This is a genomic window from Microbacterium sp. As-52 (assembly GCF_049949185.1).
In the GTDB taxonomy this organism is placed as follows: domain Bacteria; phylum Actinomycetota; class Actinomycetes; order Actinomycetales; family Microbacteriaceae; genus Microbacterium; species Microbacterium maritypicum_A.
The window spans coordinates 1,134,006-1,191,676 of sequence record NZ_CP188171.1; the positions used below are offsets into that span (position 1 = coordinate 1,134,006).

Below are 57,671 nucleotides of genomic sequence, written 5' to 3' on the forward strand. Positions count from 1 at the left end.
CGGCCCTGCACGCGCATGTCGACGCGCTGAGAGTCGCGCAGAGCGCGCAGGCCGATCGACCCCGCAGCCGAGACCCCGAGCTCGAAGTCGTCTTCGGTGGCGTAGTCGGCGAGCGAGCGCGAGAGCCCGATCACGAAGTGCGAGCGTCGGGTCTCCTCGTACTGCCGGACCATCATGGTGCCGGTGCGGGCCGTCGACCGCCAGTGCACGTGACGCAGGTCGTCGCCCGGCTGGTACTCCAGGAGGGCGTGGAACGAGACATCGTCGCGAGACAGATCCGCTGCGGGAAGCCCTTCGAGGTCGCGCAGGTAGCCGAGCGACTGACCGTCGAACAGCACGGTGCGCGGGTGCACGAAGAGGTCGACAGGGTCGTCACGACGGTGAGCCCGCTCGAACAGGCCCAGCGGGTCGCCGCGCACGACGCTCACCGGCCCCACTTTGACCACGCCGCGCTTCTGGGTGGGGATCGCGAAGAGTTCCTCCGCCTCCTCCCCCGGCGCGAGTCGCTGGATGCCGAACTCGCCGCGTCCGGCACCGACCGGGAGCACCACACGAGACGGGAGGATGGCCCTGGTGCCGCGGTTGGCGAGGGTCAGGGCACCGACCGCGCGCTCTCCCACGACCACACGGGTGCGGGCGAGGTCGAGCGCGACGTCGTAGGCGGTGCGGCCGATGAGGAACAGCGCGCACAGGACCACGGCGATCGCGATGACGACGGCGGCGATGGTGAACTCCGCCCACCCGGCGGTCTGGCCGAGCACCCAGAAGCCGACGGCGAGGGCCATCAGCACCCAGGCGAGCGGGCGGACGGCGGAGGTGATCTTGCGGAGGCGCGTCAGGGCGCGCGCACCGAGGACGGCCGCGATGTCACGCCAACCGGCGTCGCGCTCCATCTGCGGCGTCGACACCGGAAGGGCCTCCGCGGTCATCAGGCCGCCACTCGGGCCTGAGGCGCTGCCACCGCGTCGAGAACACGGGCGATCACGGCGTCGCTGCTGGTGCCGGCGAACTCGGCCTCGGCGTCGAGAAGCAGGCGGTGCTGCCAGACCGGGCGGGCGAGGGCCTTGATGTCGTCGGGAAGCACGAAGTGGCGCCCCTGGGCCGCTGCCCACACCTTGGCCATGCGCACCATCGCGATCGCCCCGCGCACCGAGACGCCGAGGCGGATGGCGCCGTCCTCGCGCGTGGCCTCGGCGAGCTCGGCCACGTAGCGGAGCACGGCGGGCTCGACGTGCACGGTCGCGGCGAGGTCGGCCATATCGGCCACCGCACTCGTCGTGATGACCGCGGACAGGCCGGCCGAGGGGTTGCGGTCAGAGGCACCGGCGAGGATGCTCTCGGTCACGGCGAGGTCGGGGTAGCCGATCGACGTCTTGATCAGGAAGCGGTCGAGCTGCGCCTCGGGCAGCTTGTAGGTGCCCGCCTGCTCGATGGGGTTCTGCGTCGCGATCACGAGGAAGGGGCGACCAGCCTCGTGCGTGACGCCGTCGACTGTGACGCGCGACTCCTCCATGACCTCGAGCAGCGCCGACTGGGTCTTGGGCGATGCGCGGTTGATCTCGTCGGCGAGCACGATCGACGCGAAGATCGGGCCCTTGTGGAACTCGAAGCGGTGCGACTGCTGATCGTAGATCGTCACGCCGGTGACATCGGACGGCAGCAGGTCGGGCGTGAACTGGATGCGCGCGCTGGTGCCCTGCACGGTCGCGGCCAGCGCCTTGGCGAGGCTGGTCTTGCCCGTTCCCGGTGCATCCTCGAGGAGCACGTGGCCCTCGGCGAGCATCGAGGCCAGCACGAGGCCGACGATCTCCTGCTTGCCCTGCACGGCCTTGTCGATGTTCTCGACGAGGCGCTGGAAGGTGCCCTGGAACCAGGCGGCCTGCTCGGGGGTCATTGTCATGAGGGTGTCGTTCCTTGTTCTCGTGGAGAGGTGTCGCGCGGCATCACTGCCAGACCTTGTGTTCGTATTCCTTGCCGTCCATCACGACCCAGGCCTCGATCGTCCCGCGGCGCATGCCGAGGTAGCAGCCGAGCTGCTGATCGATGTTGCCGTTGCCGTCGGTCGTGACGGTCCGTCCGCCGAATGTGCCGCCGTAGGGAGGCGGCGCGTTGCTGGCGCACTGCACCCACATGCTGGAGTTCGCCGGGAAGCCGCGGCCGGTGAGGTAGAAGTATGCGCACGTGCCGTCGTTGCAGTTGGGCTGTCCGTTCGCGTTTCCGGTCGAGGTGACCCAGGCGCGCGGGTCGGGCTTCGGTCCGGACGTCTGCTCCGCGGATCGGGTGATCTGCTGGCCTGCCTGGTCGGTGACCTCGACGTCGATCGTGTGTCGCTGGCTGTACCCGTCGCCGACCGTACGGCTGCCGCTGGCGGCGACGTTCTGCCAGCCGCCGCCGTCGATGCGGATGCGGACGGTCTTGATGGAGCGGCCGTTCGCGGCGGGCCCCGCGTCCCAGTTGAAGGTGACGCTGGTGGGGTTCTGCGAAGCGCTGACGGCCGGCTGCTTCAGCGGACCGTACGGGTTGCCGACGATCTGTCCGGAGGGATCGCTCGCGTACGTCGACCCGTCGACCGTCGCGACCGCGCGCACCCGCACGTTGTAGTTGGTTCCGTTGGCGAGTCCGGTGACCACGTTGTTGCCCGGCATCGCCGCCCAGCTGCTACCGCCGTTGATCGAGTACTGGTACTGCACCTCGGTCGTCTTCGCGCCGTTGAGGGCGCTCCGCGACCAGGTGAGAGTGAGCGAGCGATCGCCCGGCGTGACGGCCGAGAGAACAGGAGCATCGGGCTTGTTCACACCGCGGCGCGGTGCCGACATGGGGCTCCAGTCGCCCCAGCCCGCCTTGTTCTGGGCACGGATGCGGTAGGTGTACGGCACCTCTGATGTCGGGACCGAGACCGCTTGCGACCGTATGGACGCCCCCGGGGTGAGTGTGTTGCGGAGCGTTCCGCCCTCCCATACCTGCAGTTCGAAGGAGTCGATCGGATCACCGTTGGGATTCCCCGGCACCCAGCTCACCTGCATCTGCGCCTGGCTGCCCACGGCCTGCAGCTGCGCGACGGTGGGGGCGGCCGCGGGCATCGGAGGACCTGCCGGTACCTCCGACGCCGACCAGCCGCTCCAGCTCGACGGCTCGGGCGCGCGGTTGTGAGCCTGCACGCGCACCTGGTAGATGCCGCCGTTCTCGAGCCCCTCCCAGGTCATCGAGTTCCCGGTGGCCTGCTTCTGCGAGACCCCGGACGGCGGAGCCGGGGAGATCTCCAGCGTGTAGCTCTCGACAGGAGATCCGGGAGTTGTCGGGGTGGCCCAGGAGACCTTGAGCGACTTGTCGCCGAAGGCGAGGGTCGGCGGGTTCGGGGTGTCGGGCCGAGCGTCCGGACGGGCGACCGCCGACGGGCCTGACGGCTTCGACTCGCCGACGCGGTTCGTCGCGGTCACCTGGAAGGTGTATTCGACGTTGTTGGTCAAGCCGTCCAGCGTGCAGGTGGTGGAGCGGCACTCCTTCGAGTACGGGTTGCCGCTGACGGACTTCACCGTGTACTTCGTGATCTCGGCGCCGTTGTTCGCCGGCGCCCCGTAGGAGACGACGACGGTACGGTCCTGCACGCTCGAGACGAGAGGGGTTCCCGGCGCGTCCGGAACACCCTGCACCGTGACGATGATCTGCCCGTTGGCTTCGCGCTCGGCATCCTTCGTCGCGTCCTGGATGCGATAGCGCACGACCATGGTCCCGACGAAGCTGGGGTCGGGCGTGACGACCACCTGATCGCCCTTGACGGCCGCGCCGCCGGAGCCCGACTCCGTGGCGGCCGTCATCAGCTTGAGCGGCGTCTCCGGGAACGGGTTGTAGTCGTTCGCGAGCACGGGCACCGTGATGCTCTTGCCCTGATCCGCTTCCGAGATCGTGTCGGTGTTGGCCGCGGGCAGTGGGCGGGTCGACGCGCCGACGCGCACGGTCACGGTGCCTTCGACCGCCTCGGTCGTTCCGTCGGTGATCTCGAGCTTGAGCGAGGCGACCGTGCCCTTCTCGACATCCGACGACGCTTCCACGAGCAGCTTCGAGCCATCGATCTTGGCGGTGATGCCCTTGCCGGCGCCGCTGACGTACTTGTACCTGTGCGTGCCCTCGTCCTCCGGATCGGGATCGGTCGTGAGCGCAGCGAGGTCGAGCGTCGACGCCTTCTCCCCCGGGGCGACGATGACCTCTGCCCCCGTGAACACCGGCTGCTGGTTCTCCGGCGGCAGCACGTTGATCGGGATGCTCAGCGTCGCCGTGCGGCCCTCGGGGTCGTCGGGGCCCGTGCCGTCGGTGACCTCGAAGGTGAGCGAGTCCTGTCCGAAGTACCCGTCGGCCGAGGTGTAGACCAGCGTCGTCTCGTCCTTCACGAGGTCGTCACCGTTCGCATACACGGCGGTGACCTTGGCGTGTTCGGTGATCCGAGCCGTACCGCCGCCGGCGACGGTGACGAATTTCGAGAGCGGGATCTCCTTGGTCTCGCCGCTCATGACCTCGAGCGGCTTCGTCGAGTCGAGGATCGGCCGGAGGTCCGCTTCGGCGGGAACGAAGATGAAGGCCGATGCGGCCAGTTCGTCCTGGTCGGTGATCGTGTAGCGGATGAGCTGCAGGTTCTCCGTCACGGTGACCCGCACCTTGCCGTTCTCGAGCTGCGTGGCGCCTTCACCGAGCGCGAGCTTGAGGCGGTCGGTCGTGCCGTCCGGGTCCTCGTCGTTCTTGAGGATGTCGAGGTCGGCACTCATCGTGCCGTCGGTGAGGTCGGTCGGGCGCACGCGGTCGTCTCGCGCGACGGGCGCCTGCAACGGCACGTCCTCGTCGACCGTGATCTGCAGGGCCGCGGTGGCTTCCGCGCCCCGCGCATCGCGGATCGTGTACTGCAGCGACGTCTCGAGCTCGCGGTTCGGCGCCTGCACCAGCACGCGGTCACCCGAGACGCGGGCCGTGATCCCCGTGTCGGTCGGAACCTCGAGACCGTCCTTGACGAGACTGATCTTGTCGCCCTCGGGGTCGGAGTCGTTGAGCATCACCGGTACCGAGATCTCACGGCCGGGTCGCACGACCACGGCATCCTTCACCGCGAAGGGCCTCTGGTTGACCTGCTCGCCCGGAGCGATGCCCACGCGGATCGTGGCGATGCCCTCCTTGCCGAGGCGGTCGCGCACCCGATAGCGGAACACATCGACACCGGAGGAGTCGTCGAACGCCTCGTAGGTGAAGTAGTTCTGCGCGGTCTCGGTGATGCGGCCCTTCGTGGGGCTGGAGGCGATGTCGATCAGCTCGACCGAGTCGCCGTCGGCGTCGATGCCGTCCAGAGGCACGGCGATGTTCGCGGTGGATCCGGCGAGCACGCGCGCAACGAGATCCTGAGGGCGTGGAGCGGCGTTGGTGTCCGCGTCGACGGGGAGGATCTGAATCGTGACGTAGCCGGCGTCCTTCTGCTGGCGGGAGTCGACGGCCTCATACGTCAGATAGACCGTCTTCGCGACGGGTCCGGCCTTGAAACGGATCGTGTCCTGCGAGACGAACGCCTCGCCGTCTTCCGGGTCGACGAGGGGCTCGACCAGCTCGGGCACGACGTGCATGACGTCGTCGTTCGGATGCGTGTCGTTGTCGAGCACCGGGATGGTGACGACGTCGCCGGCACGCACGATCGCGGTGTCGTCGTTCACGACCGGCTGGAGGAGCTGGTCGGGCGCGGGGATCGGGATCACCACGACCTCGCCCTCGGCCGACTTGGAACCGTTCGAGATCCGGTACTTGATGCGGGCCTGATCGGTGAGCGATCCCTGGTCGGTGATACGGAGGGTCTCATGGTTGATGACCGACACCGAGACGCCGGAGTCGTCCTCGATCGAGACCGACTGCACGACGAGGATGCCGCCGGCGGGGTCGACATCGTTCGCGAGCACACCGATGAGCACGTCACCACCGGTCGGCAGCAGCGCCACGTCGCGCACGGCGACAGGGGGCAGATCCGTCTCGCTCGCCTCCAGCACGTCGACGCGCACGATCCCCTCGCCGTTCTCGGGACCGGCGGTCGCGAGATACAGCACGTAGTAGGTGCCGGGGGCATCTGCGGTGAATGTGAACGTCTTGTTGGGGCCGTCGGTCACGATGGTCGCGCCGGGGACCTCGTTCACGCGCCCGAGACGCAGCAGCTCTCGGCCCGAGCTGGTGTCGTTGGCGAGCGGCGCCACCGTGACCTGCTCGCCGACGCGGGTGACGACGTGGTCGGCGTTGGTCTTCGGCTTCGTCGAGCCCTCCGGCCGCACGTCGAGGATCACCGTGGCGGTGGCCGTCTCGCCGTATCCGTCGGCGACCGTGACCTGCACCTCCTTGTGCCCCTGCTGGCTCGCCGTGGCCTTGTAGGTGATCTGACCGTCGGTGTTGAAGTCGACCTCGTCTCCGGGAGCGGCGACCACGTCCTTGAGGTAGACGTCGTCGCCCTCCGGGTCGATCCAGTCCGGGAGGATGTTGTACGAGATCGTGCCGCCGGTCTCGACCGTCAAGGTCGTCCTGCGCTTGGGGACAGGGGCGGTGTTGACGCTCTTGTCGAAGACGGTCAGCGTGACGGCCGCCGTGTCCTTGCCACCGCGGCCGTCATCGGCCTCGTAGGTGAACGTCGTCGAGCCGGACGCGCCCTCCTCGACCGCGATCTGCAGTGATCCGCCGTTCTGCACCTGCTGGATCGTGCCGATCGCGGGCTGGGCCTCGGCGAGCGTGGCGACCAGGACGTCGCCGTCGGGGTCGTTGTCGTTGTCGAGCACCGGGAGCATGGTCGTGACACCGGGGCGCACGCCGAAGGTGTCGTCCTCGGCGATCGGAGGAGTGTTCTCCTCCTTGCGCTCCGGGAGCGTCGTCTCGACGGTCTCCTCGGTCGAGTCGTCCTCGTTCTCGGTCTCGCCTTCCGGCGGGGTGAGGTCGTTCCAGTTGTCGACGCGCTGCAGACTCTCGTTGGCCAGCCAGGCCGCGCCGCCCACGGCGTCGTTGAGGATGATGACGTCGCGGTTGACACGGAACACGAGGCTCTTCGCGTCTTCGGCGCCCTCGACCTGGGCGTTGACGTCGTTGGTCGTGCCCGGGCACTCGCGGATGAAGGTCGCCGTGCCGGCCCACGCGCCGTAGGTGCATCCGCGCAGCCAGACGGGAGCGGCCGCGGTGCCGTCGCCCCCCGCGTCGACCTCGGTCGGCTCGCTGCCGTCGAGGGGGACGCTGACGAGGGCGTTCGCAGTCGAGATCGCCACCGCGTCGGTGTTCTCGGACGACTGCTGCAGGACCGCCTTGTCGGCACCGCGGATCTCGGTGCGCATGCCACCGGGCGAGGTCACGACCCCGGCGGCGCGATCGAGCACGACCGGTGTGCGTCCAACGGCTGTGATGGTCGGCTTCGCGGCCGCATCGAGATCGCCGACCGAGGCTGCGGAGGCGTCGAGCGCCTCCCCCTCGTTGTCCACAGGGACGGTGACGACCTCGCCGCGCTCCGGCGCGAGTCCGAAGACGGTGCCGTCCTTGGCCACCGCCACGTCGGCACCGGCTCCCAGCTCCGCCACCGGCTCGTTGACCTCGGCCTCGAAGGAGGAGACACCCTGCGCCGGAACGACCCAGAGCTCGCCGGTCTTCTGGTCGAGGATCGCGGCCGTGCGGTTGCCCAGCGCGACCTTCGAGGAGGAGGGGACCTTCGCGGAGTCGTTGAGCGAGACGCGTGCCGGATCGACGGCGGTCAGGGTCGAGGCGTTCTCATCGACGACGAGGATGTTGCTCGTGTCCTGCAGGATGTCGTAGTTCTCACCCGTGGTGCGCAGGCCACCGTCGAGGACGGTCGACTCGTTGTTGAAGTGCCCGACGAGCAGGCTCGAGGTCTTGGTGATCCAGACGCCGCCGTCGTTCAGATCGACCTTGGTGGTCGGGAATCCTTCATAGGTGAAAGCCATCGTGGTGATGGCGATGACGCCGACGGTGACGCCGGCGGCCGACGCCAGCGTCTTCGGTCGTGCGCGCATCCATGACAACGCCTTCATTCCCGGTTCCCCCCCAGGGTGACACTCTTCGATTGCTCCTGTGCAGTCCCGACGGGCCCACCGAGCACCCGTTCATCCTAACTGCGTCCTGGAATACTGCTCGATGGGGATATTTGCCCATCGCCGAGGGTCAGGCTCGCCAGCACCCCGAGATGTGGTCGTCGACCATCCCGCCCGACTGCATCAGCGCGTACATCGTGGTCGGCCCGACGAAGCGGAATCCGCGACGGCGCAGCTCTGTGCTCAGCGCGGTCGATTCCGGCGTGACCGCCGGGACGTCGGCGAAGGATGCCGGGCGATCACCCGCGGCCGTCGGAGCGAACGACCACATGAGCGCGTCGAACTCGCCCTCGGCCATGCCCCGGACGATGCGGGCGTTGCCGATGGTCGCCTCGATCTTCGCGCGGTTGCGGACGATGCTGGCATCGCCCATCAGACGCTCGACGTCGGACTCGTCGTACTCCGCGACGATCCCGGGCTCGAATCCTGCGAACACCTCGCGGAACCGCGGTCGCTTGCGCAGGATCGTGATCCACGAGAGCCCCGCCTGGAAGCCCTCGAGCGCCATCTTCTCGAACAGCGCACGATCGCCGTGCAGGGGCGTGCCCCACTCCTCGTCGTGATAGCGGCGGTACTCGTCGTCGTCGCCCACCCAGGCGCAGCGGTCGCGGGCGTCGGGGCCCGTGAGAAGAGAGGTCATTCGCTCAGGCTAGCCGCGGTGACCGACACCGCCTTCAACCGAACGTGGCCGCGTCGATCACGAACCGGTACCGCACGTCCGACGCCAGCACGCGCTCATAGGCCGCGTTGATGTCGGAGGCGGGGATGGTCTCGATCTCGGCGGCGATGCCGTGCTCTGCACAGAAGTCGAGCATCTCCTGAGTCTCGCGGATGCCGCCGATGTTGCTGCCGGCGAGCGAGCGGCGTCCGCCGATCAGCGACATCACGCCGACCTCGAGGGGCTCGCCGGGAGCACCGACGCACACCATAGCTCCGCCGACGTCGAGCAGGCTCAGGTACGAGCGCAGATCGATCACGGCACTCACCGTGTTGAGGATCACGTCGAACGACGACCGCAGGTCGCGGAAGGTCTCGCGGTCGCTCGTGGCGCGATAGTGGTCGGCACCGAGACGCAGACCGTCGTCCTTCTTGCTCAGGGTCTGCGAGAGCACGGTCACCTCGGCGCCGAGCGCGTGCGCGATCTGCACGCCCATGTGCCCGAGTCCGCCGAGACCGACGACCGCGACACGAGTGCCGGGTCCGACGTTCCAGTGCCGCAGCGGCGAGTAGGTCGTGATGCCGGCGCACAGCAGGGGTGCAGCGACATCCAGCGCCAGAGCATCGGGGATGCGCAGGACGAAGGCCTCGGTCACGACGACCTGCTCGGAGTACCCGCCCTGGGTGACGGTGCCGTCACGGTCGGTGCTGCCATAGGTGAGCACGGCCCCCTGTGTGCAGAACTGCTCCTCGTCGCGCAGGCAGTTGCGGCACTCGCCGCACGAGTTCACCAGGCATCCGACGCCGACGCGGTCGCCCACCGCGTGCCGGGTGACGTCCGCGCCGACTGCCGCCACCGTGCCGGTGATCTCATGCCCGGGAGCGAGCGGATACTGCTGCGGACCCCAGTCGCCGCGCACGGTGTGGATATCGGAGTGGCAGATCCCGGCGAAGGCGACGTCGATCAGCACGTCGAGTGGGCCGAGCTCGCGCCGTTCGATCACGGTCTTCTCGAGCGGGGCCGCTTCACGGGGTGCGGCATAGGCGTTCACGGCAGACATCTCGGACTCCTCGGATCGGGTACCTGCCGAGACTACCCAGCCCCGAATGGGAATCGGCCATCCGCGCGGATCGGCGATTGTCAAGGCCGGGGGCGCTCCGCTCGGCCGCGTCTAGGCTCGCGCCATGACCACCACCGACGACACGATCTCTGAGTACCTCACCCGCTACGCGGACAGCCTCACCGCGTTCGATGCCGAGACCGCGGCGGGGCTGTGGTCGACGCCCGGGACGATCGTGAACGACCGTTCCTCTGGTGTGCTGGAATCCCGCGACGCCATGATCGACGGTCTGCGGCAGTCCTATCCGATCTACCAGCGGCTGGGCCTGGCCTCCGTCGGATTCGAGCTGCGCGAGCGCCGCGATCTCTCCGACCGTCTCGTGCTCGTCCGGGTGCGCTGGCTGTTCTTCGACGCCGGCGGCGCGCAGCTGACCGACACCGACAGCTACTACCTCCTGCGCGACGAAGACGCGGCGGGCCTGCAGGCCTGCGTGTGCGTCGAGACCGATGCCGCCGAGAAGCTCCAGGCGCTGGCCGCCGCGCGCGGCGTGGACCTCACCGCCGCACCCTGAGAACGACACCCGACGCAGGAATCCCGCCTCGATCGTGAAGACGGGGCGGGATTCCTGGACCACGAACCGTGGGCGGGGTCAGCGCTGCTTCTTCTTCAACGCCTTCTCCTGGATCGGAGCCTGGCCGGTCGCCGCGAGGTCGGCGTAGTACGCACGGGCCTCATCCTGACGCTGCTTCTCCAGGCCGCTCGCGATGGGGGCACGCACGTGCTCGGGCTCGTAGCCGAACGCGTTCACGAGGTCGAGCGCATACGGGCGCAGGCGGGTGCACAGGCGATCGATGTAGCTCGACACGGCCGCGGCGCGCTGCGTCGACAGGCGTCCGTTGATGAGGTGCCAGGCGAGATGCTTCTCGATGAGCTGCAGACCGAACAGGTCACGCAGCCAGGTGAGCACCTTCTTCGTGTCCTCGTCGTCGATCTGGTGCACGGCGTCGGTGAACGCCTCCCACTGCAGCAGTTCGCCGTGCGCGCGGGCCGCCTCGATGAGCTCTGCCTGGTTCTCGTTGAACAGGCGGGCACCGAGCGCCTTGTCCTTCGCGCCGGGGCGCAGACGCGAGGCGATGTCGGCCACCATCTGCTGCACACGGCCCGCGAGCAGGTCATGCTGCTGCTCCTCGCGCAGGCCCCGTTCGACCGAGCGGCTCACCTGTCCGAAGTCGGAGACGGCCTGACCGAGCTGACGCAGGCCGGCGCCGTGGAACAGTTTGCCCGCCGTCATCCCGACAGCGAACTTCGCGAGCGCCGCCGCATCCTTGCCCTGGAACTGCTTGGCGTAGTCGGTGAGCAGACGCTTGCCGACGAGCTGCAGCAGCACGTTGTTGTCGCCCTCGAACGTCACGTAGATGTCGAGGTCGGCGCGCAGACCCACCAGACGGTTCTCGAACATGAAACCGGCGCCGCCGGTGGCCTCACGGGCCTCCTGCAGCGTGTCGAGCGCATGCCACGTCGACAGCGGCTTGAGAGCCGCAGCCAGCGTCTCGAGGTCTTCGCGGTCGGCCGGGGTGTCGGTGCGACCGGAGAAGACGCCATCGAACTTCTGCAGGAACTCGTCGTGCGCGAAGATCTGCGCGTACGTCGTCGCCAGGCGCGGGAGCAGACGGCGCTGGTGCTTGCCGTAGTCCATCAGCACGACCTCCTGCCCGTCCGCGCCATCGAACTGGCGGCGCTGGGTGGCATAGGTGATCGCGATGTGCAGGCCGAGAGCCGAGGCCCAGGACGCCGCGCCGTCGAGCGACACGCGCCCCTGCACGAGGGTGCCGAGCATGGTGAAGAAGCGGCGGCCGGGGCTGTCGATCGCGCTGGAGTACGTGCCGTCGGCCGCGACATCGCCGTAGCGGTTGAGGAGGTTGGTGCGCGGGATGCGCACGTGGTCGAACGAGAGGCGCCCGTTGTCGATGCCGTTGAGTCCGCCCTTGAGGCCGTCGTCCTCGCGGCCGATGCCGGGAAGATCGACGCCGTCGTCGCCGCGCAGCGGCACGTAGAAACAGTGCACGCCGTGGTTCACGCCGTTCGTGATCAGCTGCGCGAACACGGTCGCCGCGACCCCGTGCAGGGCCGCGTTCCCGAGGTACTCCTTCGTCGCCCCGCGGAACGGGGTGTTGATGACGAACTCCTCCGTCTCGGGGTCGTAGGTCGCGGTCGTTCCGACCGCCGCGACGTCGGAACCGTGACCGATCTCGGTCATCGCGAAGGCGCCGGGGATGGAGAGGTCCATCACCCCGGGGAGCCACTTCGCGTGGTGCGACTCGGTGCCGAGCTGCAGGATCGCCGAGCCGAAGAGCCCCCACTGCACGCCCGACTTAATCTGCAGGCTGGGGTCGGCCACCACGAGCTCCTCGAAGCCGGCGATGTTGGCGCCGTTGTTCTCCTCGCCGCCGAGCGACTTGGGGAACGCGCGGTGCACGGCCTTGTTCTCGACCAGCAGGTGCAGTTGGCTGAGCACGCGCTCGCGGTGTTCGTCCTTGCCGAGCTCATCCTTGCGCCAGAACGCGGAGTCCTTGATCATCTCGCGGGCCTGGCGACGCACGTCACCCCACGTGCCCATCAGGGCGTCGTTGACGCGGGCGACATCGAGGTGCAGGTGCGCATCCGCGGTGTCGGTGGAGGGGCGAGTCGTCTTCGGACGGACGGCGGCGTCGACCATGAGCGTTCCTCTCAGAGGGAAGTGGGAATACTGCCATGGTAGGTCTGCCACAACCACGGGCGAAGTGCTCTGTCCACTTCCTCCAACACCCGGCGGGCACATCTCCCCGCCGCGTTGTCGTCAGACCACAGTCCGCGCCTGCGCCTCCGCGTCGGGGCTCACCGTTCGCGGCGTCGTCGGCTGCCGCTCGACCCCGGCCTCCCGCCAGCGCCGCCTCGTCCCCGCACTCAACCGCCCCCAGGTCCGGTCACGGATGAAGATCGCATCGATCGCGATCATCGTGAGCGAGAACCACGGCAGTCCCATGAGCACCGCGATGCCGATGTGGAAGGAGAGGATGCCGAGCAGGCCGATCAGCCGCGTCGGACGAGTCAACAGCATGAGGGGGAAGGCGACCTGCAGAATGATCGACCCCCAGCTCGCGATCGTGACCATCGGCCCCCAGGCGGTGACGAGGTCGCTGAGCACCGGCCAGGTACCGAACCGTGCCGTCTGCAGCGGGTTGTAGATCGCGTACCCCTCTTCCCACGGGGCACCCCCCGCCTTGTACAGCGCCCCCGAGGCGTACACGAAGCACACCTGCGCGGTGAGGGCGACGAGGGCGAGGTTGTGGAACATGGTTCCCAGCAGCGCCGGCTGGCTGTTCGGGGCGAACCACTCCCCCGACTTCGCCCGACGCCTCGCGTCCAGCGACCACCGGGCCGCGGGGTCGGCGAAGAACAGCAGCAGCAGGGCGATGCGGAACATGTTGTCGCCCTGATCGCCGACCATGTCGTTGGCCTCGATGAAGCCCACCCAGAGGCAGAAGAAGATCGGGAGCACGATCCGGAACCGCCACCCCAGGACGAACAGCACCGCGAGCACTCCGAGGAGGAGGTAGAGCGCCGTGTACAGCACGTCGTTGCCCATCGCGGCATGGAAGGCGCTGAACACCCAGATCTTCGGGAACTCGCTCACCGGCTCGGCGAGCTCGCCGTTCCAGGCCGATCCGGATCCGAACGTGTAGAGGCGGGTGCTGAAGTTCGAGGCCAGCAGGCCGATGGCGGTGACGCCGAAGAGGATACGTGTGACCGCGAGCCCGTAGAGTGCTTTCTTGCCGTTGAAGAGCCAGTCGCCGACGAAAGCAGAGATGCGGTCGATCGCCGAGAGCACCATCGCCCAGAGCCCGCCGATCATCGACGAGGCGAACGTCAGCAGCCGAGTGAGGAACGACCGCGGGGGCACAGTGCTCGCAGGAGCGGGCGCGGGTTCACGAGGAGGAGCGGGAGGCGTGGACACCGGCGCCGGCGCGGTCGTCGTGCTCCGGGGCAGGGCTTCCTTCTTCGTCACGTCCTGCTTCGCGCCGGGCTTCCGCGGCGCAGTCCTCGTCGGCGCGCTCACGGCTGGATCCTCTCGAACTGGGCGCGGAAGGTGTCCGCGAAGTTCTCACGGCTCTGCCCTTCCTCTTCTATGGGAAGTCTCCATCCGGTGGTCGAGAACGTCGGATCGGGCCGCTGTGCGCTCGGATCGTTGCGATCCTCGTACGGGACCACGTTCTGACGACTCACGCGGTACTGCACTTTGACCACGGCATCCGCACCCCAGATCGCATAGGCCACCTGGGTCGCGTACGCGGTGGAGAGGTGCTCTTCGGCCATGTACGCCTCCGTCGACGGGTTGTCGCCCTCGAGCTTCTCGAACGAGCGCACCATCCACTCCTCCCCGTCGTCCTTCGCGAAGTCAAGACCGACCACGGCCTGCTGATCGGCGTTCAGCTTGTTGTAGGCGTTCATCTGTCCACTCGCCACCTCGCTGGACTGGATACCGGCGCGGGGCGGGAAGAGGTTGTAGCGGATCATCGACAGCTCGACGTCGGTGGCGCTGACCCAGCCGGTCTCGACCTGCTCGCCGTCCTTCTCGATGACGGCACGGACGTTGAAGTGGTAGTCGCCGTTGATCGGCTCCGGCGCGAAGACGCTCCAGGACTGTCCGAACATCGGCAGCATGTACCCGGCCAGCACCTCCTGTGTGGGGATCTCCCGCAGGGCGGAGTACGGCGCGATCCACAGGAAGGACGCCCCGATATGCCACAACGTCAGGAGGCAGGCGGCGAAGGCGATGAGCTTCACCCACCAGGTCGGACGCGGACGCACCACGGCCGTGTCACCCGACGCGGACACGTCGGTCTCCGGTGAGGACTCGAGTTTCGTGCTCATTCACTTCCCTCCGTACCGCCGAGGGTCGGGACCGCCGTGGGGAAACGGTCCCGACCACTCAGCGTTCCTGCATCGCGATCACTCCGTCTGCACCTGGGGCCGTCGGGATCTCGCGAGTCTCATCGCCCCCAGGCCGAGCATGAGGAGCAGTGCGGCCAGAGCGATCCATCCGCCCTGGACCTGTCCGCCTGTCGTGGCCAGACCCGACGCCACCACCTGGAACGAGGCCGATACGCTGCCGGACGTCGCTCCGGTCAGCGTCACGGTGTGGGTTCCGAGATCGGTGTCGGTGGGAACGGTCCAGGTGAAGGTGACCGTGCCCTGCGCGTTCGCGACCTGGGTTCCCAGCGCCACGGGGGCGGAGGTCATGACACCCGTCACCGTCTCGCCGGGCCTGAAGCCCGTGCCGACCGCGGTCTGTTGCTTGCCACGCTCCAGCACCGGGGACTTGAGCGCGATGGCGATGTTCCCGGTCGGGTCGGCCGCCGCGTCCGCCGAGGCGCTGGCGGTGGCATCGGCGGATGCCGCAGCCGTGGCTTCGGCCGAGGCGTCAGCTGCAGCCGATGCCGATGCCGTGGCCGACGACGAGGCGTTCGCCGCCGCTGCCGCCGAGGCGTTCGGATCCGCATCGGCCGAAGCCGAGGCATCCGCCGCACTGGTGGAGGTCGCGTCGTTCTGCGCTGCCGCCTGAGCCGCTGCCGCCGCAGAGGCATTCGCCGCTGTGGTGGCCGTGGTCGAGGCATCCGTGGAGGCATCGGTGGTCGCCGCTGCCTGGGCCGCGGCGTTGGCCGACACGTCCGCCGCAGCGGATGCCTGGCTGGTCGCGTCTGCGAGTGCCGCAGCCACTGCCGCTGCTTCCGCCGAGGCGTTACTGTCGTCGTCGGCCTGCGCAGAGGCCGACGCCGACGCGGAGGCGTTGGTGTTGATCTCCGCCGATGCGTCCGCCGAGGCGACCGCATCCGAAGACGCATCGGTCGAAGCGTTCGCGATGGCTGCCGCGCTCGCGTTCGACGCCGCGCTCGTACTCGCATCCGACGTGGCCGATGTGTCGGCCGCGGTGTTCGTCGTGGCGTCGGCCAGCGCTGCCGCCTGGGCGGCGATCGCCGCGCCGGCGTTCGCCTCCGAGGTGGCATCCGCCGTCGCCGCCGTGGACGAGGTCGCGGTCGCCGCTGCCTCCGATGCCGCTTCCGCCGCCGGGTCGGCCGCAGCCGATCCCTCCGCCGTGGCGTCGGCGAAGGCCGCGGCCTGCGCGGACGCTTCGGCGACCGCGGCGGTGGTGGCGTCGGCGTTCGCCGAAGCGGATGCCGAGGCTGTCGCGTTCGTGTTCGCCGAAGCCTCAGACGATGCGTCCGTGGACGAATCCGTGGTCGCTGCCGATTCCGACGAGGCCGAGGAGTTCGACTCCGCCGCCGTCGATGCCGCGGCGTTCGCGTCGTCCGACGCGTCCGCTTGCGCGGCCGCCTGCGCCGCGACGGCCGCCGAGGCGTTGGCCGCGGAGGTCACATCCGTGGTCGCGGTGGTCGAGGCATCGGTCGTCGCCGCGGCCTGAGCCGCCGACGTGGCATCAGCCGTCGCTGCCGCCGAGGCGGCGGAGGTGGCATCCGCGAGGGCAGCGGCTTCCGCAGCTGCCTGAGCCGACGGGTCACCGTCTGCCGTCGCGTCAGCCGAGGCGGACGCCGAGGCTGCCGCGTTCGTGTTGACGTCGCCCGGATCGCCCGCAGTCACCTCGGTGGTGTCCGATCCGGTGACCGCACCCGCGGTCGCCGTGAGCGTGTAGCCCGTTCCCGGCGTGGTGCCGGCCGGAACCGGATAACTCGCCGTGAAGGCGCCGGAGGCATCCGTGGTCGCGGTCACCGGACCGCCGACGTCGGCGCCGCCGCCCGGAGCCGTCAGCTGCAACGACACCGAGGAGCTCACCGGCCACCCGGAACCGGTGACGGCCAGGTTCGTGCCCGCGGGGACTTGCGCCGCCGCATCCACCACGACCGGAGCCGCTGTGACCTCTGTCGTGTCGGTCGCCGTCTGCGAACCCACCGAAGCCGTGACCGTGTAGCCGGTCCCTGCGGGTGTGCCGGCCGGAACCGGGTAGTCGAGTGCGAAGCCGCCGAGAGCACCGGTCGTCGCGGTTCGAGGCGTGCCGATGGCCGCACCGCCGGGAGCGGTCAGCTGCACCGACACCTCGGTGTCGGCCGGCCAGTTCGTCCCGGTGACAGGCAGATCGCTGCCGGCCTGCACGGTCGCCGCCGCGTCGATCGCGGCCGCCGCCGTCACCTCGGTGGTGTCGGTCGCGGTCTGGGCGCCGACGGTCGCCGTCACGGTGTAGCCCGTGCCGGGAGTCGCAGAGGCCGGCACCGGGTAGTCGAGCGTGAAGCCGCCCGTGCCGTCGGTGGTCACCGTCTCCGGACCGCCCACGTTCGCACCACCGCCGGGAGCGGTCAGCTGCACCGACACCTGCCTGTTCGCCGGCCAATTCGTCCCCGTGACCGGAAGCGACGTTCCTGCCTGAACCGTCGCCGCTGCGTCGACGGCCGCCGCGGCCGTGACCTCGGTCGTGTCGGTCGCGGTCTGGGTGCCGACGGTCGCCGTCACGGTGTAGCCCGCTCCGGGAGTCGCAGAGGCCGGCACCGGATAGTCCAGCGTGAAGCCGCCGGACACATCCGTCGTCACCGTCTCCGGACCGCCGACGTTCCCGCCGCCGGGAGCCGTCAACTGCACCGACACCTGCGTGTTCGCCGGCCAATTCGCTCCGGTGACCGGAAGCGACGTCCCTGCCTGCACGGTCGCCGCCGCGTCGACGGTCGCCGCCGCCGTCACCTCGGTCGTGTCGATCGCGGTGACCGCTCCTGCCGTCCCGGTCACGGTGTACGCCGCGCCCGGCGCCGCAGACGCGGGAACCGGGTAGTCGAGCGTGATCTCGCCGGATGCGTTGGAGGTCGCCGTGACCGGCCCGCCGACGTTCGCGCCCCCACCGGGAGCCGTCAGCTGCACCGACACCTGCGTGTTCGCGGGCCAGTTCGTGCCGGTGATGGGAAGGCTCGTGCCCGCCTGGACGGTCGCGGCTGCGTCGATCGACGCGACCGGCGCAGCCGTCACCTCGGTGGTGTCGGTCGCCGTCTGGGTGCCGACCGATGCCGTGACCTCGTATCCGGTCGCCGCCGGCGTTCCCGCCGGGACGGGATAGGCCAGCGTGAACGTGCCGGAGCCGTCGGTGGTCACGAGTTCGGGACCACCGATGTTCGCACCGCCGCCGGGAGCCCGCAGCTGCACCGACACCTGGGTGTTCGCGGGCCAGTTGGTTCCCGAGACACCGAGATTCGTGCCCGCCTGCACCGCGGGTGCCGCGTCGATGGCTGCCGCAGCAGTGACCTCGGTGGTGTCCGTCGCCGTGCTGGTGCCGTCGGTCGCCGTCACGATGTAGCCGGTGCCCGGCGGCGTCGCCACCGGAATCCCGTACGCGAAGGTGAAGGCGCCGTTGGCATCGGTCGTGACCGGCAACGGGTCGTTGACGATGCCGCCGCCGGCGGTGGTCACCTGGATGGTGACCTGCGTGTTCGCAGGCCATCCCGAGCCCGTCACAGGGAGGTCGGTTCCCGCCTGGACCGTGGCGGCCGCGTCGATCGCGGGGACGGCCGCCACCGCGGCCTTCACCGTCGACGATCCGAGGTCGAGCGAGACCCCGCCCCCGACGGCGGGGAGCAGATTCACGCCGAGCGCGCGCACGGTGAAGCTCCCTCCGGGGATGTCTCCTGTCGCCGGCTGCTCGTTGATGGTGATGGTCGCGACCTGCGCCAGCACGCCCTGCAGAACGGGATCGAGCGTCGAGAGCACCGGTCCGGTGATCGCGGCGAGCGCGGGCTGCACGAGCGGGATCACGCTGTTCAGCGCGGTGTTCACGAGCGGACCCGTCGTGGTGGCGACCGCATTCGTGACGGCAGCGACCACCGGGTTCAGCAGGACGCCGATGTTGAGACCGGCGAGGCTGATGTCGGTCGCGACCACGGGAACCGGCGTCGCGGTGCCGGCGAACTGCGCCAGCGAGCCCTTGACCGTCACATCCCCTGACACCAGTGGCGTTCCGGTGAGCGGCACCGTGAGATCCACCCCGACGGTCAGCGTCACCTGGAGCGCGTCCAACGTCGACTTCAGGATGGTGGAGACCTTGCCGTTCAAGCTGTTGGGGTGGGTGCCGGTGAGGGCGGAGGTGATGCCCTGCTGGATCGCGGAGATCGTCGTGGCCGACAGCACCGGGGTGTTCGCCGGCAGGGAGTTGAGGTCGGCCCCAGCCCCGGTCTCGACGAGGATCTTGGCGAGATCGACGGACACCGTCCCGGTGTTCAGATCGACCAGCACCGAGCCCGTCGTGTTCTCCACCGGTGTCTGCAGCACCTGCGTGGTCACGGTCTGTCCGACCGTGTCGAGTCCGGCGATCGCGACCGTTCCTCCGGTCGCGGTGAACGCCGCGACGAGCGGCACGTCGGGAATCGCATTGATCGTGTTGACGATGGTCGTGGTGAGTGCGGTCAGCGCTCCGCCGGGGCCGGCGAGATCGCTCACGGGGGTGACGGTGCCCTGGATCGCGGAGGCGAGTGTGCCCGAGAGCCCGGCGACCAGGTTGCTGTGCAGATCGAGGTTCAGATCCGCGATGCGGTACTGGGAGGTGACCGTTCCCGCGTTGGATTCGGCACGCGATGCGAGTGCGCCGATACCGACCGACGCCTGGTCGAGAACCGCGTCGGTGAGTCCGGCGACGGCGAGCTGGTCGAACAGGTCGGTGAGCTCGAGGGTGCCGGGGTTCACGCTGCCGTCGATGGCGCCGGTGTCGATCGCGCCCCCCGAGGTGATGGTCCCGGATGAGGCGATCGACTGCGTCTGGGTCGGCGACGAGCTGAAGCTCTGCGCTGCGCCCAGATCGCCGAGTCGCAGCAGACCGGGCGTCCCGGGGGTGCCGTCGGTCAGGAGCGGCACGTTCAGCGTGCCCACGTCGATGCTCAGCGCCTCCAGCAGCCCGACGTCCAGCCCGCCGAGCTCAGAGCCGGGGGCCGCCGGGTTGCTCGTCAGCGTGTGTCCGAGCGCCGCGATGTCGAGGCCGCCGAGCAGGGCGGCGGGCAGCTGGATGATCTGCCCCTGCGCGACAGACGGATCATTCGGATTCGCCGCGTCCAGCGCATTCGCCGCCGTCGGCACCAGTGCACTCGCGAGGATCACCGCGCCGACGGTGACGCCGGCGATGCCTCCTCCTACCGCTCTGCGTCGCCGCAGAGTCCTCTCCTGCAATTCCATTCGCTACTCCCGTGTGATGCGATCTTCCGCGTCACATGGCCCCCCCACGGGTCGACTTCTGTCGGCCGAGCGATGTTGCGCTCATTCTTACGGGATCCCGAATGAGAAGTCCAGCATTCGTCCAGAAATCGTCCGGTGAACGTCTTCGCGCGAGACATTTCGAAACGTGGTGACCGTGCAGCGACGGGATGCTCCCGGCGAGAGGATGCCGGGACGCCGAACCGCCCCGCATGCCGAAGCTTGCGGGGCGGTCTTCCGGACGGTGCGACCGGACTAGAGCGAGAGCCCGTGACCGAACCGGAACAGCGGATCGGCGGTGTCGAACGGCACATCGGGACGGGAGGCTTCGACAGCGTCCATCGACCGCGGCAGGTCGAACGGCAGCCTGCCCTGGGCGGGGAACGCGGCGCTGAGCACGTCGAGGAGCGCGGCGCTCGAGGCCCCCCAGTTCACGGTCATCGCGGCCGCGGCCTCGACGATCGGGGTGAGGATCGGCGGACGATCCGCGAGCACGTCGACGACGGTCGGCACGACGGCGGCGACCGCGCGGACGTGCGCGACCACATCGTCCGAGAACGCGAGAGAGCCCGCGTGGAAGAAGTTCTCGAACATCGTCTCGCGCTCTTCGAACGGAGCCTGCAGGCGGATGACGGCCAGGTCGGCTTCCTCCGGCGTCGTGACGATCTCCCCGAACGATGCAGCGACCGTCGCGTCGACGCCCTCGACGTAGAGCTTGCGGCCGGGGACCAACGGCAGGGCACCGTCGTTCATGAGCACCGTGATCGAGGCGCGCTGGGCGACCTCCCCCGCGGCTCGGAAATCGGCTCGCCCGACGATCTCGTCGGCCGCGTCCTCGTCGACGTACGGGTTCTCGAACAGCCCGAGCTCGAACTTCTCGCGCAGGATGCGGCGAGCCGAGACGTCGAGTCGCTCCTCGGTCACCTCACCGTCGGCGATGAGCTCGAGCAGCAGCTCCGGGTTCGCTTCGCCGCCGAACTGGTCGGCTCCGGCCTCCAGCACCTTCTTCATGCGCTCGCGCGGCGTGAGATCCTCCACGCCCCAGGCACGTGCGGGGAAGGGCTGACCGAAGATCTCGGAGTCGCTGATCAGGCCCCAGTCGGTGCACACGAGACCGTCGAAGCCGTAGCGCTCACGCAGCAGGCCGGTGATCACGGACTTGTTGAACCCGAATCCCACCTCCTCGTACTCCGTGCCGACGGGCATCCCGTAGTACGGCATCATCTGCCGGGTCCCCGCGGCGAGCGCGTCTTCGAACGGCTTCAGGTGAAGCTCGAACTCGCCGCCAGGATAGATCTGCTCGCGGCCGTAGGGGAAGTGCGGGTCCTCGCCGTCCTTCTGCGGACCGCCTCCGGGGAAGTGCTTCGTCATGGTCGACACCGATCCGGGCCCGAAGGACTCCCCCTGGAACCCGCGGATGTAGGCGGCGCCGAGCTTTCCCGACAGTTCCGCGTCTTCGCCGAAGGTCGCCGTCTGCCGCGCCCACCGCGGCTCAGTCGCGAGGTCGACCTGCGGGTGCAGCGCGACCCGCAGCCCGACCGCCGTGTACTCCTGTCGGGCGATGTCGGCGAAGCGCTCGACGAGCGCCTCGTCACGGGTGGCGGCGAGGCCGAGGGTCTCGGGCCATTGCGAGAAGGGGCCGGCGAGGATCGACGCACCGGGGTTCTCGCTGAACGAGTGCCGCGGGTCGGTCGACAGCGTCACCGGGATGCCGAGACGCGTGGATGCCGCCAGTCGCTGCAGCGCGTTCTGCCATGCCGCGATCTCGCGGCCGGTCGGCGCCGCACCGAGCAGGTTGAAGTGCGTCATCCGCTTGGTCTCGAGGAATTCGCGCGCCGATGGAGTCGCGAAGACCGGGTTCGGCTCTTCGAGGTCGCCGATGGCGATCATGGTGTGGAAGAAGAGCCCGGCCTTCTCCTCGATCGTCATGGCGTCGAGCAGAAGCTGCACCCGTTCGTCGACGGGGAGATCGGTGTCGAGCCACGGGCGTGCGGTGATGGTCTCGGTCATGGTCACTTGACTCCCTTGATGCGGTAGACGAGAACGGCGCCGGCCAGCGCGACGACCGCGCCGAACAGGTACCAGGTGGTGTAGCCGCCGAGCGGTGTGGCTGCGCCGATGGCGATGATGCCGGGGGCGATGGCCGGGGCGATGGACTGCGGCAGAGCGTTGGCGATGTTCAGCACACCGAGGTCCTTGGCCACGTCGTCGGGGTTGGGTAGCACCTCGGTCGCGAGGGCCAGGTCGACCGAGAGGAAGGACCCGGCGCCCAGTCCGATGATCGCCTGCGCGATGATGACGGTCGTGACGTCGGGGGCGACGGCGAGGATGACCAGCCCGACCACCATGATCACGCCGGCGATCGCGACGAAGGGGCGACGCTTGCCGATCTTGTCGGAGAGGAATCCACCCAGCGGCGAGGAGATCGCCATCGCCGCCATCGAGGCGAGGTTGGCGGCCAGGATGATGCCGACCGCGCCCTGCTCGTCGAGGCCGAACTTGGTGACGAGGTAGAGCGGCAGGAAGGTGGCGATACCGGCATAGCCGAACATCACGAAGAACTTGGTGAGCCAGGTCCAGCCGAAGTCGGGGTGCTTGCGGGGGTTGAACACGAACGAGCCGAAGAACATGCCGACCGTGAACTTCTCGGCCGGCTTCTCGGTGAGGCGGCGGTCCTTGAGGGTCACGACGAACACGATCACGAGGATCAGGGCGATCACGCCGGGGACGACGAAGCGCTCGAAGTCGCCGGGGAGGAAGTTCACGAGGAAGCTGCCGGCGAGGATGCCGATCGGGGTCGTGATGCCGATGATGCCGGAGACCTTGCCTCGGCTGGTGACCGGCACCTGATCGGGCAGCGTGGCGTTGGCCGCGGCCAGCACGGCGTTCATCGCGGTCTGCACGAGGCACCAGGCGAGCAGGACCATCCACACGGAGGTCGCCGAGCCGATGAGGAGGAAGCCGCCGAGCCCCACGATCGCGCCGCCGAGGATCCACGGACGACGCATGCCCCAGCGCGAGGTGGTGCGGTCGGAGAGTCGACCGACGAGGGGGTTCGCGATCAGGGCGAAGATCGCGCCCACGCCCATCACGAGTCCGAGGCTGCCCTCGGTGTTCACGGGGTCGATGTGCTGGATCTTGAATGCCATCGACACCATGACCGGGGTGAGCAGGGCGAGGTAGACGCCGAAGTTCACGGCGGCGAGGCCCGGCGTGTAGCCGCGCGGGGTCTTCGGCGGCGTGGTTCCGGGGGCCTTGAACCCGGTGGTGCCGACCGCGGCCGCCGTGGCGGCGGATGACAGCTCTGTCATGACAGTCCTTTCGATTCACCGCACGTCTTCGGGCGATGCGGTCTGGGATGACGATACACCAATCTCGACCGTCTGGTAACTGAAACCAGACCGCTTGGTAATGAGCGAGGATAGGATGTGGAAGGAGGATGCGATGACGACGACGGCGACCGGCTCCCGGCACGCGCGCGCTGCCGCCACGCGCCAGCGGATCCTCACCGCCGCACATGACCTGTTCGTCACCCGCGGCTACCGGTCGACGTCTCTGCGCGATATCGCCACCGCGGCCTCCGTCAGCCATCCAGGGCTCCTCGGCCATTTCGCCTCAAAGGACGACCTGCTCGGCGAAGTGGTCGCCGAGCTCGAAGCCGAGAACGAGACCGTGTTCAGCGCCATCTCGGCCGCCTCCGAGCCGGGCGAGCTGGTCTTCGCCGGCATCGCCGAGCGGAACGCGCGCACCGCGGGCTACCTCGAGCTGTTCGCCGCGCTCACGGGCGAAGCCTCTGCTCCCGGACACCCTGCGCACGAGCGGATGCGCGCCCGGTACTGCCGACTCCGCTCGCTGAGCATCGACGTCCTGGAAGACGCGAAGCACCACGGCGTCATCGCGGCCGATCGCGATGTCGACGGGGAGACGGTGCGACACACCGCCGGATGGGACGGGCTGCAGCTGCTGTCGCAGTATCTGCCTGATCGGGTCGACGTGGTGGAGATGCTCGAGGAGCGGGAGAACCTCTGGGCACTGCCGCTCGGGTGGCGGAACCCCGACGACGAGCCCTCGTCGGACACCTCTGACCCGGCGGGGCCCCTGCCCGCACTGCGCACGAGCGCTGCAGCCGACGTCGATCCCGGCTATGCGGTCGGCCGTCGTCGTCGCGCGCAGATCCTCGCCGATGCGACCCGCCTGTTCGCCCGCGACGGCTACGGCGACACCAGCCTGCAGGACATCGCGACCGCGGTCGGGGTGTCGAAGTCGACGCTGCTGCACCACTACCCGTCGAAGGAACTGCTGCTCAGCGCCGTCCTGACCGAACGCGACAGCGCCATCAACCAGAACCAGGGGTTCGCCGGCGCCGCGTCAGCGGGCGAGCTGCTGCGCGGCATCCCCGACGGTGCCGCGCTCAGCGCGCAGGAGGAACCCGGTCTGATCGAGGTGTATGCGGTGTTGTCGTGCGAGGCCGTGCCCGCCACCCACCCCGCGCATGACTACTTCGCGATGCGGTTCGCGAACACCCTCGACTACTTCACCGAGCTCTTCCGGCTCGCCCAGGTCGACGGCGACCTACCGGCGCACCGCGACCCCGCGCACGAGGCCACGTGGCTCATCGCGATGTGGGACGGACTGCAGTACCAGTGGCTGTACGACAGGGAGCGGCTCGACATCGCCACCCACCTGCGCGCACATCTCGACGACGTGCTGCCTCCGCGCTGAGCGCGCGCGGAGTCGGGCGGTGATGGTCAGGGCTCAGATCAGGCCGCAGCGATGACCGCGAGAACACCCTTGCCGTACGCCTCGCGTTTCTTCGCGCCGATGCCGGTGATCCCGTCGAGGTCGGCGAGGGAGGCAGGACGATGCTCCGCGAGCGCGCGCAGGGTCGCGTCCCCGAACACGATGTAGGCGGGGACGCCCTGCTCGCGAGCGGTCTCGGCCCGCCAGGTGCGCAGCGCCTCGAACAGACCCCGGTCTCCGGCGTCCAGGGCATCGGCGGCACTGGCCTTGCGAGCCCGACCGGACGAGGTCGGACGCCCGATCGTGTCCTTGCGCAGCGGTACAGCCGTCTCGCCGCGCAGCACTCCGGCGGCCTGCTCTCCGGGAGCGAGGGTGCCGTAGTCGCCCTGCGCGACCAGGATGCCACGAGCGAGGAGCTGCCGGACGACGCTGCGCCAGTCCTGATCGGAGAGGTCGTTGCCGATGCCGTAGGTCGCGAGCTTCTCGTGTCCCTGCTGCCGGATGCGCTCGGTCGAGGCGCCGCGGAGGATGTCGATCAGGTGGCCGGCACCGAACGCCTGATTGCGCTCACGCTTCAGCCGCACGATCGTCGAGAGCAGCTTCTGCGCGGGCACGAGCCCGTCGAACGTCTCGGTGTTCTCGAGGCACGTGTCGCAGTTGCCACAGGGCTGCGATTCCTGACCGAAGTACCCCAGCAGGTTCTGCCGGCGGCACTCCACGGTCTCGCACAGCGCGAGCATCGCGTCGAGGTGCTGACCCATCCGCATCTTGAACGTGCGGTCGCCGGGGCTCTGGTCGATGAGCCGGCGCTGCTGCACGACGTCGCCCAGACCGTACGCCATCCACGCCACAGAGGGCTCGCCGTCGCGGCCGGCGCGACCGGTCTCCTGGTAGTAGCCCTCGACCGACTTCGGCAGATCGATGTGCGCGACGAAGCGCACGTCGGGCTTGTCGATGCCCATGCCGAACGCGATGGTCGCGACCATGACCACGCCGTCTTCACGGAGGAAGCGCGCCTGGTTGGCCGCCCGCACCTCGGCGGGCAGACCCGCGTGGTACGGCAGCGCATCGAACCCCTGGGCGGCGAGGGAGGTCGCCGTCTGCTCGACCGATTTGCGGCTGAGCGCGTAGACGATCCCTGCCGCGCCTTCCGGCTGCGAGCGGATGAACTGGACGAGCTGCTTGCGCGGATCGACCTTCGGCACGATGCGGTACTGGATGTTCGGGCGGTCGAAGCTCGCGACGAAGTGGGCAGCGCCCTCGAGGTGCAGCCGCTCGGTGATCTCCTTGTGCGTCGCCGCGGTCGCCGTCGCCGTGAGCGCCATGCGCGGCACCCCGGGGAACCGCTCCCCCAGGTCGCCGAGCGTCAGGTAGTCGGGGCGGAAGTCATGCCCCCACTGCGACACGCAGTGCGCCTCGTCGATCGCGATGACGCTGAGCGATCCGCGCTGCAGCAGCGCGGTGGTCTGCGCGTTCGAGAGGCGCTCCGGGGCGACGTAGATGAGGTCGAGCTCGCCGTCGACGTAGGCCCGCTCGACCTCGCGACGCTCGTCGATCGCCTGGGTGGAGTTGAGGTAGGCCGCCTTCACACCGTTGGCCCGCAGGGCATCGACCTGGTCGTGCATGAGCGCGATGAGCGGGCTGATCACGAGGCCCGTGCCCTCACGGACGAGGGCGGGCACCTGGTAGGTGATGCTCTTTCCGCCACCGGTCGGCATCAGCACGACGGCGTCTCCGCCGGCGATGACCTGCTCGACGATCGCCGCCTGGTCGCCACGGAACTCGTCGTAGCCGAAGACGGTGTGCAGAGCCTCGCGCGCGGTCGGATAGCGGCTCGGTGTCGCCCGCCGCACCGCGGGTGCACGGCCCGCGACGGGAGGCGAGGCCACCGGAGTGACCGGCCCCTGACCCCAGTCGAGCGGCGGCTCGTAGCCCGCCCCCTGCGGCTCCCAGTCCATCGGCTCGGGCGGGGCGGACGACTCCCAGCCGTCGTCGTAGGGCTCGTCGGCGTACGGCAGGTCCGCGTACGGGTCACGGGGAGTCTGCGGCATCCCTCCAGCGTAACGACCCCCGCCGACGCGGGAGGCGCTTCCTCCACACCCTCGACCGCCCGGGCTGCCGAAACCCAGACCACCCGCCTCCCCCACGGAGTGTCGCACTCCGACGCGCCGGTGCGGCAGCAGACGGTCTGGGTTTTCGCCGGGCCCGACCGCGCACGCGGGGCGTAGGTTGGAGGCATCCGTTCGAAGGAGCAGCCGATGACCGCCATCACCGTGACCCGCAACGACGAGGAATCGCGCTACGAGATCCGTTCCGACGACGTGCTCGCGGGCTTCGCGGCGTACGATCTGCGCCCCGGATCCATCCGCTTCATCCATACCGAGATCGACCCGGCGTTCCAGGGCCAGGGCCTGGCGGGCACGCTCGCATCGGCGGCGCTGGCGGATGCGGCAGGACGGGGTGACGCCATCGTGCCGCTGTGCCCGTACATCGCCAAGTACCTCGAGACGCACGAGGTGGCCGGTGCCGAGATTCGCTGGCCGAAGACCCCCTCTGCACCTGTGGGAACCGCGGACGAGGACCCGACGGGCCGCGCCGAATGATCGGACAGCACCGCCTCCTCCTCGAGCCCCGCGAGGTGCCGCTCGGCGGGGTGCGCGGCATGAACGTGCTGCGCGCGCTACCGCACCGCAACCTGCCCACGATCGGCGCCTGGTGCTTCCTCGACCGGTTCGGACCGGCCGACACGAAGATGCGGGTCGAGCCGCACCCCCACATCGGTCTGCAGACCGTGACCTGGCCGCTCGTCGGAGAGATCCGTCACCGCGACTCGCTCGGCAGCGACGCCGACCTGCGCCGCGGGCAGTTGAACCTGATGACCGCGGGCAACGGGATCTCCCACTCGGAGTACTCGATCGGCGAGGATCCCGTCCCCCTCGATGCGCTGCAGTTCTGGGTGGCGCTCCCGGATTCGGCCCGCCACGGCGCTGCCGGGTTCGAACGGCACACCGCACTGCCCGCACTCACCGTCTCGGCCGACGAGGGAGCGGATGCCGAAGCCACCGTCGTGCTCGGCGAGTTCGCCGGCGTGCGCTCACCCGCCACGGTGCACACCCCGATCGTCGGGGCCGAGATCGTGCTCGCTCCCGGCTCGCGTGTGCTTCTGCCGCTGCGCTCCGACTGGGAGCACGCCCTCATGCTCGTCGAGGGAGATGCCGTGGTGGCCGCGCATCCGCTCGATCGCAACGCACTGCTCTACCTCGGCGACTCCCGCGACACCGTCGAGGTGTCGAGCACCGAGGGGGCCCTGCTGTTCCTGCTCGGCGGCGCGCCCTTCGAGGACGACCTCGTGATGTGGTGGAACTTCGCCGGCCGCTCGCATGACGAGATCGTCGAGGCGCGCGAAGAGTGGGAAGCGGAGTCCGTGACGGGAGCGGCATCCCCCCGCTTCGGCGCGGTCGACGGTCACGACGTGCGCATCCCCGCTCCGCCGCTCCCTGACGTGCGGCTCATGCCGCGCAGCCGGAAACTCTGACTCAGCCGCGCTCGGGCGTGTGCACACGAGCGAGGAAGCGCTCCGTGCGCGGCGACGGTCCCCGCGGATCGAGGAGCGACACCACGACCGTCACGGCCGTGGCGAGCGGGATCGTCCAGGCGGCGGGCTGCGCGAGGTAGGGCGCGGCCACTCCGACTCCCCCGACCGCCGCGTGCACCAGCAGCGCGAGTCCGGCGGCGATCCCGCCCGACAGCATCCCGGCGACCGCGCCACGGGCGGTGAGTCCTCGCCACCAGACTCCCAACAGCACGACCGGCGACAGCGTCGACGCCGCCACCACGAACACCACGCCGACGCTCGACCCGAGGCCGGCCGGTGCCGTGAGCAGCGCCACCACGAGCGGCACCAGCGCACAGAGCACGGCCGACAGCCGGAACGACCGCACCGAACCGGAGAACACGTCCTGACTGATCACGCCGGCGAGCGACACCACGAGGCCGGCCGATGTCGCCAGGAACGCCGCGAACGCCCCCGCGACGATCAGCGCGGTCAGCAGTTCGCCGAACGCTCCGGGGAACACGCGCGACGGCAACAGCAGCACCACCGTGTCGGCGACACCGGGAACCGCGAGGTCGGGAGCGGCGATGCGCGCCAGCAGCCCCATCGTGCTCGACACCGCATAGAACGCGCTCACCATGCCGATCACGATGACGGTGGTCCGCCGCGCCGACACCCCGGTCGGACTCGTGTAGAACCGCACCAGCACGTGCGGGAGCCCCATCGTCCCCAACAGCAGTGCGAGCAACAGGGATGCCGTCTCGTAGGCGTCGAAACCCGAGGGCCCGGCTTCGACGGGAAAGACCAGCGCGGGATCGACGTCGTGCGGACCGCCGCTGAGGGCGAACGCGATGAACACCACCGGCACCAGGAGCGCCATGAGCTTGAGCCAGTACTGGAACGCCTGCACATAGGTGATGGCCCGCATGCCGCCCGCGGCGACCGCCGCCGCCACGAGCACCGCGACGGTCACGGCCCCCACCCATTCCGGAAGGCCGGCCACGACGAGGAGCGTCAGCCCCGCTCCGTGCAGCTGCGGCACGATGTAGAGCCAGCCGATCACCAGCACCGCGATGCTGGTCACGCGCCGGGCCGACGTCGACTCCAGCCGCGCCTCGATGAAGTCCGGGATCGTGTAGGCGCCGCTGCGCCGGAGCGGCGCCGCCACGAACGCGAGCACCAGCAGGTAGCCGGCCGCATAGCCGATCGGGAACCAGAAGCCGCGGGCACCGTCGAGCAGCACGAGACCCGACAGTCCGAGGAAAGTGCCGGCCGAGAGGTACTCGCCGCTGATCGCCGACGCGTTCCACACCGGCCGCACGGTGCGCGAGGCGACGAAGAAGTCTCCCGTCGTGCGCGAGATGCGCAGTCCGTAGACCCCGATCAGCAGGGTCGCGACGATGACGAGCGCGACGCCGATGAGGTCGAGCACCGCGTTCATTCGCGATCACGGAGCGCCCGGTATCGGCGCTCGTTGCGGGCGGCCGTGCGCACGTAGAGCACCGCGAACACGAGGATGATCGGATAGAACGCGTAGGCCTGCAGCAGCCACGACAGCGGCAGGCCCCAGACCACGACCTGTCCGACCTCGGGGACGAGAGCGATCGTCAGGGTCAGCGCGATGACCACGACGACGAACCCCGCGACGGTCCCGAGCGCGAGCCGGAGCTGACTGCGCATCAGGGCGCGCGCATACACGGCATCCGCCTCGTCGACGGGCGAGCCGGGGAGCGCGATGCCGCGGGTGAAGGTGGTCGGCCTCCGATCGGGCAGATCGGCCGTCACACGAACCCGCTTCGGCTTCTCGGTCATCCTGCCCCCTCTCCGCGCAGCAGCGCGTCGCGCACCGCGGGTACCAGTCGCCGGCTGACCGGGAGAGAGGTCGCACCGATCGACACGGTGGGCTCCGGCCCCGACAGCCGCGCCTCGGTCACGGCGGCGATGCGCACGAGCGAAGAGCGGTGGATGCGGAGGAACCCGGCATCCGCCCATCGCGCCTCCAGCTCCGAGATCGGGATGCGCACCAGATGACCCGTCCCATCTCCGGTGTGCAGTCGGGAGTAGTCCCCCTGCGCCCGCACCCAGCGCACGTCGCTGCGTTTCACGAACCGCACGACCGAGCCGACCGTGACCGGCAGCATCTCGTCGTCGCCCGATGCCGCGGCGTCTCCGAGCTCGACCACCCGGTCGACCGCCCGCCGCAGACGCTCGAGGCGCACGGGCTTGAGCAGATAGTCGGCGGCACGCAGCTCGAACGCCTCCACCGCCTTCGCCTCGTCGGCGGTGACAAACACGACCGCCGGAGGTTCGGCGAGGGTCAGCAGCGCCCGCGCGAGCTCCATCCCGGTCAGGCCCGGCATGTGGATGTCGAGGAAGGCGATCCGCACCGCCCGTTCCGACAGCAGCCGCAGCGCCTCCGCCCCCGACGTCGCCGTGAGGATCTCACCGACCCGGGTGTCGGTACGCAGCAGATGGACGAGCTCGTCGAGGGCGGGTCTCTCGTCATCCGCGACGAGGACGTCGATCGAGGGCGCGCTGTTCGTCATGATCGTCAGTCGGCGTCCGGGTCGTGCTGCGGCTGAGATTTCGGGACCCGCATGCGCACCAGGGTACCGGCGCCGGTGTTCGTCTCGACCACCAGCCCTCCGTCCGCACCGTAGAGCTGGCGGAGCCGGGTGTCGACGTTGCGAAGCCCCACGTGCACACCGTCGTCACCGGCCGTCAGCGTGGTCCGCAAGGCTTCCGGATCCATGCCGACGCCATCGTCCTCGACCGTGATCTCGGTGTGGGTGCCGTCGTCGCGCGAGGCGATGCGGATCTCTCCCCCGCCCTCACCCGGCTCGAGCCCGTGGCGGACCGCGTTCTCGACCAGGGGCTGCACCGAGAGGAACGGGATGACGGTCGCCAGCGTCTCCGGGGCGATCTGCAGGGTCACGCGGAGCCGATCACCGAAGCGGGCGCGCTCCAGTTCCAGATAGGAGTGGATGCTGCCGAGCTCCTCGGCGACCGTCGTGAACTCCCCCTGACGGCGGAACGAGTAGCGCGTGAAATCGGCGAACTCGAGCACCAGCTCCCTGGCCCGCGCGGGGTCGGTGAGGATGAACGAGGCGATCGCCGTGAGGGCGTTGTAGATGAAGTGCGGGGAGATCTGCGCCCGCAGCGAGCGCAGCTCCGCCTCGGCCAGCTGCGTCCGCTGCGCATCGAGTCCGCCGAGTTCGACCTGGGCCGCGCACCAGTCGGCGACTTCTTCCGCCGCCCGCACGAGCGCGGCTCTGACCGGTGCCGCGAAGGCCACGACGACGCCCACCACGCGGCCGTCGACGAGGATCGGAGCCCCGACCGCCTCCAGGTCGTCCTCCCTGCCCTGCGCCGGGAACACCTGCCTCCGCCCCGAGGCCCCGACCTGGGCGGCGATGCGGCGGGCCGCGGATTCGAGTCCATCGGACGGACCGTCGAACGACACCGTGCCTTCCGCGCTCACGATCGCGACCGCCGCGCTGCCGAGCAGCACTCGCAGGTGACGCGCGGCTTTGACCACATCGGGATCCGAGAGTCCGGCGCGCAGATGCGGCGCCGCCAGGCTCGCCTGATGCAGTGCGGTGAGGGCGGCCTGTTCGGCGTCGCTTCCGAGGTCGGCGGCCCCGCGCGCGAGTCGGCGTGCAAGCAGGAGGAGCACCGAGAGGACGATGCCGCCGAGCACGCCGAGGATCGCTGCGAGAACGACGTCGGTCATGGTCCCAGCCTAGGCACCGGCGTGGCTGCGCTCAGCAGCAGCGGGCACCGGGGTTGCGATCCTGGTCGTCCATCCGCTGCCGCCAGAACTGCCGTTCGGTCAGCGGCTCCTCCTCCGGATGCTGCCGACGCTGATGGGCGACGTAGGTCGCATAGGCGGTGTCGCCCATCAGGGTCGTCATGTACCACCGGATGCCGCGACCAGCCCGCGCCACGGCACTGAGCAGCGTCCGCAGGAGGGAGGTCGCGGCATCCGTCCGACTCATGGTGTCGGCCATCTCAGGGGGATCGACATCAGTGGGTCGACGCCTTGCGCTCGTCGGCGAGGATCGGCTCCCACTGCTTCTCGAGCTCACGTTCTTCGGCGCTCGGCAGGAATCCGGCCGGGGCGAAGCGGCGCGAGGCCACGGGCGGCTCCTCGGTGTTCTCGCCGCCGCCGTTGCGGATGGCCCTGATCGTGACGATCACAGCGGTCACCATCACGATGATCGCCAGGGTCACGAAGATGATCGACAGCGTGCCCTGCACGGCGGTGTTGCGGATGACCGCGTCGAGCACCTGCGGCTCGCCGAGTGAGGTGTCTCCGCTGTCGCGGGCCGCGACGTAGCGGAAGTGGTTCGCCCAGTAGCCGATGGCCGGCACCGGAGAGGCGATCTTGTAGAGCGACGCCGTGATGGTCACGACCGCGGTGAACGCCAGCGGCAGGGCGATGATCCACAACCACTTGAAGTAGCTGCGGCCGCGCTTGGCGACGATGGCCAGCACCACGGCGAGCGCGATCGCGGCGAGCAGCTGGTTGGCGATGCCGAACAGCGGGAAGAAGGTGTTGATGCCTCCGAGCGGGTCGGTGACACCGAGGATGAGGATCGCGCCCCATCCGGCCACCATGATCGCCGTGCAGATCCAGACGCCGGGGCGCCACGAGACGTCGCGGAACTTGGGGAACCAGGCGCCGATCGAGTCCTGCAGCATGAAGCGGGCGACGCGTGTACCGGCATCCACTGCGGTGAGGATGAACAGCGCCTCGAACATGATCGCGAAGTGGTACCAGAACGCCATGAGCGCCTGGCCACCGAGAGCCTGCTGCATGATGTGCGCGAGACCGAGCGCGAGAGTGGGTGCGCCACCGGTGCGGGACACGATCGACTCCTCGCCGACCGCGGCCGCCGTGCCGGTGAGCATCTCGGGTGTGAGGTTCACCCCCGTCAGCCCCAGCGAGTTCACGAAGGCGACGGCCCCTTCGACCGTGCCGCCTGTCGCCGCCGTCGGTGCGTTCATCGCGAAGTAGATGCCCTGGTCGATCGAGATCGCGGCGACGAGGGCCATGATCGCGACGAACGACTCCATGAGCATGCCGCCGTAGCCGATGAAGCGCGTCTGGCGCTCCTTCTCGATGAGCTTCGGTGTGGTGCCCGAGGCGATCAGCGCATGGAACCCGGAGAGCGCCCCGCACGCGATCGTCACGAACAGGAAGGGGAAGAGCGGACCGGCGAACACCGGGCCCATGCCGTTCTCGCCGAAGATGCTGACCGCGGGGACCGTGATCTCGGGGCGCACCAGCACGATGGCTCCGGCGAGCATGACGATCACACCGATCTTCATGAAGGTCGACAGATAGTCGCGCGGGGCGAGCAGCAGCCAGACCGGGAGCACGGCGGCGATGAAGCCGTAGACGATGATGCCCCAGGCGATGGTGGTGCGGTCGAGGTGGAAGATCGCCTGACCCCACTCGGTGCCGGCGACCCAGCCGCCGCCGATGATCGCCGCCATCAGCAGGGCGAAGCCGATGATCGAGACCTCGGTGACCTTGCCGGGGCGGAGATAACGCAGGTACACGCCCATGAAGAGGGCGATCGGGATGGTCATGGCGACCGAGAAGACGCCCCACGGGCTCTCGCCGAGCGCGTTGACGACGACGAGGGCGAGGATGGCGACGATGATCAGCATGATCAGCAGCGATGCGATGATCGCCGCGGTGCCGCCGATCTTGCCGAGCTCCTGGCGGGCCATCTGACCGATCGTGCGGCCGCCGCGGCGCATCGAGAAGAAGAGCACCGTGTAGTCCTGCACGGCGCCGGCGAGCACGACGCCGACGATGATCCAGATCGTGCCGGGCAGGTACCCCATCTGCGCGGCGAGCACGGGTCCGACGAGCGGGCCGGCGCCGGCGATCGCGGCGAAGTGGTGACCGTAGAGCACACGGCGGTCGGTGGGGACGTAGTCCTTGCCGTCCTGCTTGACCTCGGCGGGAGTCGCCCTGCGGTCATCGGGCCGGGTGATGTACTTCTCGATCACCTTGGAGTAGAACCGGTAGCCGATCAGGTACGTGCAGACCGCCGCGAACACGAACCAGATCGCGTTGACGGTCTCGCCGCGCACGATCGCGAGCATGGTCCAGGCGACGGCACCCAGCAGGGCGATCGCGGCCCACAGGATGATCTTCGGCAGGGTCCAGCGGTTCGCCTTCTCGTGATGCTCTTCGGTGAGGGCGACGGAGGGGAGTTTCGGATCGGTGACGATCACGGGCTCGTCGTCGACGAGTCCGGCGCCGTCGCGGCGGCGCGACGAAGGTGCGGTCATGGGGGTCTCCTCGGGGTACGCGACGTTGCGTTCCCCCACGTTAGGAAGACGACGCCGTCGGAGAGGACCGAGGGAGCAGGTGCTGCGACGAGCGGCGCCGTTCACGCGGTGAACGGATGCGCCCGCGCAACACGACAGCACGGCACCCCGTGGCCCTTCGACCACGAGGTGCCGTGCTGTCGTGCTTCCGTATTACTCCCGCTTCTCCCCTCGCGGTGCGGGAGTCGCCGGCGCCGACGTCTGCGGTGCGGGAGTCGCCGGTGCGGTCGTCTCCGGAGCCGGGGTCTCCGGCGCGGGAGTCTCGGGCGCCGGAGTCTCGGGTACCGGAGTCTCGGGCGCCGGGGTCTCCGGAGCCTTCGCCTGCGGCACGTCGACCGTCAGCACGGTGCGGACATCCGACTCGCCGTACTGCACGACCCCGAGGTAGCGGGTGCCGGCGGCCAGGCCGGTCCAGCTGAGGTCGTACGACGTCTGCGTGCCGCGGACCGCGGCGAGCGGGTTCGGCGTGGCGGTCAGGTCTCCCTCGCCGTCGGGCAGCACGTTGGCGTAGGTCATGTCCCACGTCATCGGGCCCGTCGTCGAGTAGATGTTGGCCACCACGAGGTACGTACCCGCCGTCGGCGACGGGATCGTGACCTGCTCATCCGCCGAGCCGGTCGCCGAGCGCCAGCGCTGGTAGTACTGCAGGTCGTCCGGGCCCACCACGCGGTACACGGTGAGGTCGAGATCGCTGCCCTTGTCATCGGACGAGTCGAGGTCGAACCGCGAGAGCGTCGTACCCTCCGGCACGTTCACGATCCACGACACGTCCTTGTTCGCATCACCCGACTTCTCGTCACCCGAGTGACCCTCGACCGGGTTGTCCGCATCGGCGAGCAGCTCGAACGGAGTCAGACCCGAGAGTCCGAGCGCCAGATCTCCGGTGAGACCGGGGGTGATGTCCACCGACGTACTGCCCTCGACACCACTGCCCGTGACCTCGGCCGGAGCATCGGCCGTGACCGGGAACAGCGCGATCGGAGAGCGCACCGAGTTCTTCGTACTCGTCCAGGTCAGCGAACCCGTGGCCCACTGCTCCACCGGAGCGCTCGCGTTGTCGAACGTGACCGTGAAGGTCTTCGTCTGACCGGGGCGATCGAACTTCAGCTGCTGCGGCGTGACCTTGATGTTCACTCCCGGCACGGAGGCCTTGGCGGTGAACGTGCCCTTCTCGGTCGAGGTGACCGTGCGGGTGACGGTCTGCGCGCTGGTCAGCGAGCCGATCGAGATCGACGCCTGGTTCAGATCGCTGCCGTCGATGGGATCGATGCCGGGGAAGTCCGACAACCCCTTCCCGTCGAGGAACGCCGCCCAGTCCTTCACGCCGTTGAGGTAGAGCAGACCCGGGTTCAGGTACCGCTTCGGATCGACCTGACCCGCACCCTGCTCGAACGGGTTCGTGTTCTTCGATCCGTCGGGCAGCACCGTGTCGTAGGCGGTGGTCATCATCGCCGACTTGATCTCGGCGGGCGTCGCCTTCGGGCGCTCACCGAGGTACAGGGCCGCGAGACCCGCGACGTGCGGCGAGGCCATGGACGTGCCGGAGAGGATGCCGAAGGTCGGCTTCTCGCCCGGAGCGTTCTCGGTCGCCGCGAGGATCGCGACGCCGGGAGCCGCGATGTCCGGCTTCATCACGTCGCTGCCGTCTGCCAGCATCGGTCCGCGGCTCGAGAAGCCTGCGATCTGCGGCGTCGGGGTGGTGACGCCCGTGGTGTTCTCCCCGACGAGCGTGATCGGACGATCCACGCCGCCCTGCACGTACGCGAGCACCGCGGCTCGGTGCACCGCGTTCAGGTGCACGGTCGGCACCGAGTGGAAGTCGTTGTCGAGCGAGTCGGCGCCACCGGGCACGTTCACGAGGACCATGCCCATGCCCCCGGCATCCTTCACGACCTGCGACTTCTCGGCGCGGGCGTTGCCGCCACGGTCGCAGACCACGATGTGTCCGGCGACCTTGGCCGGATCGAGGGTGCCGGGCAGGCAGAGCTGCGGATCCTTCGCTCCTGCTGCGGAGGCATCGACGGCGGCGATGGACGGGCCGGTGACCCTCTGACCGAACGGCACGCTCACCGAGGCTCCGGCCTGCGCGAACCCGTCGAACTGCACGGTGCCCTCCCAGGTCGGGATGGTCGAGGCGGCGACGGTCGTGTACCAGGGCGATGCGTGGTCGGCCGTGACCGGGGCGGGGCCGTCGTTGCCGGCGCTGGTCGCGACGAAGACGCCGGCAGCTGCGGCGTTGAAGAATGCGAGGTCCTCCGGGGCCATCACAGTGCTGGCGGCGCCGCCGCCGATGGAGTAGTTGATCACGTCGACGCCGTCGGCGACAGCCTGATCGATCGCGGCGATGAGGTCGCTCTGTGCGCAGATGTCATCGTCCTTGGTCGACGTGTCGGGGCCGACGTAGCAGGCCTTGTAGGCCGAGATCTTCGCGGCCGGTGCGACTCCCGAGACCGTCCCGAAATCGACGTTCTCGATGCTGGCCTTGACCTTGAAGTTGCCCGCGGCAGTGCTCGCGGTGTGCGAGCCGTGGCCGTCGCCGTCACGCGGCGAGAGGTAGTCGTACTGGAAGTCGAACCCGGCGGCCTCGGCTCCGGCGTAGAAGTACTGTCCGCCGATGAGCTTCGAGGAGTAGTCGCTCTTGTCCCAGTCCTGGCCCTCGACCATCGCGGCCTGGAACTGGCCGCCGTCGGACTTGTCGAAGTAGACGTAGGTGCCGTCGGTGTAGGGCTGACCACCCTTGTTGCGAGTGTTCTGCTGCTTCTGCTTCTTGATCTTCTTGCCCTCGAAGGAGGGGTGCTCGGGGGCGATGCCGGTGTCGATCACACCGACGACGACGCCTTCTCCGGCCTTCTCGACTCCTCCGGTCTGCTGCCACACGCCGCCGCGGCCCTTGCGGTCGTCGCCGAGACCGAGGTAGTCGGTCGAGGTCTGCGCATCGGGGTGGCGGATCTCGTCGGGGTAGACACCGAGCACGTCCTTCGAGGCACGGAGCGCATCGACCTGTTCGCCGCTGAGGTCGGCGCTGAACCCGTTCAGCACCACCTGATACGTCGTGTCGGGGGTCACGCCGATGTCGCTGACGAGGTCGGTCTGCTCGGTCTGGAGGTGCTCGACGTAGCGCTGCGAATCCTGCGACTGCGTCTCGAGCTGCTCGCCTTCCGCGGGCTTGGTGGCTTTCAGTCCCTTCACGTCGCCCTCATAGGTGGCGAGCGGATCCGACTTCATCACGACGATGTAATGTCCGGGGGTTCCTGCGACGGGGACGGGGTGCGTCACCTCCTCCGTCGCGGCGTAGCCGGTGGTTGCTGTCGATGCGATGAACAGCGTGGCCAGGGTGGCGGCCGCTGCCATCCGGAGGGGTGTTCGACCCATGTGGTGCTCCCGATGATCACGGTGCAACCGCGTTGCTGCACCGCGGCCAACATAGTCCCGCCCTCAGCGATCGACGCGAGATCTGGTCGATCGACCAGTCGGCATTCGCCGATCGACCAGGGTTATCCACGGCCGCCCTCCCGATAGGTCGACAGTAAGCTGGAGAGGTGGCCCGTACCTCCGTCCTGTCGACCCGAGTACTGCTCGTCTGCGCGGCGATCGGAGTCGCGACGGGCATCCTCGCGGGCATCGCCGGATGGGTGACGCCGGTGCTGCTGGCGAGCCCCCTGCTGTTCCTCTACGGCCTGGTGCTCGGCTCGCACGTGCTGCCGGGCATCATCGCGCAGGAGGTGCTGCGCCTTCCGCTCGTCGCGCTGATCACTCATGTGTTCGCCGCGCTGATCGCGAGCGCCTTCAACCCGGCGTGGGCGCTGCGCTTCATCGGCACCGCGTTGCTGTTCGGCCTGATCCAGGAGGGGGTGGCCGCCCTCACCCGCTATCGCTCCTGGGGGCCGTGGCGGTTCTTCATCTCGGCGGCGATCATCGGGATGTTCGTGGCCGTCGTGGTGTTCTTCGCCGCCCACCTCGCGGTCATGCCGCTGTGGGCGCAGATCCTCTACCTCGCGATCTCGGTGCTCGGACCGATCGCGTGGACCGCGGTCGGCCTCGCGATCGGCTCCGCGCTCAGTCGCGCGGGCGTCGCCCGTCGATAGGCGCTCGACCCGCATGGAGAATCAGGTAAGGCTCAGCTAAGTTAGAAGCGTACGATCCGCCGACCCGGGACTTCGCCGTGCGCCCATCCGCGCCCCTGCTCCGCGTGCGTGACCTCTCCCTCACCCACGCCGATGCGGCGCACCCCTCGCCGCGCGACGTGACGTTCGACATCGATGCCGGAGAGGTCGTGCTCCTGCTCGGTCCCTCCGGTTCCGGCAAGTCGACGCTCACCCTCGCGCTCAACGGACTGATCCCCCACGCCCTCCCCGCGACGCTGGTCGGCACCGTCGAAGCCGGGGGCATCGACACTGCCAGCGCGCAGACGGCCACGCTGAGCACACACGTCGCGATGGTCTTCCAGGATCCCGATGCGCAGATCGTCACCGGCAGCGTCTACGACGAGGTCGCGTTCGGCCCCGAGAACCTGCGGCTTCCGCTCGACGTGGTCGAAAGTCGCGTCGAGGAGGCACTGCGTCGGGTCGGACTCTGGGAACGGCGCGACGAGAACCCCGACCACCTCTCCGGCGGCGGAAGGCAGCGACTCGCGATCGCCGGAGCCCTGGCGATGGGCTCTCCGCTCATCGTGCTCGACGAGCCGACGGCGAACCTCGATCCCCAGGGCATCGACGACGTGTACGCCGCCCTCTCGGAGGTCGTCGCGACCGGCGACCGCGCGATCCTGCTCGTGGAGCACAACCTCGACGCGGCGATGGCTTTCGTCACGCGCGCGATCGTGCTCGACGGCGACGGCCGGGTCGCCTTCGACGGGCCGGCGGCCGAAGTCATCCGCGACCACGCGGATGAGCTGGTCCGGATGGGAGTGTGGCTTCCCGCTGTCACCCTGGCGGCACTCCGCCTTCGGGAACGGGGATTCTCGCTCGCCCCCCTGCCGCTGTCGCCGCAGGAGCTCGCCGCAGCGCTCGATCGTGAGGACGTCTCGCCCTCCACCCCTCGGCGCGCAGCCGACGAGATCTCTCCACCCTCCGGCGAGGCGACGGCACGTGTCGATCCGATCATCCGCGCTCGCGGGCTGACCGTGCGCCGACGCCGCACCGAGATCCTGCACGGGATCGATCTCGATCTCGAACCGGGCAGCCTCACGGCGATCGTCGGTGCGAACGGCGCGGGCAAGACGACGCTGATCCAGGCGCTCGCAGGGGTCGTGCCACCGCCTCGTGGCCAGGTGCGGGTCGACGGGATCGATCCGGGCACCGCATCGCCGCGCGACCTCGCCGCCCGCATCGGGTTCGTCTTCCAGAATCCCGAGCACCAGTTCATCGCCCCCACGGTGTTCGACGAGCTGGCCCACGGACTGCGGCTGCGGCACGTATCGGATGACGAGATCTCGACCAGGGTCGGCGAGATGCTGGCCCGCTTCGGCCTCGAGCACAAGGCGGGCGTGCATCCGTTCCTGCTCTCCGGCGGCGAGAAGCGAAGACTGTCGGTGGGGACGGCCCTGATCACCCGCCCGCGGGTGCTGGCGCTCGACGAGCCCACGTTCGGCCAGGATCGCGCCAGAGCCGCCGAGCTGCTCGACCTGCTGCAGAGCCTGCGCGCTGAAGGCACGACCATCGTGATCGTCACGCACGACCTCCAGCTCGTGGCCGAGCACACCAGCCACGTCGTGGTCCTGGCGGCCGGCCGGGTGCAGGCGGTCGGCCCCACCGCCACCCTGCTGCAGGACGAGCGGCTGTTCGCCGACGCGGGGCTGCGCCTGCCCCCGCTGCAGCGCGTGCTGGCCTCGGCCGGGCTCGGGGCGACCGCGTGACCACGACGACCTTCGATCCGTACGCACGTATCACGGCGACGTCGCGGCGGCAGTTCCTGCATGCGTTGAATCCGCTCGCGAAGGTCGCCGGGTTCGCGCCGGCGATGGTCCTGCTCGTGTTCGTGCGCGACCTGACGACGCCCGCCGCTTTCCTGATTCTCGCCTACGCGCTGATCCTGGTCGGGGCGCGTCTCACGGTTCGGCTCCTCGCTCTCCTGCTGCTCGGTCTCCCGGCCGGCATGCTCCTGGTGGGCATCGGGTTCTCCGTATGGGTCGACACCGGACTCGTCGCGGGCAGTTCCCCCGTCTTGCGGATCGGCGACTGGACCCTCTACAGCGGAGCGCTCCTGATCGGCTTCGCGACGGCGCTGCGGCTCGGATCGATCGTCGCTCTCGCGCTCGTCGGCGGGCTCACGACCAGTGGGCCCGACCTCGTGCGCGCCAGTGTGCAGCAGCTGCGGGTGCCGTACCGGATCGGCTACACGGCACTGGCAGCGTTCCGGTTCGTGCCGCGGTTCGGGCATGAGCTCGCCGTGATCCGGGCGGCCCACCGGGTGCGCGGTTACCACGGCGGACGCGGACCGTTCGCCCGCATCGCCCGCGGGTGGGGCTACATCGTGCCGCTCCTCGCCGGCGCGATCCGTCACGCCGAGCGAGTGGCGCTGGCGATGGACTCGCGCGCGTTCGGTGCGCATCCCACCCGCACCGAGCGGCACCTCGTCCCGTTCCGCACACGCGACACCGTCTTCACCATCGCGACCCTGCTGGCATCCGCGGCCATCTTCGTCGCCTTCTTCCCCTGGCAGCTTCCCTGAAAGGCACCCGATGGCATTCAGCAAGATGGTCAAGCCCGAGACGACCGAGCTCATCCACCTGGTGGTGCTGCGTACGGAACGCCTGTCGTCGCACTGGATCAGGGTGACGCTCGGCGGCGGCGAGATCGAGAAGTTCCGCCCGATGGGGTTCGACCAGTGGTTCCGGCTGTTCCTGCCCATCGGCGGCGACGCGGGCCTCGACCGGGTGCCGGCGAAGGCCAACAAGATGTTCGGCTACCTGAAGTTCCTGCGCATCCCCGACGGCGAACGTCCGGTGATGCGCAACTACAGCGTGCGGGCATATCGATCGGCCACGGCTGACGCCGGCGCCGAGATCGACGTGGATTTCGTGCTGCACGGCTCGGCGGCCGACGGAACGGCCGGCCCGGCGTCTCGGTGGGCCGAGGCCTGCCGGCCGGGCGAGCACGTGCTGATCATCGACGAGGGCCTCACCTTCAATCCGCAGCGCGGAACGGATCGTGTCGTGCTGGTCGGCGATGAGACCGCCCTGCCCGCGATCTCCTCGATCTGCGCCTCGCTGCCGGTCGACGCCGTCGGCACCGCGATCGTCGAGACGCCGAGCGAAGAGGATGCTCTGGAGTTCGCCCGTCCCGCCGGCATCGAGGTGGTGTGGATCGTGCGCCCGCACGATGTCGCCCCCGGCTCCCTCGCGCTGGAGACGCTCGGCCGCACCGCGCTGCCGGAGGCCCCGTTCCATGCGTACGCGGCGGGTGAGCAGGCGCTCGCATCGGGTGCCCGCAAACACCTCGTCGGCGAGCGCGGGGTGGACAAGAACGCCGTGAGCTTCTGCGGATACTGGAAGATCGGTGCGGCCTCCCCGGCGTCGAAGGCCGCCCGCGAAGCTGCCGCGGAGCCCCTGGCGTGAGCGCGGATGCCGCGGGCCGGACGCCCCGCACCGGCGGACGGTTCCGCTTCCCTACCGCCATCCTGCTGACCTGCGCGGCACTCGGCGTCGCCGGAGCGGTGCTGCTCGCACCGATGAACTGGTTCTCGACCGTGCTGACCGGGCCGCTCCCGTTCGTGGGCATGGCGCTCGCCGGTCTCTGGCTGCTGCCGTCGGTGATCGCGCTGCGGCTGCTGCGTCGCCCACTCGTCGGCCTGCTCGTTGCCCTGATCGCCGGCCTCGTCATGGTGCCGTTCTCCGGGTATGGTTTCCGCACCGTGCTGACCAATCTCTGGTGGGCGGCATTCACGGAGCTGCCGTTCCTCTTCGTGCTCTGGCGCTACTGGGGCACGTGGATGCACTATCTCGGTGCGGTCACGGTCGGCATCGTGTACCCGATCTCCGCGTGGGCATGGTTCGATCTCGGGTCGATGTCGTTCTTCGCCCAGATCGCGTTCTTTGTCGTGACCATCGCGAGCTGCGTGGGCGGCACGGCCCTCGGCATTCTGGTCGCCGATCGTCTGCGCAGAGCCGGAGTCGGTGCGACCGGTGGCGACGGGGCCGGAGTCCGCAGGGCCTGAGTCCGCAGGCATCGCTGAGCCTCGAGAGCACAGGCGCCGACGTCACGCATCGACGTCATCAGGCACCGCGTCATCAGGCACCGCGTCATCAGGCACCGCGTCATCAGGCACCGCGTGATCAGGCCGGCGTCGTCGTCAGGCGGGCGTCGTCGTCAGGCGGCGATGTCGAAGCGTGCGCGCCCGCCGAGCCTCGGGGCCTGCTGTGGGTCGACGTATCGCGGCGGAATGAACCACACCCGCGCTCCACCCCCACTCCCGGCTCCGGTCCCGGTCCCACTCCCGGCTCCGGTCCCGGTCCCACTCCCGGTTCCGGTCCCGGTCCCACTCCCGGTTCTGGTTCCGGTCCCGGGAGCGTCGATGCGGATCTCCCACCCGTTGTCGTGGATGCGATGGTGACACGTCTCACACAGCAGCACCCCGTTGGAGAGATCGGTCGGCCCGCGATCGCGTGTCCACCAGCGGATGTGATGCGCCCTCGTCATCTCCGGCGGCAAACCGCACATCGCGCATCCCCCGTCACGCTCCACCAACGCCAGCCGTTGCGCCCGGGTGAACAACCGTTTCTCCCGCCCCCAATCGAGAACCTCACTGTCCCCACCGAGAACACACGGGATCACGCCACCCCCGGCCGCCATCCGCCGCGCCGCCCCGACACTGACCGGCTGATCCACACCATCCACGGTCGCCGACCCGGTCCCGGCCTCCAGATCATCGAGACCCACCCGCACGATCACCCTCGCACCCGCCACCGGAACCCGCCGCTCACACCCGAGCACATGCGCGCAGAACACCGAAAGAGCATCCGCCTGGATCATCGGCACCGTCCGCCGATCCCCATCAGGAGCGCCCGCATCGGGAGCATCCTTCCGCGCCGCGAACACCGCCGTCACGAACCCCCGGATCGCCGTCACCACCGGCGCCGCGGTCTCCACATCGAGCACCGCGTTCAGATGCACCATCCCGTCCCGCTCGAACAGCGACAACGCCCGCCTGCCACGGCGCTCGTCCTCACGCGGCTCCACCCCATCCGGGTCAAGCCACGCCTCCACCCGCACCACGAGCATGCGCACACCATCGAGCGCGAGCCCTGCCGCCTTCTCCACCAGCATCCGCTCCCCCTCAGCGATCCGCTCCACCCCCGCCACAACCCGGCACCGATCCAGCGCCGCGATGATCAAAGCCGCCGCCGGAGCCCCCAGCACCCCCGCATCCAACGCCGCACTCACCAACGGATACCTCGCCGGCAGACGCGCCCCCAGAAGATCACTCCGCGGCGCCGTCGCCTCACCCACCCTGACAAGACGCGACGCCTCACCCGTCGACACCCCCGTCGCGGCCGCGATCAACGTCGCCGGACTACGGAAACCCTGCTGCTTCGCCAGACTCCCCGCACCCAACTCCGCACGCGACTCCCGAGAGATACACGCCGCCACCGACACATGCACCGCATCCAACCGACGCCGCAACACCCCGATCGACGCACTCACCACGACCAACTGCTCCCGCGACAACTCCCCCGAATCCCCCACACCCGCCCCGCCCACACCTCATCCAAGCGAGACATCGCCTCATGCAACGCGGTCAAATTCGACATACTCGATTTTACCGCGACCACCACCGAAATTCGAAGCTATATTCGAATGAATATCGGTGCACCGGCATTCCGAGCACACCGAGCGACGCCCGGCGGTGCCGGAGATCGTCACTGCACGTCGGCGAACAGCCCCATGATCTCCGGGCCCATCTCGACCTGACTCAGCACGATCCCGAAGGAGCCGTCGGGATCGACCCAGAAGTCCGTCCCCTGCCCGCCCGACCAGCCGTGGCGACCCGCGTTCTCTCCCTCGGTCTGCACCGCGACGCCGAACCCCCAGCCCGTGCCCTCCCAGAATCCCGGGAAGAAGCTGTCGTCGGTCTTCGCGCTCGACGGCACCTGGTCGGTACGCATCAGCGCGAGCAGTTCGGGGTCGATGATGACGTTGCCGTCATGCCGTCCCCCTGCGGCGACCATCCCCGCGAAAGCCGCATAGTCGGCCGCGGTCGACACGAGCTCCGAATGACTGAGGTCGAACGGAGCGGGCGCGACGGAGAAGCCCCCGGCGGCGGGCTCGATCTCGACCAGGGCGCCGTGCTCGTGGCGATACGCGGCGGGCAGCCGGTACGCCTCGTCGAGGGGCACCGCGTACCCGGTGTCGACCATGCCGAGCGGGGCGAAGAGGTCGCGTCGCAGATGATCCTCCAGCGAACCGTCGACCACCCGCGAGAGCAGGATCCCGAGGATCCCGAAGGAGTGGTGGTAACGCCATCCGATGCCGGGTTCGAAGGCCAGCGGGAGCACGGCCAGCGCGTCCAGCCACTCCTGAGCGCCCATCGCGACAGGTTCCTGCCCTGCGGCCGTCCGGTTCCCGATCATCGCCTCCGCCAGCGGGGACGGCACGACCTGCACCCCGTATCCGGAGGTGTTCGTGAGCAGGTGCCGCAGCGTGATCGGCGTCGTCGCGGGTACGACGTCGTCGAGCGGGGCGTCCGGAGCGCGCAGCACCCAGCGGTCGGCGAGTTCAGGCAGCCATCGCTCCACAGGGTCATCGAGCCGGAGGCGTCCCTCCTGCACGAGCCTCAGCGCCGCGACCGCGAGGATCGGCTTCGTCATCGACTGGATGCGGACGATCGCATCCGCCGGGAGATCGCCGGCCGTGACGATCTCGATGGCCCCGCCAGGAGCGCCGAGCACGCCGATGATCCCCGGAGCGGTGCCCCGCGCGACGTGGTCTTCCATGATCTGCCGGAACAAGGTCGTCATGCCCTCGATTCAACCCGGCGGCAGCACCCGTGTCCACGCCTCGACGACGATCCGGCCGAGACGGGAAGAGGCCCCGGACGTCGCATCCGGGGCCCCTTCAGGTGCACGATCTCAGCGCTTGCCGACGATCTGACGGCCGACGAGATCGCGCATGATCTCGTTCGTGCCGCCGTAGATGCGGTGGACCCGGGCGTCGGTGAAGGCGCGCGCGATCGGGTACTCCATGATGTAGCCGTATCCGCCGTGCAGCTGCACGCCTGTGTCGAGCACCTCCCACTCGCGCTCGGTCGCCCAGAACTTGACCTTCGCCGCATCCTCCGCGGTGAGCGTGTTGTCCTTGTAGGCGAGCAGTGCGCGGTCGATGTACGCCCACATCGCATCGGTGGTCGCAGACATGTCGGCGAGCCGGAAGCGGGTGTTCTGGAAGTCGGCGATGCGCTCACCGAACGCCTCGCGATCCTTCGTGTAGGCGATGGTCCAGTCGAGGGCGGCCTGTGCGGCTGCGGCCGCGGCGACGCCGATCGAGAGACGCTCGAGCGGCAGGTTCAGCATCAGCTGGATGAAGCCCTGGCCCTCCTTGCCGCTGATGAGGTTCTCGTCGGGGACGAACACGTCGGTGAAGCTGAGCTCGGCCGTGTCCCAGCCGTGGAAACCCATCTTGCTGAGCTTCTTGCCCTGGTCGAAGCCCTCCATGCCCTTCTCCACGAGCAGCAGGCTGAACGCGTCGGGACGGTTGCCCTCACCGGTCTTGACGAACGTGACGACCACGTCGGCCGTCGTGCCCGAGGAGATGAACGTCTTCGCGCCGTTGAGGATGTAGCCGCCGTCGACCTTCTTGGCGTTGGTCTTGATGCCACGCAGATCCGAACCCGCTCCCGGATCGGTCATGGCGAGTGCGCCGAGCACCTCACCCGTGGCCATGCGGGGCAGCCACTTCTCCTTCTGCTCCTGCGTTCCCATGTGCACGAGGTAGGGCACGGCCAGGTCGTCCTGGATGCCGAAGGCCCCCGCCAGCGAACCGGCACCTGCGGCGATGACCTCTTCCATGACGATCGTGCGGAAGCGGTAGTCCTGCAGCATCCCGGCGCCACCGAACTCCTCGGGGACCGACAGGCCGATCAGACCCGCTTCGCCGGCGGCGCGCATGGTCCCCCGGTCGATCTCACCGGCGGCATCCCACCGCTCGATCGCTTCGCCTGTCACGTGGCGCTTGACGAAGTCCTTGACCAGGTCCCGGAAAGCCTCGTGATCCTCGTCGTAGATGTCGCGTTCCATGCCGTCCTCCTGAACGTCTCATGCATCGTTGCTCCGGTGATTCTATGTCGCTGAGGGGACGCGGGACAGGACGTTGTGAGAATGCATCCCATAAATCGTGACACTGGGTACCGCGCTTGTCGGATGCCGCAACCGGGGCTCCAGCCCCCGATTCAGTGCGCGTAATCCGGCGCGGCAGGAAGGCCGAAGAACTCTTCGAGCGTGTGGAATCCGCCCTCGTGATAGGCCGCGGCGAGGTCGACTCCGACGTAGCGGAGATGCCACGGCTCCGGCGCATACCCCGTCACGGGGGTGCCGACCTGCTCGTAACGCACGATGAAGCCGTACTCCCAGGCATGAGCGGCGACCCAGTCGCTCTGCGCGGTCCCTCCGAAGCGGTCGAGGCCCCCGCACCCCGTGCCGCAGGCGACCACGTCGAGTGCGAGGCCCGTCTGGTGCTCGCTGTGGCCGGGGCGCGCCGAGCCCGCATCCGCCTCGGCCTGCCCCTGTGATCGCACGTGGGATCCGTACGTCGTCACCTGCAGTCCGTAGGAGCGGTAGCCGTTGTTCGCGCCGATGCGTCCCACGCCCGCGGCTGCGGCGGCATCCGCCATCCGCCCGACCGCCGCGGCCACGTCGGAGCGCACGCGCCCCGAGGGTGTCGTCATCTGCAGCGGCACGGAGTCGAGATTCGCCGGCTCGTACTCGGGCGGGTTCAGCGGCAGCGACTTGTTCACCACGACCCAGAGGCGCGCAGGATCGGTGAGCGAGACGCACGGAGCGTTCCCCGCGACGACCGCCTCGCGGAAGGCAGCACCGCCGCCGAAGCCCGCGATCGCCGCCGCATCGTCGCCGCTCGCGATCGCCTGCTGCACCGAAGGCTCGGCACAGGGGTCGGCCGCGGTCGTCGCGGCCACCCTGACCGGCGGAACCTGCATGACCGCGACCGGCACCGGCATCGGATCGGCACCTGAGGAGGACACCGGTCCGGAACCGATCGAGAGCAGGATGCCGATGGCAGTGAGGGCGACGCCGATCGGCAATGCGGGCCCGCGGATCGGCGACCGCGGAGCCGCATGCTGAGCGTGCGGCAGGAAGGGCATTGATCCATCTTCTCATTCGAAGATATGTAGCAGACTGTCTTGCGATATCTTCGTCTTTCTGTTCGAATGGTCGAATGAGGTGGCAGGGACAGAAGCTCGGAGAGACGGACGCGGCGGCGCTGCCCGGCCTCGAAGACCGCTCGAGTGTGCTGCGCTCGGTGACCACCCCCGAGTTCGCCGGCATGACGTTCCACGAGGTGCTGTCGAAGTCTGCTCTCAACCACGTCCCCGGTGCCTCGCGCATGCCGTTCGCGTGGACGATCAACCCCTACCGCGGATGCTCGCATGCCTGCGTCTACTGCTTCGCCCGCGGCACGCACGAGTACCTCGACCTCGACGGCGGGTCCGACTTCGACTCGCAGATCGTGGTGAAGGTGAACGTCGTCGAGGTGCTCGCACGAGAGCTGCGCAAAGGCAGCTGGGAGCACGAGACCGTGGCCCTGGGCACGAACACCGATCCGTACCAGCGCGCCGAGGGGCGATACAAGCTCATGCCCGGCATCATCGAGACGCTCGCGGGATCCGACACCCCCATATCGATCCTGACCAAGGGCACGCTGATCCGCCGTGACATCCCCCTGCTCGCCAAAGCCGCCGAGCGCGTGCCGATCGACGTGCAGATGTCGATCGCGATGTACGACGACGACCTGCAGAAGGCGATCGAGCCCGGAGCCCCGACCACGCAGGCCCGGCTCGACACCGTGCGGGCTCTGGCCGACGCCGGGTTCCCCGTGACCGTGTTCCTCATGCCGATCATGCCGCACATGACCGATTCGCTCGCCGCGATCGACAGTGCCCTCGTGCGCATCAAGGAGGCGGGGGCGCGTAGCGTCATCTACGGCGCCCTGCATCTGCGACCGGGCGTCAAGCCGTGGTTCTTCCAATGGCTCGACACTCATCGTCCCGACCTCGTCTCGTCGTACCGGGGGCTGTATCCCGGGGCTTCCGCCGAGGCGCCGAAGGGATACCGGCAGTGGCTCGCCAAGCGCACCCGTCCGCTCATCCGCATGCACGGACTGGATGGCCGCCACGAAGACGACTACCCCCGGCGCGGGCTCCGACCGGGGCAGGGCCATGTGCAGACGAGTGCTGCCGCCGCGACCGCGGTGCGGTTCACCCCCAGCGCCCGAGCCGAGGCATCGCCCGCGCAGCCGATGCTCTTCTGACCTCGCGGTCGGGCGCGCATCCCGCAGCCGCGTAGGCTCGAGGATCATGGCGATCGGTTCGACAGTCCACACATTCGAGGTGCAGCTCGCTGACACCGATCGCGGAGTCTACGAGGACTACTCGTTGCGCGTGGCCCGGCATCCGTCCGAGACCGATGCGTACATGCTCACACGCGTGCTGGCCTACGGGCTCGAGTTCGCCGAAGGCATCGCATTCGGCGGCAGCATCTCCTCGACGGAAGAGCCCGCAGTGCTCGTGCGCGACCTCACCGGCCTCGTCACCGTCTGGGTCGAGATCGGGGCGCCCGACGCCGAGCGGCTGCACTACGGCAGCAGGCTCGCCGAGCGCACCGTGGTGTACACCCACCGCGACCCCGCCAAGGTGATGGCGCCGTGGACCGACAAGCGCATCCACCGCCGCGAGGACATCCGCCTCCACAGCTTCGACCCCGGATTCATCGAGACCGCGTCAGCCCTGATCGAGCGCCGCAACACCATGACCCTTACCGTGACCGAGAACGTGATCTATCTCGACCTCAACGGCACGAACCTGACCTCCGCCGTGCACGTGCACGAGCTGTCCTGACCGACGCTCCGCGCCGCCGCGCGCGATGAGACCGCACTCGTGGCTGCCCGTCAGGCCGATCCGTTCGGGGTGAATGGACTCGCGGGACCGTGGTGACGGCGGGTATCGGGGTCGACCCAGTTGCCCGACCCGGTCATCCGGTGCCAGCGCTTGTGGAACGCGAGATCGGTACCTTCGGCTTCGACGACAGCAGCACCGCACAAATCGCAGATACGAAGCATGACGATGTCACCGTCGGCGGTCGTGATCGAGAATGATTCCGCCGGGAATACGACGCCCATCGTGCTCTCCTCTCGCGCCCGCACCGACCGTCGAGGTCAGGTTCCGAGACCCTCTCAGGGTAGCTTCGCGCGACCCGGGCCGACACTGCGACACCATCCACCGTCATCATCCCGTGGAAGGCGTCATCTCGGCACGGAACCTCGGAGCGCTCGCTTCCGAACGTTCACAACTCCGGAGAGACGACGCCGAAGGGCCCCGGGAACGTGCTTCCCGGGGCCCTTCTGCAGGATCGTCCTCGTTGTGCGCGGTCGCAGCCGGCGACCGACCGACTCAGGAGGTGAGGTCTGCCGCGGTCGGAACGCGACCGGCGATCTCCTCGATCACGTCGTCGTCGAGACGGGCGTTCTCGAACGGCGCATCGATCTCGGCGCGCTCGAGCAGCTCACTCATGCGGCGCTGACGCTGACGCGTGATCAGCGTGACGACTCGACCTGCGCGGCCGGCACGACCCGTACGGCCCGAGCGGTGCAGGTACGTCTTGTACTCGTCGGGCGCATCGGCCTGGACGACCAGATCGATATCGTCGACATGGATGCCGCGGGCGGCGACATCCGTGGCGACGAGCACGCTCACGCGCCCCGACGTCAGACGCTCGAGGTTGCGCGTGCGCTTGGCCTGGTTCAGGTCACCGTGCAGTGAGACGGCCGGGATGCCGGCGTCGTCGAACTGCTCCGCGAGCATGTCGGCGTAGGCGCGGGTACGGGCGAACACCAACGTCTTGCCGTCGCGGTCGACGAGCGACGTGAGGATGTCGGCCTTGTCGCGGTGCTCGATCACGAGCACGCGGTGCTCGATCGTGCTGGAGTCCTGGTCTTCACCTGCGACCTCGTACACGGCCGGGTCGACGAGGAACTCGTCGACGAGTGCGGCGACCTCACGGTCGAGCGTGGCCGAGAACAGCAGCTTCTGGCTGCCGTCGGCGGTGTGACGCAGGATGCGCTGCACCGGTTCGACGAAGCCGAGCTCGCACATGTGGTCGGCCTCGTCGAGCACCGCGATGCGGCAGTCCGAGAGGTCGAGCTTGCCCTGGTTGATGAGGTCCTCGACACGACCGGGGGTGCCGATCACGATGTCGACGCCCTTCTTGAGCGCGCCCACCTGACGCCCCTGCGGCACGCCACCGTAGATCTGCGTGGTGAACAGCCCGACGCTGCGGGCGATCGGCTGGATGGTGCGGTCGATCTGCAGCGCGAGCTCACGCGTCGGAGCGAGGATGATCGCGCGCGGCGACCGCCCGAATTCACGGCGCTTGCCGGCCTGCGACTGCAGCACGCGCTCGACGAGCGGCGCGCCGAAGGCGATGGTCTTGCCGGAGCCGGTACGGCCGCGGGCGAGCACGTCGCGCCCGGCGAGGACGGCGGGGATGCTGGCAGCCTGGATCGGGAACGGCGTGGCCGCACCCATACCGACGAGGGTCTCGACGATGTTTGATCCGAGACCGAGGTCGCCGAAGGTCACACCGTCGACCTCGACCGCCGCGACGGACTTCGCCTCGAGGCGCTCGTGCACGACGTCATCGCCCGGCGTGAACTTCGCTCCGGTCGATGCAGGACGGCTGGTGGCGTTCCAGTCGTTGCGGCTCGGTCGCTCGTTGCGGGCCGGGCGCCCACGGGTGTCCGAGGTCAGCGGGCGCGGGCGCTCGGTGCGGTACGCGCCACCGGTCGACGGACGCGAACGCTCGTCGCGGCCGCCCTCGTACGAACGCTGTGTGCGGTCACGGTCGAAAGCGCGACGCGCGCGGTCGGCGTCGTATGAACGCTCGGGGCGCTCGGTGCCGCGATCGTTCGACCGGGTGCGGTCACCGGCGCGGTCATCGCGACGCGGGCGGTCGTCACGGTCGAACCGAGGACGCTCGGTGCCGCGGTCACGGTCGAACCGCGGACGCTCGGCACCACGCCGGTCGTCGCGACCCGGACGCCCGCCATCGCGGTGGTCGTTGTCACGGAAGCCCTGACGCTGGGTGCCGGCGCCGCGGTCATCGCGACGCGCACGGTCGTCGCGGTCGAACCGGGGGCGGTCGCCGCCGCGGTCGTCGCGGTAGGTGCCGGGCCCGGTCGGGCGCTGTCCGGTCTGGCGCTGTCCGCCGCGGTCGTCGCGACGCGGACGGTCGTCGAAACGGCCTCCGGCGCTGGGGCGGTCGTTGTAGCGAGGGCGCTCGGAGCGCTCGTCGTTGCGGTGGTGCGGGGCCTCGCGACGCCCGGACTCGGCGCGGTTGCGGATCCCGCGCGCCTCGTCGCGGCCGGCGCGCTCCGACGCACCCCAGCGCTGCTTGGGCGCACCCGACTCGGCTTCAGCCGGACGGTAGCCGCGGTGGCCGGCGCTGCGGCTGCCGGGGCGACGGTCGTACCCTCCCGCGGATGCAGCGGTGCGACGGTCGCCGGCATCCGCTCGTCCGCCGCGCTCATCGCGTGCGCCGTCACGGGCGGGGCCGCCGTTGTGACGGTCGTGGAAAGAGGTCTTCTTCGCGCCGTAGCGCGGTTCGAAGTTCGCGGACGGACGTCCGCCGCGGGGCTTCTTGTTCTTCGGCATTGCGGTGTCTTTCTGTGTTCTCGCACGAGAACAGCGCCGCGCGCACGCGCGAGCACCCTGCGCCTGGTCGAACTCGACCAGCGGGGTTCCGGACTGTCAGCGGCCGGGGCCATTCATGTGATGGTTGATTAGCGTCGAGCGACGCTCACCATCGGCCCCTGGACTCACACTTCACACACATAAAACGTCCGCGCCAACGCGCGGGTGTCCGAAGCCGACCGCTCAAGTGTAGCCGACGCTCCTGAGAGACCGCCGACCCGATCGTGGCCGTACGATGACGAGGTGAGTACCGCTTCCCCCACCGGCGCCCAGATCAGCCTTCGACGCGGCGGGGTGACCGCACAGATCGCACAGGTCGGCGCCTCCTTGCGTTCGCTGCGCATCGACGATGTCGACCTCGTACCGCCGTATCCTCTCGAGCTGCCCACGCCGGCCTGTTCCGGCGTGGTCCTCGTCCCGTGGCCGAACCGGGTGCGCGACGGAGAGTGGGACGACGACGGCACCGCACGGAGACTCGCGATCACCGAGCCGAAGCTGAACAACGCGAGCCACGGCCTGTTGCGCTTCACCGCCTACGAGGTCTCGCACACCGAGGGCGAAGCCGTGCTGCGTGCGACCGTCGTCCCGCAGACGGGATACCCGTACCTGATCGAGACGACAGTGGAGTACGCGCTCACGCCCGACGGCATCGACGTGTCGCACACGCTCACCAACCGGTCGACCACGTCCGCGCCCGTGGCCCTCGGCACCCACCCGTTCGTGACGATCGGCGACGTGGACCCGCACGACCTCGTGCTGCGGATCCCCGCGGAGACGGCGTTCGACACCGACGACAGGATGCTCCCCACCGGCACCCGACCGGCCGATGCCGCTCTGCGCGAGGGCGTCCGACTGGGAGACGTCACCCTCGACACCGGCTTCACGGATCTCGCCCGTGATCCCGACCGACGTGTGCACCATTCGCTCACCGCGCCGGACGGTCGCCGCGTGACGCTCTGGCAGGGCGAGGGTTTCGACTACGTGCAGGTGTACACGACACCCGCTTATCCCGGTCAGAGCCTCGCGGTCGCGATCGAGCCGATGACCGCACCGGCCGACGCCCTGAACAGCGGCCTCGGCATCCGCCGGCTCACCCCCGATGAGACCTGGACCCTGCACTGGGGCATCACGCTGAGCTGACTCGACGCGCCGTGCCGCGAACTCCCCGACGAGAACAGAGAGCGAATGACGCCGCGCCGGCGAGTCGGATGGTGACTCGCCGGCCGCGGCGCACATGATCTCCGTTTCGGCCGGGCGGCGCCGAGAAGGCGCTACTCCCCGCGCTCGCGCAGCTCGCGGCGGGTGAGCTGCGGCGCATGCGGCAGACCCGAGGCATCGATCAGCACCGGCTGAGCCGACGCCACGGCGGCACCGGATGCATCCGGGCCGACAGGAGCATCCGGAGCCGAGGTTCCTCCGGCATCCGTTCCTCCCGCCTTGCGCGCCGCGCGTCGTTCCTTGGCCCCCTCGACGAGGTTGTAGAGCGTGGGCAGCACGATCAGCGTCAGCACCGTCGACGAGATCAGACCGCCGATCACGACGATCGCGAGCGGCTGCGAGATGAAGCCGCCGTGACCCGTGATGCCGAGGGCCATCGGAGTGAGGGCGAGGATGGTGGCGAGTGCGGTCATCAGGATCGGTCGCAGACGCTTCTCACCACCGGCCTTCACCGCCTCGATGGTCGACAGACCCTTCTCCCGGTACTGGTTCACGAGGTCGACGAGCACGATCGCATTCGTCACCACGATGCCGATGAGCATCAGCACGCCGATCAACGATGCGACGCCGAGCGGCACACCCGTGATGATCTGCAGCAGGATCGCCCCGGTCGCCGCGAACGGCACCGAGATGAGCAGCAGCAGCGGCTGGCGCAGCGACTTGAAGGTCGCGACCATGACCACATAGACGATCAGGATCGCCGCGAGCATCGCCAGCCCCAGCTGCGAGAACGAGTCGGCCTGCTGCGACGCGACACCGCCCACCTCGGCGGATGCACCGTCGGGCAGGTCGACCGCCGCGAGCGCGGTGTTCACGGACTGCGTGGCTGTGGCGAGGTTGTCGGACGCCGGCGGCACGGTGATCGTCGCGGTACGACGGCCCTGCTCCGTGGTGATCGAGGTGGGTCCGTTCTGCTGCTCGACGGTCGCGATGTCCTGCAGCTGCACGATGCCGGTCGGCGTCGGGATGGTGAGCTGCTTGAGCGCGTCGACCGTGGTCGGCGGGTTCGGGGTCACGATGTAGACCGTCAGCGCGGTGTCGTCGATCTCGACGGATCCTGCCTGCTGCGGACGCATGGTGCCCGACACGATGGCACCGACCGCGACCTCGGAGAGTCCACGCTGGGCGGCGGCTTCCCTGTCGACCACGACGGCGATGTACGGCAGCGACGCGGCGAGGTTGTCGCTCACCTGGCCGACGCCGTCCTTCCCGTCGAGTTCCTTGACCAGCGCGGTGGTCGCCGTCTGGAGGTCGTCCGAGCTCGAGGCGCTGACCGTGATCTCGATGTCGCTCGATCCGAAGCCGGCCGAGGCCGAGACCGCGACATCCCCGACATCGTCACCAAGGCCGTCGATCGCATCCTGCACATCCGCGCGGAGCTTCTCCTGATCGGCGTTCGAGTCGGTGAGCACCGAGTACGTGACACCCGCACCGCCCGAGAAGGCGTCGCTGAGCGCCGAACCGCTGGTGCCGATCGAGGCCTGTACGTGCTCGATGCCGTCGATGTCGAGCAGGGCGTCTTCGACCGCCACCGCCGCATCCGACTTGGCCTCGAGGCTCGCCGTCGGGCCGAGGTCCTGCGTGATCGTCATGGTGTTCTGGCCGGAGTCGCCGAGGAAGTTGACCTTCATCAGCGGCGCGGCGGCGAGCGTGGCGCCGAGCACGACGACCGCGAGGATCACCGTGACACCGGAGTGCTTGAGCGTCCAGCCCAGGATCGGCCGGTACTGGCGCTGCAGCCACGTCGGCGGCGCGTCCGGGTGCTCGGGGTCGATCGCGTCGCCGTGCTCGTCGAGCAACGGCTTGCCCGGCCTGAGGAACCAGTAGGCGAGCACCGGCACGATCGTCAGGGCGACCAGGAGCGAGGCGACCATCGCGATCGTCACCGTCATCGCGAACGGCCGGAACAGCTCGCCGACCATGTCGCCGACGAAGACGATCGGCAGGAAGACCGCCACGGTCGTGATGGTGGACGCCGTGATCGCCATCGCGACCTCGCGCACCGCGAGGCGGATCGCATCGCCCTTGTCGGCATCGCCCACGTAGTGACGTTTGATGTTCTCGATCACGACGATGGAGTCGTCGACCACGCGACCGATCGCGATAGTGAGCGCACCGAGGGTGAGCACGTTCAGCGAGTAGCCGAACGCCTGCAGCCCGATGAAGGTGATGAGCACGCTGGTGGGGATCGAGATCGCGGTGACGAGGGTGGAGCGCACCGACATCAGGAAGACGAGGATCACGAGCACCGCGAACACCAGGCCGAGCATTCCCTCGGTGGCGAGCGTCTCGATCGACTGCACGATGAACGGCGCCTGGTCGAAGATCACGGTGAAGGTCGCGTCCGGGAAGGCGTCGCCGATCGTGTCGAGCGCGGCGATCACGCCGTTGGACACCTCCACGGTGTTCGCCGCGGGGAGCTTGGTGATGGAGATCGACAGCGCATCCTTGCCGTCGACACGGGAGATGGAGGTGACGGGGTCGGACTCCTGCACGACCGTCGCGACATCGCCGATCGTGACGTCGGTGCCGACCAGCGGAAGGGCGGCGATCTCCTCGACCGAGGTGATCTTCGCGCCCGTCTGCACCGTCAGCGTCTGACCGTTCTCGGTGATGTCGCCACCGGGGAACAGCGTGCCGTTCTGGTCGAGTGCGTCGTTGATCGCCGAGGTGCTCTGGCCGGCAGCGGCGAGCTTCGCCACGTCGGGCGTGATGCTGATGCGCTGCCCGACGCCACCCACGATCTCGGCCGCGTTGACGCCGTCGACGTCTTCGAGTTCGGGGATCGCGACCGATTCGAGCTGGGCCTGGGCGTTGTCGGCATCCTCGAATCCGGTGACGGCGACCTGGATCACCGGGAAGTCGTCGATGGAGACCGACAGCACCTGAGGGGTCACATCCTCCGGCAGCTGCGATGAGATGCGGTTGATCGCCTGCTGGATCTTCTGCTCGGCCGTGGCGAGATTCGTTCCGTAGGCGAACATCGCCTGCACGATCGAGGCGTTCGTGGTGCTGGTCGCGGTGGTCGACTCCAAACCGGGCACGCCCTGGATCGCCGCCTCGACCGGCGTGGATACGTCGTTCTCGACCACCTCGGGCGAAGCGCCGGGGTAGGTCGTCATGACGACGAGTGCCGGCAGCTCGAGCGAGGGGATGAGTTCCTGCTTGAGGTTCGTGAGCGCGAGCCCGCCGAACACCGCCGCGACGATGGTGATGAGGGCGATGAGCGCGCGGTTCTTCAGGCTCAGGATGGCGAGTTTCGACAAGGCGGTTTCCTCGGTGTCAGGGTATGGCTGTCGCTGCGGAAGGGGTGGAGACGTCGTCTCCGAGGATCCGCGCCAGTGCGGACTCGATGAAGGACTGGGCAAGACGGTCGTCGCGGATCTGCATACTCCACATGACGCCGTCGATGAAGATCATCGCCGCTCTGGCACGGTCTTCGCCATAGGTCGGCGTGAGCAGGTCGACGAGGCGGTCCGACAGATGGCGGGCGAGATCCCGCAGGCGGGGATCGTGCACGGCGGCGGTGACCACGGCGCGGTCGGCCTGCACGGCATGGTGGTCGTCCATGCTCTCGAATACGAGGGCGGCGATCACGTCGGGGCTGTCACCGCGTTCGGCGAGGGTCTGCCGCACGCCGTCGAGACGTGCGTCGACCTCTTCGGCGAGCGCACGGAAGGCCGCGGCCCTGAGGTCGTCGAGGGTGTCGAAGTACTGCGTCGTCGCCCCGAGAGGCACCCCGGCACGCGCGGCCACCATGCGGTGTGTGACGGCGTCGGCGCCCACCTCGACGATGAGCTCGGCCGTCGCGGTCACGATCTCCCGACGGCGCGCCTCAGGGTCACGTCGCCGACGCTCCCCTTGCCTCATCCCGCC

Annotated in this window: 39 protein-coding genes (1 of these 39 only partly in view); 12 read left to right on the plus strand and 27 right to left on the minus strand. The window is 69.2% G+C overall.

Features of this window, described 5'->3' with window-relative positions; genetic code table 11:
* The 5 genes from ACLFA2_RS05515 to ACLFA2_RS05535 all read right to left on the minus strand — a co-directional run.
* Positions 1–929, minus strand: the 5' portion of a protein-coding gene (locus ACLFA2_RS05515) for a DUF58 domain-containing protein (protein ID WP_426622169.1). The gene continues 334 nt to the left of window position 1, outside the view; only the first 929 of its 1,263 coding nucleotides appear in the window; it begins with the start codon at positions 927–929; the stop codon falls past the left edge of the window.
* Entirely contained in the window at positions 929–1,900 is a 972-nt protein-coding gene (locus tag ACLFA2_RS05520) for an AAA family ATPase (RefSeq protein ID WP_426622170.1), read from the minus strand. Before ACLFA2_RS05520 ends, ACLFA2_RS05515 begins: the two co-directional genes overlap by 1 nt.
* Before the next feature lie 43 nt (positions 1,901–1,943).
* Positions 1,944–8,015 (minus strand): Ig-like domain-containing protein, encoded by a 6,072-nt coding sequence (locus tag ACLFA2_RS05525; RefSeq protein ID WP_426622171.1) that lies wholly within the window; start codon positions 8,013–8,015, stop codon positions 1,944–1,946.
* Positions 8,016–8,163: 148 nt separating this feature from the next.
* Positions 8,164–8,733 carry a DNA-3-methyladenine glycosylase I gene (locus ACLFA2_RS05530; RefSeq protein WP_426622172.1) on the minus strand — a complete coding sequence of 190 codons (570 nt, stop codon included), beginning with the start codon at positions 8,731–8,733 and terminating at the stop codon, positions 8,164–8,166.
* Between the two features lie 34 nt (positions 8,734–8,767).
* The gene (locus tag ACLFA2_RS05535; RefSeq protein WP_167254845.1) at positions 8,768–9,811 is read right to left on the minus strand and encodes an NAD(P)-dependent alcohol dehydrogenase; all 1,044 of its coding nucleotides are present in this window, start codon (positions 9,809–9,811) and stop codon (positions 8,768–8,770) included.
* Between the two features lie 124 nt (positions 9,812–9,935).
* Here ACLFA2_RS05535 and ACLFA2_RS05540 point away from each other — a divergent pair, with 124 nt between their 5' ends.
* Positions 9,936–10,382, plus strand: coding sequence for a hypothetical protein (locus tag ACLFA2_RS05540; protein ID WP_292762400.1), 447 nt, complete (start codon positions 9,936–9,938; stop codon positions 10,380–10,382).
* A 78-nt stretch (positions 10,383–10,460) separates the two neighbouring features.
* Here ACLFA2_RS05540 and ACLFA2_RS05545 read toward each other — a convergent pair whose 3' ends face one another.
* The 6 genes from ACLFA2_RS05545 to ACLFA2_RS05570 all read right to left on the minus strand — a co-directional run bounded on the left by ACLFA2_RS05545 (position 10,461) and on the right by ACLFA2_RS05570 (position 23,331).
* The gene (locus tag ACLFA2_RS05545) at positions 10,461–12,527 is read right to left on the minus strand and encodes an acyl-CoA dehydrogenase (protein WP_426622173.1); all 2,067 of its coding nucleotides are present in this window, start codon (positions 12,525–12,527) and stop codon (positions 10,461–10,463) included.
* A 120-nt stretch (positions 12,528–12,647) separates the two neighbouring features.
* On the minus strand, positions 12,648–13,907 hold the full coding sequence (locus ACLFA2_RS05550; RefSeq protein WP_401125012.1) for an HTTM domain-containing protein: 1,260 nt from the start codon (positions 13,905–13,907) through the stop codon (positions 12,648–12,650).
* The gene (locus tag ACLFA2_RS05555; RefSeq protein WP_021198472.1) at positions 13,904–14,722 is read right to left on the minus strand and encodes a DUF5819 family protein; all 819 of its coding nucleotides are present in this window, start codon (positions 14,720–14,722) and stop codon (positions 13,904–13,906) included. Before ACLFA2_RS05555 ends, ACLFA2_RS05550 begins: the two co-directional genes overlap by 4 nt.
* A 78-nt stretch (positions 14,723–14,800) precedes the next feature.
* Positions 14,801–20,002 carry a choice-of-anchor G family protein gene (locus ACLFA2_RS05560; protein WP_347124729.1) on the minus strand — a complete coding sequence of 1,734 codons (5,202 nt, stop codon included), beginning with the start codon at positions 20,000–20,002 and terminating at the stop codon, positions 14,801–14,803.
* A 273-nt stretch (positions 20,003–20,275) separates the two neighbouring features.
* On the minus strand, positions 20,276–22,030 hold the full coding sequence (locus ACLFA2_RS05565; protein WP_426622174.1) for a glycoside hydrolase family 3 protein: 1,755 nt from the start codon (positions 22,028–22,030) through the stop codon (positions 20,276–20,278).
* 2 nt (positions 22,031–22,032) lie between these two features.
* Positions 22,033–23,331: an MFS transporter gene (locus tag ACLFA2_RS05570; RefSeq protein ID WP_029258760.1), complete on the minus strand. Its 1,299-nt coding sequence runs from the start codon at positions 23,329–23,331 to the stop codon at positions 22,033–22,035.
* A gap of 133 nt (positions 23,332–23,464) precedes the next feature.
* Here ACLFA2_RS05570 and ACLFA2_RS05575 point away from each other — a divergent pair, with 133 nt between their 5' ends.
* Positions 23,465–24,742: a TetR/AcrR family transcriptional regulator gene (locus tag ACLFA2_RS05575; protein ID WP_426622175.1), complete on the plus strand. Its 1,278-nt coding sequence runs from the start codon at positions 23,465–23,467 to the stop codon at positions 24,740–24,742.
* 38 nt (positions 24,743–24,780) lie between these two features.
* Here the strand turns inward: ACLFA2_RS05575 and recQ are convergent, their stop codons facing one another.
* Positions 24,781–26,811 carry a DNA helicase RecQ gene (gene recQ, locus ACLFA2_RS05580; RefSeq protein ID WP_426622176.1) on the minus strand — a complete coding sequence of 677 codons (2,031 nt, stop codon included), beginning with the start codon at positions 26,809–26,811 and terminating at the stop codon, positions 24,781–24,783.
* Positions 26,812–27,018: 207 nt separating this feature from the next.
* Here recQ and ACLFA2_RS05585 point away from each other — a divergent pair, with 207 nt between their 5' ends.
* Both ACLFA2_RS05585 and ACLFA2_RS05590 read left to right on the plus strand, forming a co-directional pair.
* The gene (locus ACLFA2_RS05585; RefSeq protein ID WP_347124719.1) at positions 27,019–27,363 is read left to right on the plus strand and encodes a GNAT family N-acetyltransferase; all 345 of its coding nucleotides are present in this window, start codon (positions 27,019–27,021) and stop codon (positions 27,361–27,363) included.
* Complete coding sequence (locus tag ACLFA2_RS05590) at positions 27,360–28,295, plus strand: pirin family protein (protein WP_347124717.1); 936 nt, start codon at positions 27,360–27,362, stop codon at positions 28,293–28,295. The genes ACLFA2_RS05585 and ACLFA2_RS05590 overlap by 4 nt, the downstream gene beginning before the upstream one ends.
* A 1-nt stretch (position 28,296) precedes the next feature.
* Here the strand turns inward: ACLFA2_RS05590 and ACLFA2_RS05595 are convergent, their stop codons facing one another.
* The 7 genes from ACLFA2_RS05595 to ACLFA2_RS05625 form a co-directional block, all read right to left on the minus strand.
* Positions 28,297–29,754 (minus strand): cation acetate symporter, encoded by a 1,458-nt coding sequence (locus ACLFA2_RS05595; protein WP_426622177.1) that lies wholly within the window; start codon positions 29,752–29,754, stop codon positions 28,297–28,299.
* Positions 29,751–30,125: a hypothetical protein gene (locus ACLFA2_RS05600; protein WP_021198463.1), complete on the minus strand. Its 375-nt coding sequence runs from the start codon at positions 30,123–30,125 to the stop codon at positions 29,751–29,753. Before ACLFA2_RS05600 ends, ACLFA2_RS05595 begins: the two co-directional genes overlap by 4 nt.
* A complete protein-coding gene (locus tag ACLFA2_RS05605) occupies positions 30,122–30,859 on the minus strand; it encodes a LytTR family DNA-binding domain-containing protein (protein ID WP_347124713.1) in 738 nt (245 codons plus the stop codon). The genes ACLFA2_RS05600 and ACLFA2_RS05605 overlap by 4 nt, the downstream gene beginning before the upstream one ends.
* 5 nt (positions 30,860–30,864) lie before the next feature.
* Complete coding sequence (locus ACLFA2_RS05610) at positions 30,865–32,046, minus strand: sensor histidine kinase (protein ID WP_426622178.1); 1,182 nt, start codon at positions 32,044–32,046, stop codon at positions 30,865–30,867.
* 31 nt (positions 32,047–32,077) lie between these two features.
* Positions 32,078–32,323, minus strand: a complete 246-nt coding sequence (locus ACLFA2_RS05615; RefSeq protein ID WP_292768070.1) for a YbdD/YjiX family protein — start codon at positions 32,321–32,323, stop codon at positions 32,078–32,080.
* A 16-nt stretch (positions 32,324–32,339) separates the two neighbouring features.
* The gene (locus ACLFA2_RS05620) at positions 32,340–34,625 is read right to left on the minus strand and encodes a carbon starvation CstA family protein (protein ID WP_021198459.1); all 2,286 of its coding nucleotides are present in this window, start codon (positions 34,623–34,625) and stop codon (positions 32,340–32,342) included.
* Positions 34,626–34,817: 192 nt separating this feature from the next.
* The gene (locus ACLFA2_RS05625) at positions 34,818–38,036 is read right to left on the minus strand and encodes a S8 family serine peptidase (protein WP_426622179.1); all 3,219 of its coding nucleotides are present in this window, start codon (positions 38,034–38,036) and stop codon (positions 34,818–34,820) included.
* Between the two features lie 167 nt (positions 38,037–38,203).
* Here ACLFA2_RS05625 and ACLFA2_RS05630 point away from each other — a divergent pair, with 167 nt between their 5' ends.
* From ACLFA2_RS05630 to ACLFA2_RS05650, 5 genes are all read left to right on the plus strand, one after another.
* The gene (locus ACLFA2_RS05630; RefSeq protein WP_021198457.1) at positions 38,204–38,749 is read left to right on the plus strand and encodes an ECF transporter S component; all 546 of its coding nucleotides are present in this window, start codon (positions 38,204–38,206) and stop codon (positions 38,747–38,749) included.
* A 77-nt stretch (positions 38,750–38,826) separates the two neighbouring features.
* Positions 38,827–40,518, plus strand: a complete 1,692-nt coding sequence (locus ACLFA2_RS05635; RefSeq protein WP_426622180.1) for an ABC transporter ATP-binding protein — start codon at positions 38,827–38,829, stop codon at positions 40,516–40,518.
* A complete protein-coding gene (locus tag ACLFA2_RS05640; RefSeq protein ID WP_426622181.1) occupies positions 40,515–41,333 on the plus strand; it encodes an energy-coupling factor transporter transmembrane component T family protein in 819 nt (272 codons plus the stop codon). Before ACLFA2_RS05635 ends, ACLFA2_RS05640 begins: the two co-directional genes overlap by 4 nt.
* 10 nt (positions 41,334–41,343) lie before the next feature.
* The gene (locus ACLFA2_RS05645) at positions 41,344–42,219 is read left to right on the plus strand and encodes a siderophore-interacting protein (protein WP_426622182.1); all 876 of its coding nucleotides are present in this window, start codon (positions 41,344–41,346) and stop codon (positions 42,217–42,219) included.
* Positions 42,216–42,818, plus strand: coding sequence for an ECF transporter S component (locus ACLFA2_RS05650; protein WP_426622183.1), 603 nt, complete (start codon positions 42,216–42,218; stop codon positions 42,816–42,818). The genes ACLFA2_RS05645 and ACLFA2_RS05650 overlap by 4 nt, the downstream gene beginning before the upstream one ends.
* A gap of 152 nt (positions 42,819–42,970) precedes the next feature.
* On the opposite strand, the gene ACLFA2_RS05655 is transcribed toward ACLFA2_RS05650, so the two are convergent.
* From ACLFA2_RS05655 to ACLFA2_RS05670, 4 genes are all read right to left on the minus strand, one after another.
* Entirely contained in the window at positions 42,971–44,308 is a 1,338-nt protein-coding gene (locus ACLFA2_RS05655; RefSeq protein WP_426622184.1) for a DUF222 domain-containing protein, read from the minus strand.
* A 212-nt stretch (positions 44,309–44,520) separates the two neighbouring features.
* A complete protein-coding gene (locus ACLFA2_RS05660; protein ID WP_426622185.1) occupies positions 44,521–45,618 on the minus strand; it encodes a serine hydrolase domain-containing protein in 1,098 nt (365 codons plus the stop codon).
* Positions 45,619–45,729: 111 nt separating this feature from the next.
* Entirely contained in the window at positions 45,730–46,893 is a 1,164-nt protein-coding gene (locus ACLFA2_RS05665) for an acyl-CoA dehydrogenase family protein (RefSeq protein ID WP_029265285.1), read from the minus strand.
* A gap of 152 nt (positions 46,894–47,045) precedes the next feature.
* Positions 47,046–47,975 carry a M15 family metallopeptidase gene (locus ACLFA2_RS05670; protein ID WP_426622186.1) on the minus strand — a complete coding sequence of 310 codons (930 nt, stop codon included), beginning with the start codon at positions 47,973–47,975 and terminating at the stop codon, positions 47,046–47,048.
* A 74-nt stretch (positions 47,976–48,049) separates the two neighbouring features.
* Between ACLFA2_RS05670 and ACLFA2_RS05675 the strand changes: the two genes are divergently transcribed.
* A complete protein-coding gene (locus ACLFA2_RS05675) occupies positions 48,050–49,141 on the plus strand; it encodes an Rv2578c family radical SAM protein (RefSeq protein ID WP_426622187.1) in 1,092 nt (363 codons plus the stop codon).
* Positions 49,142–49,187: 46 nt separating this feature from the next.
* Entirely contained in the window at positions 49,188–49,727 is a 540-nt protein-coding gene (locus tag ACLFA2_RS05680; RefSeq protein ID WP_029259835.1) for a YaeQ family protein, read from the plus strand.
* A gap of 50 nt (positions 49,728–49,777) precedes the next feature.
* Here ACLFA2_RS05680 and ACLFA2_RS05685 read toward each other — a convergent pair whose 3' ends face one another.
* Both ACLFA2_RS05685 and ACLFA2_RS05690 read right to left on the minus strand, forming a co-directional pair.
* Entirely contained in the window at positions 49,778–50,008 is a 231-nt protein-coding gene (locus ACLFA2_RS05685; RefSeq protein ID WP_292768098.1) for a histidine ammonia-lyase, read from the minus strand.
* Positions 50,009–50,279: 271 nt separating this feature from the next.
* Complete coding sequence (locus ACLFA2_RS05690) at positions 50,280–52,538, minus strand: DEAD/DEAH box helicase (RefSeq protein ID WP_347124701.1); 2,259 nt, start codon at positions 52,536–52,538, stop codon at positions 50,280–50,282.
* Between the two features lie 282 nt (positions 52,539–52,820).
* Between ACLFA2_RS05690 and ACLFA2_RS05695 the strand changes: the two genes are divergently transcribed.
* A complete protein-coding gene (locus ACLFA2_RS05695) occupies positions 52,821–53,717 on the plus strand; it encodes an aldose 1-epimerase family protein (RefSeq protein WP_426622188.1) in 897 nt (298 codons plus the stop codon).
* Between the two features lie 131 nt (positions 53,718–53,848).
* Here the strand turns inward: ACLFA2_RS05695 and ACLFA2_RS05700 are convergent, their stop codons facing one another.
* Positions 53,849–57,061 (minus strand): efflux RND transporter permease subunit, encoded by a 3,213-nt coding sequence (locus tag ACLFA2_RS05700; RefSeq protein ID WP_426622189.1) that lies wholly within the window; start codon positions 57,059–57,061, stop codon positions 53,849–53,851.
* Positions 57,062–57,077: 16 nt separating this feature from the next.
* Positions 57,078–57,665 (minus strand): TetR/AcrR family transcriptional regulator, encoded by a 588-nt coding sequence (locus ACLFA2_RS05705; protein ID WP_029265279.1) that lies wholly within the window; start codon positions 57,663–57,665, stop codon positions 57,078–57,080.
* Between the last annotated feature and the right edge of the window lie 6 nt (positions 57,666–57,671).

What these genes read in the sequence shown, in the direction of transcription:
- ACLFA2_RS05520 (WP_426622170.1), bottom strand. Translation starts at nt 1,900, where the DNA reads ATGACAATGACCCCCGAGCAGGCCGCCTGGTTCCAGGGCACCTTCCAG.
- ACLFA2_RS05525 (WP_426622171.1), bottom strand. Translation starts at nt 8,015, where the DNA reads ATGCGCGCACGACCGAAGACGCTGGCGTCGGCCGCCGGCGTCACCGTC.
- ACLFA2_RS05530 (WP_426622172.1), bottom strand. Translation starts at nt 8,733, where the DNA reads ATGACCTCTCTTCTCACGGGCCCCGACGCCCGCGACCGCTGCGCCTGG.
- ACLFA2_RS05535 (WP_167254845.1), bottom strand. Translation starts at nt 9,811, where the DNA reads ATGTCTGCCGTGAACGCCTATGCCGCACCCCGTGAAGCGGCCCCGCTC.
- ACLFA2_RS05540 (WP_292762400.1), top strand. Translation starts at nt 9,936, where the DNA reads ATGACCACCACCGACGACACGATCTCTGAGTACCTCACCCGCTACGCG.
- ACLFA2_RS05545 (WP_426622173.1), bottom strand. Translation starts at nt 12,527, where the DNA reads ATGGTCGACGCCGCCGTCCGTCCGAAGACGACTCGCCCCTCCACCGAC.
- ACLFA2_RS05555 (WP_021198472.1), bottom strand. Translation starts at nt 14,722, where the DNA reads ATGAGCACGAAACTCGAGTCCTCACCGGAGACCGACGTGTCCGCGTCG.
- ACLFA2_RS05560 (WP_347124729.1), bottom strand. Translation starts at nt 20,002, where the DNA reads ATGGAATTGCAGGAGAGGACTCTGCGGCGACGCAGAGCGGTAGGAGGA.
- ACLFA2_RS05565 (WP_426622174.1), bottom strand. Translation starts at nt 22,030, where the DNA reads ATGACCGAGACCATCACCGCACGCCCGTGGCTCGACACCGATCTCCCC.
- ACLFA2_RS05570 (WP_029258760.1), bottom strand. Translation starts at nt 23,331, where the DNA reads ATGACAGAGCTGTCATCCGCCGCCACGGCGGCCGCGGTCGGCACCACC.
- ACLFA2_RS05575 (WP_426622175.1), top strand. Translation starts at nt 23,465, where the DNA reads ATGACGACGACGGCGACCGGCTCCCGGCACGCGCGCGCTGCCGCCACG.
- recQ (WP_426622176.1), bottom strand. Translation starts at nt 26,811, where the DNA reads ATGCCGCAGACTCCCCGTGACCCGTACGCGGACCTGCCGTACGCCGAC.
- ACLFA2_RS05585 (WP_347124719.1), top strand. Translation starts at nt 27,019, where the DNA reads ATGACCGCCATCACCGTGACCCGCAACGACGAGGAATCGCGCTACGAG.
- ACLFA2_RS05590 (WP_347124717.1), top strand. Translation starts at nt 27,360, where the DNA reads ATGATCGGACAGCACCGCCTCCTCCTCGAGCCCCGCGAGGTGCCGCTC.
- ACLFA2_RS05595 (WP_426622177.1), bottom strand. Translation starts at nt 29,754, where the DNA reads ATGAACGCGGTGCTCGACCTCATCGGCGTCGCGCTCGTCATCGTCGCG.
- ACLFA2_RS05600 (WP_021198463.1), bottom strand. Translation starts at nt 30,125, where the DNA reads ATGACCGAGAAGCCGAAGCGGGTTCGTGTGACGGCCGATCTGCCCGAT.
- ACLFA2_RS05605 (WP_347124713.1), bottom strand. Translation starts at nt 30,859, where the DNA reads ATGACGAACAGCGCGCCCTCGATCGACGTCCTCGTCGCGGATGACGAG.
- ACLFA2_RS05610 (WP_426622178.1), bottom strand. Translation starts at nt 32,046, where the DNA reads ATGACCGACGTCGTTCTCGCAGCGATCCTCGGCGTGCTCGGCGGCATC.
- ACLFA2_RS05615 (WP_292768070.1), bottom strand. Translation starts at nt 32,323, where the DNA reads ATGGCCGACACCATGAGTCGGACGGATGCCGCGACCTCCCTCCTGCGG.
- ACLFA2_RS05620 (WP_021198459.1), bottom strand. Translation starts at nt 34,625, where the DNA reads ATGACCGCACCTTCGTCGCGCCGCCGCGACGGCGCCGGACTCGTCGAC.
- ACLFA2_RS05625 (WP_426622179.1), bottom strand. Translation starts at nt 38,036, where the DNA reads ATGGGTCGAACACCCCTCCGGATGGCAGCGGCCGCCACCCTGGCCACG.
- ACLFA2_RS05645 (WP_426622182.1), top strand. Translation starts at nt 41,344, where the DNA reads ATGGCATTCAGCAAGATGGTCAAGCCCGAGACGACCGAGCTCATCCAC.
- ACLFA2_RS05660 (WP_426622185.1), bottom strand. Translation starts at nt 45,618, where the DNA reads ATGACGACCTTGTTCCGGCAGATCATGGAAGACCACGTCGCGCGGGGC.
- ACLFA2_RS05665 (WP_029265285.1), bottom strand. Translation starts at nt 46,893, where the DNA reads ATGGAACGCGACATCTACGACGAGGATCACGAGGCTTTCCGGGACCTG.
- ACLFA2_RS05670 (WP_426622186.1), bottom strand. Translation starts at nt 47,975, where the DNA reads ATGCCCTTCCTGCCGCACGCTCAGCATGCGGCTCCGCGGTCGCCGATC.
- ACLFA2_RS05675 (WP_426622187.1), top strand. Translation starts at nt 48,050, where the DNA reads ATGAGGTGGCAGGGACAGAAGCTCGGAGAGACGGACGCGGCGGCGCTG.
- ACLFA2_RS05680 (WP_029259835.1), top strand. Translation starts at nt 49,188, where the DNA reads ATGGCGATCGGTTCGACAGTCCACACATTCGAGGTGCAGCTCGCTGAC.
- ACLFA2_RS05685 (WP_292768098.1), bottom strand. Translation starts at nt 50,008, where the DNA reads ATGGGCGTCGTATTCCCGGCGGAATCATTCTCGATCACGACCGCCGAC.
- ACLFA2_RS05690 (WP_347124701.1), bottom strand. Translation starts at nt 52,538, where the DNA reads ATGCCGAAGAACAAGAAGCCCCGCGGCGGACGTCCGTCCGCGAACTTC.
- ACLFA2_RS05705 (WP_029265279.1), bottom strand. Translation starts at nt 57,665, where the DNA reads ATGAGGCAAGGGGAGCGTCGGCGACGTGACCCTGAGGCGCGCCGTCGG.